Annotated in this window: 52 protein-coding genes, 1 tRNA gene and 2 pseudogenes (1 of these 55 cut by a window edge); 34 read left to right on the top strand and 21 right to left on the bottom strand. The window is 40.6% G+C overall.

Going from position 1 to position 57671, the window contains the following annotated elements; translation table 11 throughout:
- The 4 genes from B2400_RS13560 to dacB all read right to left on the bottom strand — a co-directional run.
- Positions 1 to 27: the 5' end (the start) of a GAF domain-containing protein gene (locus B2400_RS13560; RefSeq protein ID WP_149527213.1), read on the bottom strand. Its footprint begins 456 nt before the window's first position; the window shows 27 of its 483 coding nt (coding positions 1–27); its start codon is at positions 25 to 27; its stop codon lies beyond the left edge, outside the window.
- Positions 28 to 102: 75 nt separating this feature from the next.
- Positions 103 to 687 carry a Holliday junction branch migration protein RuvA gene (gene ruvA, locus B2400_RS13555; RefSeq protein WP_293934221.1) on the bottom strand — a complete coding sequence of 195 codons (585 nt, stop codon included), beginning with the start codon at positions 685 to 687 and terminating at the stop codon, positions 103 to 105.
- Positions 688 to 696: 9 nt separating this feature from the next.
- Complete coding sequence (locus B2400_RS13550; RefSeq protein ID WP_149527215.1) at positions 697 to 2976, bottom strand: NADP-dependent malic enzyme; 2280 nt, start codon at positions 2974 to 2976, stop codon at positions 697 to 699.
- A gap of 38 nt (positions 2977 to 3014) precedes the next feature.
- Positions 3015 to 4445 (bottom strand): D-alanyl-D-alanine carboxypeptidase/D-alanyl-D-alanine endopeptidase, encoded by a 1431-nt coding sequence (dacB, locus tag B2400_RS13545; protein WP_246172323.1) that lies wholly within the window; start codon positions 4443 to 4445, stop codon positions 3015 to 3017.
- 128 nt (positions 4446 to 4573) lie between these two features.
- On the opposite strand from dacB, the gene B2400_RS13540 reads away from it, so the two are divergent.
- From B2400_RS13540 to B2400_RS13530, 3 genes are all read left to right on the top strand, one after another.
- Positions 4574 to 6349, top strand: a complete 1776-nt coding sequence (locus B2400_RS13540; RefSeq protein ID WP_293934217.1) for an aminopeptidase P family protein — start codon at positions 4574 to 4576, stop codon at positions 6347 to 6349.
- 263 nt (positions 6350 to 6612) lie between these two features.
- Positions 6613 to 7863, top strand: a complete 1251-nt coding sequence (locus tag B2400_RS13535) for a site-specific integrase (RefSeq protein WP_032132270.1) — start codon at positions 6613 to 6615, stop codon at positions 7861 to 7863.
- A gap of 82 nt (positions 7864 to 7945) precedes the next feature.
- Positions 7946 to 8737: an LEM-3-like GIY-YIG domain-containing protein gene (locus B2400_RS13530; protein ID WP_013597186.1), complete on the top strand. Its 792-nt coding sequence runs from the start codon at positions 7946 to 7948 to the stop codon at positions 8735 to 8737.
- Positions 8738 to 8812: 75 nt separating this feature from the next.
- Here the strand turns inward: B2400_RS13530 and B2400_RS13525 are convergent, their stop codons facing one another.
- The 4 genes from B2400_RS13525 to B2400_RS13510 form a co-directional block, all read right to left on the bottom strand.
- The gene (locus B2400_RS13525) at positions 8813 to 9094 is read right to left on the bottom strand and encodes a helix-turn-helix domain-containing protein (RefSeq protein WP_003010415.1); all 282 of its coding nucleotides are present in this window, start codon (positions 9092 to 9094) and stop codon (positions 8813 to 8815) included.
- Positions 9091 to 9387, bottom strand: coding sequence for a helix-turn-helix domain-containing protein (locus B2400_RS13520; RefSeq protein ID WP_003010413.1), 297 nt, complete (start codon positions 9385 to 9387; stop codon positions 9091 to 9093). Before B2400_RS13520 ends, B2400_RS13525 begins: the two co-directional genes overlap by 4 nt.
- A gap of 99 nt (positions 9388 to 9486) precedes the next feature.
- Entirely contained in the window at positions 9487 to 9867 is a 381-nt protein-coding gene (locus B2400_RS13515) for a hypothetical protein (protein WP_232279802.1), read from the bottom strand.
- A 505-nt stretch (positions 9868 to 10372) separates the two neighbouring features.
- On the bottom strand, positions 10373 to 10873 hold the full coding sequence (locus tag B2400_RS13510; protein WP_032132267.1) for a DUF3408 domain-containing protein: 501 nt from the start codon (positions 10871 to 10873) through the stop codon (positions 10373 to 10375).
- Positions 10874 to 11420: 547 nt separating this feature from the next.
- Between B2400_RS13510 and mobA the strand changes: the two genes are divergently transcribed.
- The 9 genes and pseudogenes from mobA to B2400_RS13465 all read left to right on the top strand — a co-directional run bounded on the left by mobA (position 11421) and on the right by B2400_RS13465 (position 23702).
- Positions 11421 to 11855, top strand: a complete 435-nt coding sequence (gene mobA / locus B2400_RS13505) for a conjugal transfer protein MobA (protein ID WP_013597184.1) — start codon at positions 11421 to 11423, stop codon at positions 11853 to 11855.
- Between the two features lie 4 nt (positions 11856 to 11859).
- Positions 11860 to 13119 (top strand): annotated as a pseudogene (mobB, locus tag B2400_RS13500) (conjugal transfer protein MobB).
- Positions 13120 to 13167: 48 nt separating this feature from the next.
- Positions 13168 to 13506, top strand: coding sequence for a DUF6660 family protein (locus B2400_RS13495; RefSeq protein ID WP_041942000.1), 339 nt, complete (start codon positions 13168 to 13170; stop codon positions 13504 to 13506).
- 129 nt (positions 13507 to 13635) lie between these two features.
- Positions 13636 to 17994 carry a CusA/CzcA family heavy metal efflux RND transporter gene (locus B2400_RS13490; RefSeq protein ID WP_293934203.1) on the top strand — a complete coding sequence of 1453 codons (4359 nt, stop codon included), beginning with the start codon at positions 13636 to 13638 and terminating at the stop codon, positions 17992 to 17994.
- A gap of 8 nt (positions 17995 to 18002) precedes the next feature.
- On the top strand, positions 18003 to 19274 hold the full coding sequence (locus B2400_RS13485; RefSeq protein ID WP_032132265.1) for an efflux RND transporter periplasmic adaptor subunit: 1272 nt from the start codon (positions 18003 to 18005) through the stop codon (positions 19272 to 19274).
- 13 nt (positions 19275 to 19287) lie between these two features.
- Complete coding sequence (locus B2400_RS13480) at positions 19288 to 19710, top strand: Fur family transcriptional regulator (protein WP_013597180.1); 423 nt, start codon at positions 19288 to 19290, stop codon at positions 19708 to 19710.
- Positions 19711 to 19757: 47 nt separating this feature from the next.
- Positions 19758 to 20462, top strand: coding sequence for a transglutaminase-like domain-containing protein (locus B2400_RS13475; protein WP_293934198.1), 705 nt, complete (start codon positions 19758 to 19760; stop codon positions 20460 to 20462).
- Between the two features lie 22 nt (positions 20463 to 20484).
- A complete protein-coding gene (locus B2400_RS13470; protein WP_013597178.1) occupies positions 20485 to 22539 on the top strand; it encodes a heavy metal translocating P-type ATPase in 2055 nt (684 codons plus the stop codon).
- A 339-nt stretch (positions 22540 to 22878) separates the two neighbouring features.
- A pseudogene (locus tag B2400_RS13465) lies at positions 22879 to 23702 on the top strand (RteC domain-containing protein).
- Positions 23703 to 24451: 749 nt separating this feature from the next.
- Here the strand turns inward: B2400_RS13465 and hisIE are convergent.
- From hisIE to B2400_RS13415, 10 genes are read right to left on the bottom strand one after another with little or no spacing between them, the layout of a single operon-like run.
- Positions 24452 to 25039 (bottom strand): bifunctional phosphoribosyl-AMP cyclohydrolase/phosphoribosyl-ATP diphosphatase HisIE, encoded by a 588-nt coding sequence (hisIE, locus tag B2400_RS13460; RefSeq protein ID WP_293934194.1) that lies wholly within the window; start codon positions 25037 to 25039, stop codon positions 24452 to 24454.
- Between the two features lie 12 nt (positions 25040 to 25051).
- Positions 25052 to 25807, bottom strand: coding sequence for an imidazole glycerol phosphate synthase subunit HisF (hisF, locus tag B2400_RS13455; RefSeq protein WP_293934192.1), 756 nt, complete (start codon positions 25805 to 25807; stop codon positions 25052 to 25054).
- 1 nt (position 25808) lies between these two features.
- On the bottom strand, positions 25809 to 26561 hold the full coding sequence (locus tag B2400_RS13450) for a HisA/HisF-related TIM barrel protein (protein WP_149527219.1): 753 nt from the start codon (positions 26559 to 26561) through the stop codon (positions 25809 to 25811).
- Between the two features lie 15 nt (positions 26562 to 26576).
- Positions 26577 to 27167: an imidazole glycerol phosphate synthase subunit HisH gene (gene hisH, locus B2400_RS13445; protein ID WP_293934188.1), complete on the bottom strand. Its 591-nt coding sequence runs from the start codon at positions 27165 to 27167 to the stop codon at positions 26577 to 26579.
- A gap of 33 nt (positions 27168 to 27200) precedes the next feature.
- Positions 27201 to 28340: a bifunctional histidinol-phosphatase/imidazoleglycerol-phosphate dehydratase HisB gene (hisB, locus tag B2400_RS13440; RefSeq protein WP_293934185.1), complete on the bottom strand. Its 1140-nt coding sequence runs from the start codon at positions 28338 to 28340 to the stop codon at positions 27201 to 27203.
- 2 nt (positions 28341 to 28342) lie between these two features.
- Positions 28343 to 29398, bottom strand: a complete 1056-nt coding sequence (gene hisC, locus B2400_RS13435; RefSeq protein WP_293934182.1) for a histidinol-phosphate transaminase — start codon at positions 29396 to 29398, stop codon at positions 28343 to 28345.
- Between the two features lie 55 nt (positions 29399 to 29453).
- A complete protein-coding gene (locus B2400_RS13430; protein WP_149527770.1) occupies positions 29454 to 30365 on the bottom strand; it encodes a ribonuclease Z in 912 nt (303 codons plus the stop codon).
- A gap of 4 nt (positions 30366 to 30369) precedes the next feature.
- Entirely contained in the window at positions 30370 to 30747 is a 378-nt protein-coding gene (locus B2400_RS13425) for an STAS domain-containing protein (RefSeq protein WP_260043181.1), read from the bottom strand.
- A gap of 12 nt (positions 30748 to 30759) precedes the next feature.
- Positions 30760 to 31710 (bottom strand): phosphoribosylaminoimidazolesuccinocarboxamide synthase, encoded by a 951-nt coding sequence (locus tag B2400_RS13420; protein WP_293934177.1) that lies wholly within the window; start codon positions 31708 to 31710, stop codon positions 30760 to 30762.
- A gap of 33 nt (positions 31711 to 31743) precedes the next feature.
- Entirely contained in the window at positions 31744 to 32718 is a 975-nt protein-coding gene (locus tag B2400_RS13415; protein ID WP_149527225.1) for a PhoH family protein, read from the bottom strand.
- Between the two features lie 257 nt (positions 32719 to 32975).
- On the opposite strand from B2400_RS13415, the gene B2400_RS13410 reads away from it, so the two are divergent.
- Positions 32976 to 33764, top strand: a complete 789-nt coding sequence (locus B2400_RS13410; protein ID WP_149527226.1) for an SAM hydrolase/SAM-dependent halogenase family protein — start codon at positions 32976 to 32978, stop codon at positions 33762 to 33764.
- A gap of 24 nt (positions 33765 to 33788) precedes the next feature.
- Here the strand turns inward: B2400_RS13410 and B2400_RS13405 are convergent, their stop codons facing one another.
- Both B2400_RS13405 and B2400_RS13400 read right to left on the bottom strand, forming a co-directional pair.
- Positions 33789 to 34394: a hypothetical protein gene (locus tag B2400_RS13405; protein ID WP_293934175.1), complete on the bottom strand. Its 606-nt coding sequence runs from the start codon at positions 34392 to 34394 to the stop codon at positions 33789 to 33791.
- A 2-nt stretch (positions 34395 to 34396) separates the two neighbouring features.
- Positions 34397 to 35644, bottom strand: a complete 1248-nt coding sequence (locus tag B2400_RS13400) for an LVIVD repeat-containing protein (RefSeq protein ID WP_293934172.1) — start codon at positions 35642 to 35644, stop codon at positions 34397 to 34399.
- 348 nt (positions 35645 to 35992) lie between these two features.
- Here B2400_RS13400 and B2400_RS13395 point away from each other — a divergent pair, with 348 nt between their 5' ends.
- From B2400_RS13395 to B2400_RS13315, 17 genes are all read left to right on the top strand, one after another.
- A complete protein-coding gene (locus tag B2400_RS13395) occupies positions 35993 to 36553 on the top strand; it encodes a hypothetical protein (RefSeq protein ID WP_149527229.1) in 561 nt (186 codons plus the stop codon).
- Positions 36554 to 36611: 58 nt separating this feature from the next.
- On the top strand, positions 36612 to 38447 hold the full coding sequence (locus B2400_RS13390) for an ABC transporter ATP-binding protein (RefSeq protein ID WP_260043188.1): 1836 nt from the start codon (positions 36612 to 36614) through the stop codon (positions 38445 to 38447).
- A gap of 101 nt (positions 38448 to 38548) precedes the next feature.
- On the top strand, positions 38549 to 38926 hold the full coding sequence (locus B2400_RS13385) for a YtxH domain-containing protein (protein ID WP_149527231.1): 378 nt from the start codon (positions 38549 to 38551) through the stop codon (positions 38924 to 38926).
- Positions 38927 to 38979: 53 nt separating this feature from the next.
- On the top strand, positions 38980 to 39639 hold the full coding sequence (locus B2400_RS13380) for a heme exporter protein CcmB (RefSeq protein WP_149527232.1): 660 nt from the start codon (positions 38980 to 38982) through the stop codon (positions 39637 to 39639).
- A gap of 13 nt (positions 39640 to 39652) precedes the next feature.
- The gene (ccsA, locus tag B2400_RS13375; protein WP_293934162.1) at positions 39653 to 40315 is read left to right on the top strand and encodes a cytochrome c biogenesis protein CcsA; all 663 of its coding nucleotides are present in this window, start codon (positions 39653 to 39655) and stop codon (positions 40313 to 40315) included.
- Between the two features lie 3 nt (positions 40316 to 40318).
- A complete protein-coding gene (locus tag B2400_RS13370; RefSeq protein ID WP_149527234.1) occupies positions 40319 to 40525 on the top strand; it encodes a CcmD family protein in 207 nt (68 codons plus the stop codon).
- 11 nt (positions 40526 to 40536) lie between these two features.
- Positions 40537 to 41520: a DUF6427 family protein gene (locus tag B2400_RS13365; protein WP_149527235.1), complete on the top strand. Its 984-nt coding sequence runs from the start codon at positions 40537 to 40539 to the stop codon at positions 41518 to 41520.
- Between the two features lie 165 nt (positions 41521 to 41685).
- Positions 41686 to 43032 (top strand): hypothetical protein, encoded by a 1347-nt coding sequence (locus B2400_RS13360; protein ID WP_293934157.1) that lies wholly within the window; start codon positions 41686 to 41688, stop codon positions 43030 to 43032.
- Positions 43033 to 43036: 4 nt separating this feature from the next.
- Positions 43037 to 43654 carry an LPS export ABC transporter periplasmic protein LptC gene (gene lptC / locus B2400_RS13355; protein ID WP_260043234.1) on the top strand — a complete coding sequence of 206 codons (618 nt, stop codon included), beginning with the start codon at positions 43037 to 43039 and terminating at the stop codon, positions 43652 to 43654.
- A 161-nt stretch (positions 43655 to 43815) separates the two neighbouring features.
- Entirely contained in the window at positions 43816 to 45909 is a 2094-nt protein-coding gene (locus B2400_RS13350; RefSeq protein WP_349681686.1) for a peptidylprolyl isomerase, read from the top strand.
- 64 nt (positions 45910 to 45973) lie between these two features.
- Positions 45974 to 46489, top strand: a complete 516-nt coding sequence (locus B2400_RS13345) for a DUF2480 family protein (protein ID WP_293934151.1) — start codon at positions 45974 to 45976, stop codon at positions 46487 to 46489.
- A 30-nt stretch (positions 46490 to 46519) separates the two neighbouring features.
- Positions 46520 to 47311, top strand: coding sequence for a DUF3108 domain-containing protein (locus B2400_RS13340; RefSeq protein WP_260043240.1), 792 nt, complete (start codon positions 46520 to 46522; stop codon positions 47309 to 47311).
- Between the two features lie 2 nt (positions 47312 to 47313).
- On the top strand, positions 47314 to 47880 hold the full coding sequence (locus B2400_RS13335) for a DUF3109 family protein (protein ID WP_260043242.1): 567 nt from the start codon (positions 47314 to 47316) through the stop codon (positions 47878 to 47880).
- A gap of 55 nt (positions 47881 to 47935) precedes the next feature.
- Positions 47936 to 48910: a polyprenyl synthetase family protein gene (locus B2400_RS13330; RefSeq protein ID WP_293934146.1), complete on the top strand. Its 975-nt coding sequence runs from the start codon at positions 47936 to 47938 to the stop codon at positions 48908 to 48910.
- Between the two features lies 1 nt (position 48911).
- Positions 48912 to 49967 (top strand): TerC/Alx family metal homeostasis membrane protein, encoded by a 1056-nt coding sequence (locus B2400_RS13325; protein ID WP_293934144.1) that lies wholly within the window; start codon positions 48912 to 48914, stop codon positions 49965 to 49967.
- 241 nt (positions 49968 to 50208) lie between these two features.
- Positions 50209 to 51390, top strand: a complete 1182-nt coding sequence (locus B2400_RS13320; protein WP_293934142.1) for an aminopeptidase C — start codon at positions 50209 to 50211, stop codon at positions 51388 to 51390.
- 107 nt (positions 51391 to 51497) lie between these two features.
- Positions 51498 to 52754 (top strand): thioredoxin family protein, encoded by a 1257-nt coding sequence (locus tag B2400_RS13315; RefSeq protein ID WP_293934140.1) that lies wholly within the window; start codon positions 51498 to 51500, stop codon positions 52752 to 52754.
- 150 nt (positions 52755 to 52904) lie between these two features.
- On the opposite strand, the gene B2400_RS13310 is transcribed toward B2400_RS13315, so the two are convergent.
- Complete coding sequence (locus tag B2400_RS13310) at positions 52905 to 55052, bottom strand: prolyl oligopeptidase family serine peptidase (RefSeq protein WP_293934138.1); 2148 nt, start codon at positions 55050 to 55052, stop codon at positions 52905 to 52907.
- 81 nt (positions 55053 to 55133) lie between these two features.
- Between B2400_RS13310 and B2400_RS13305 the strand changes: the two genes are divergently transcribed.
- The 4 genes from B2400_RS13305 (at position 55134) to B2400_RS13290 (ending at position 57568) form a co-directional block, all read left to right on the top strand.
- Complete coding sequence (locus B2400_RS13305; RefSeq protein WP_293934136.1) at positions 55134 to 55898, top strand: UDP-2,3-diacylglucosamine diphosphatase; 765 nt, start codon at positions 55134 to 55136, stop codon at positions 55896 to 55898.
- Between the two features lie 24 nt (positions 55899 to 55922).
- On the top strand, positions 55923 to 56252 hold the full coding sequence (locus B2400_RS13300) for a DMT family transporter (protein WP_293934134.1): 330 nt from the start codon (positions 55923 to 55925) through the stop codon (positions 56250 to 56252).
- Between the two features lie 95 nt (positions 56253 to 56347).
- The gene (gene prfA / locus B2400_RS13295; protein ID WP_149527248.1) at positions 56348 to 57421 is read left to right on the top strand and encodes a peptide chain release factor 1; all 1074 of its coding nucleotides are present in this window, start codon (positions 56348 to 56350) and stop codon (positions 57419 to 57421) included.
- A 73-nt stretch (positions 57422 to 57494) separates the two neighbouring features.
- Positions 57495 to 57568: transfer RNA gene (locus tag B2400_RS13290), tRNA-Asp, on the top strand.
- The last annotated feature ends 103 nt before the right edge of the window (positions 57569 to 57671 follow it).

The following is a 57671-nucleotide window of genomic DNA, read 5'->3' as shown; positions in this document are numbered from 1 at the left end:
CTGCGCTATGGATAAGTCTTCTGCCATATTCTGGAAGTATTTATGAAGTTAATCTGAAAAGAAAATATGATCAAAGGAGGAATAGAGACTTCCTCCTTTGCATTACAACCTTTTTAAAGCTGCTTTTATAAGTTGTTCAACAGTGAGGTCAGGGTCAGTAGTCGTAATGACTTGTAGCGCCTTCTCCGCCTGCTGCTTAGGAAAACCTAACATAACTAAGGCTGTCAGGGCCTCTTCTGCCGAAGAAGGTTTACTCGCAACCAATGGGATTAATGCATCTGGGCCTTGTTTCTTAAGCTTATCCTGGAGCTCAAGAATAACGCGCTGAGCGGTCTTCGGGCCTATACCCTTAATCTTTTGAATAACATTGACCTGCCCTGCCACAATCGCTTGTTGGATTTCCTCCGGAGTAATCGAGGATAACATCATACGTCCTGTATTCGGTCCGATACCGGATACCGATATGAGGTGATGGAAGAGATGGCGCTCTGCCTCTGTCGCAAATCCGAAAAGAGTTTGTGAATCCTCGCGAACCTGAAAGGAGATAAAGAGCTTGCAATCTTCCTGATCCTTAATCTGGCTAAAGGTAGTCAATGAAATATGCACATAGTATCCAATACCGCCTACCTCGATAACAACGTGGGTAGGCGCTTTGAATACTAGTTTTCCTTTAAAATATTCGTACATCTCGAATGTTTATTTGTTCATTGCCTGATGCTCAATCGCATCAACAACAGCAATAGTAACCATATTGACGATCTCACGAACGGAGCTGTCTAACTGCAATACGTGTACCGGCTTGTTCATACCCAATAGAATAGGACCAACCGCTTCAGCGTTTCCAACTGATTGTAAAAGCTTATAGGCAATATTGCCCGATTCTAAGTTCGGGAATACTAAAGTGTTTGCAGGCGCACCGTTCAATGTAGAGAATGGGAAGTTATCAGCAAGCATCTCACTGTTCAGTGCAAAGTTTGCTTGAACTTCACCGTCAGCAACGATTTCCGGATGCTCTTTGTGCAAGATTTTTACAGCGTCACGAACTTTATCGGAGATAACGCCATCGTTTGAGCCAAAGTTAGAGTAAGATAACATCGCAAGACGAGGTTTCACATTGAAACGCTTTACAGCAGCATCTAATAAAACACTGATCTCCGCAAGCTCTTGTGCGTTCGGATTCTCGTTCACCGTCGTATCACCAAAGAATAAAGGTCCTCTAGAAGTCATCATGATATACATACCTGCAACGCGAGATCCTGGTTTAGCACCAATAACCTGCAATGCCGGACGAATCGTAGAAGCGTAGTTTCTCGTTAATCCAGAAATTAATGTATCTGCATCACCAAATTCTACCATACTCGCGGCAAAGTAGTTTCTATTAGTCATCAACTTCCGAGAGTCTAATTTATTAATCCCGCGGCGTTGTCTTTTGGTATAAAGATGCTCAGCATATTTTTCAAAACGCTCTGACTTCGTTTCTGCTAATGGGTCGATAATCTCTACACCATCTAATTCGAAAGCATATTCTTCAATCAAACCTTTGATTTTTTGTTCATTACCCAGTAGAATAGGGAATGCAATTCCTTCTTCTTTCACGATCTGAGCCGCGCGTAAGGATTTATAGTTATCTGCCTCTGCAAAAACAACTCTCTTAGGGCTGTTCTTCGCTTTAGCAGTCAAGTTTCTGATCAGACGGTCTTCTTTTCCTAAACGCTTGTGAAGCTCTTCGCGGTATGCATCCCAGTCTTCAATAACTTTGCGAGCAACACCTGATTCAATAGCTGCTTTTGCAACAGCGATAGAAACTTCGGTGATCAAGCGAGGATCAGTAGGTTTAGGGATTACATAGTCAGCACCAAAACGGATGTTGTTTGCGTTGTACGCAATGTTAACTTCTTCAGGAACCGGTTGCTTTGCTAATTCAGCAATTGCTTTTACAGCAGCAATCTTCATCGCTTCGTTGATCGCAGTAGCACGTACATCTAAAGCGCCGCGGAAGATATAAGGGAATCCCAATACGTTGTTTACCTGATTAGGAAAGTCAGAACGACCTGTACCCATGATTAAATCATCGCGAGTCTCTACTGCAAGCTCATAAGCAATCTCCGGATTTGGATTTGCCATCGCCAAGACAATTGGTTTTAGAGCCATTGACTTCAACATTTCTGGCGTCAATACATCTGCTTTTGATAAACCGATAAAAACATCGCTATCTTTTACAGCTTCTTCTAGCGAATGAATATCACGATTAGTTGCCCATTCTGCTTTGGTTGTATCCAAACCTTCTCTATCAGCGCGGATTACACCCTTGCTGTCCAACATCACAATATTTTCTTTTCTAGCACCAACAGCTACGTACATTGCTGTACATGAAATAGCTGCTGCTCCAGCACCGTTTACCACGATCTTTACTTCAGAGATGTTCTTCCCTTGCAATTCGCAAGCATTGATTAATGCAGCACCAGAGATGATCGCTGTACCGTGTTGGTCATCGTGCATCACAGGAATGTTCATCTCCGCCTTTAAACGACGTTCAATTTCGAAACACTCAGGAGCTTTAATATCTTCTAGGTTGATACCTCCAAAAGTAGGCTCCAATGCTTTTACGATATTGACGAATTCGTCTACATTTTTGGTATCTAATTCGATGTCGAACACGTCGATATCAGCAAAGATCTTAAATAATAGACCTTTACCCTCCATTACTGGCTTACCAGCTTGCGCACCGATATCGCCTAATCCTAAAACGGCAGTACCGTTACTGATTACAGCAACAAGGTTACCTTTCGCTGTATATTTGTATGCATCTTCACTGTTTTCTGCAATTGCCAAACATGGCTCAGCAACGCCTGGTGAATATGCCAATGATAAATCTCTCTGTGAACTGTGTGGTTTTGTCGGAACGACTGCAATCTTTCCGGGACGTCCCATTGCATGGTATTGCAAGGCGTCCTTTTTTCTGTTGTTATTGTTCATAACGTTTCTAAATTTACTATTCTAGTAGTTGTTGTTCTCTATTTTAATACATCCAATAATTTAAACATCTGCTGGCGCATGCGCCCAGCTCCACCATGGTAGTTGTTTACTAGCAAGGAGAAAGTATAGGTTGTGCCATCGGCAGCCTTTTGGTAGCCTGTATAGCCCAAAGTGCCCCCAATTGTGCCGCTTTTCATGGTCATACCATTGATTGTCGGAAGGCCTTTCTTAAAATCTGCAAACCATGGTCTGCCCTGCGCATATTGCATCACGCGGGCTAAGGCGTTGCTGGTTACCCGGTTTTGAGGAGATAATCCGGAACCATCGTACGTCCTGATCTCTCCGATAGGCAACTTCAATTTATTTTCCCAATATTTCGCTACTAAAGTCGCAGCATCCTCGGTTTCATATTTATTTGCCGAAATCCCACCGATCACTTTCAATATTGCCTCACCGTACAAATTAATACTTTTTTGGTTGAACCAATGGATAATCTCAATAAGCTTAGGTGATTGAATGGTTAATAGCTTCTGTTTATTAGCCTCCCAGTTGCTTATTCCAGCATTTTTTAATAAGGTCGCTGTGGTAATCATGCTGTCTGCCACGACGATAGAGTCAGCCGTTAATACCTTCGATAAATCGTAAGCTAAGCTTAATGCCGGATCTGGCGTAGAAAGCTCAATGGTCTTTTTCAGATCTGCACCATAGGTTCCACGTAGATAAATAACGTTCGAATAAGGTGCGGAATAACCATAAACATTATCGCCAGAGCCATTTGACCCGGTCGTTACTTCATTGATAACCTGATAAAAAGGCGGGATATTATGTGATTTTATACTCGCTGCAGAGCCTGGGCGGCCTACTGAAAAATTAACATCATAGGCATTTTCTTTCCAGTTCAAAGCCGATACGCCCGCACCGTAATAATTTCCCATATCGGTCCACATCCATGTACCCGGTACTTGGTTTCCCTTGTAGAATTTATCATCAGCGATAACAAGACCATTGATTTGCTTAATGCCGAGTCCCTTAATAGCGGCTTTCCATTTATTTAAAATAGTTTCCGCGTTATGCGAAGGATAGCGCTCGCTTCCCAAGGTAGGATCGCCTAAGCCTTCAATGATTAAATTCCCATTCAGTGTGCCGATGGAATCTACCGTACCTGTATAATATAAATGCGTCGGAAAAGTATAATCGGGACCTAAGAGATCTAAGGCCGTAATGGAGGTCATTACCTTCAATGTAGAAGCGGTGGGAAGACCGATTTTGCTGTTCTCCTCAAATACAATTTCTCCGGTTTTGGAATTGATAACCGTTAGTGCCGCAACCCCGTTCGTTAAAGAGGGCGCATTCTTAAATTGCTGATAAGCATTTTGGATTTTTGTCTTTGTCTCTTGTGCGAAAGTAGTTTCAATTCCTCCAACTACTAAAAGAGCTGATAGACAAAGACAAGAAAAAAATCTTCTCATAGGAAGCAAATATCGCATTATAGTCTACAAGTAGTACATAATTCTTGTAAAATTTCAATTCTATGATGAAGTAAAACTTTTAATTACTATAGTTTTTATAACTTGCACGGATTATTAAAAATAACATAATGAAATACATCGAAAAATTAGCTTCCATCCGCCAAGTGATGAAAGAAAAGGGTGTAGATGCCTATATTATTCCTTCCTCCGATCCGCATATCAGCGAATATCTTCCAGATCGTTACAAATGTATAGCATGGACTTCCGGCTTTACCGGTTCGGCAGGTACACTTGTGATTACACAAGACTTTGCAGGTCTATGGACCGACTCACGTTACTTTGTACAAGCAAACGAACAGCTTGCCGGTACAGGTTTCGAATTGGTTAAACTACAAGCTCAAGGCAAACCAGAATATGTAAGCTGGTTGGCGAATAAATTGCAAAAAGGACAAGTAGTCGCTTTCGACGGTAACCTAGCAGCTGTCGCTGTAGCACAAGCGGTGCAAGACGAATTGCTGCCGCTAGGTATTCAAGTGGATGGTCATATCGATATCCTTGCCGATATCTGGGAAGGACGTCCGGCATTGCCGACTGCAAAAGCCTACCTGCTGGACGTTGCGACCACCGGTCAAAGCACGAAAGATAAATTAGCGGCTATCCGCGGAAAGCTAAAAGCTAAGCGTACGACGACACACTTTGTATCATCCTTAGACGATTTAGCATGGATATTGAACATCCGTGGTAATGACGTGAAGTGTAATCCTGTTGTACTGGGCTTCCTTTTGATCGATGGGGATAAGAATACACTGTACATCCAATCGGGTAAATTATCTGATGCCGATGTCGCAAGCCTGAATGCATCTGGTGTCACTGTTGAAGAATACGAAAAAGCTTTCGAAGCAATTCGTCAAATAAACAGCGAGAATATATTATTAGATCCGAAGCGCACCTGTTTCGCAATCTACGATGCCGTTCCGGATAGCGTAAAAATTATCGAGGATCTGAACCCATCAACCTTATTGAAGGCTGTAAAGAACGAGACAGAATTAGAGCATACCCGCAATGCAATGCGCAAAGATGGTGTCGCTTTAACGAAGTTCTTTAAATGGTTGGAGGAGAATGTAGCTTCCGGAAATCTAAGCGAAATCTCCATTGCCGAGCGCTTACAGCAATTCCGTTCGGAATTAGATGGCTTTGTGGATATCTCATTTGATACGATTGCCGGATATTTAGAGCACGGCGCTTTGCCGCACTATAAAGCAACAGATGAGAGCAATGCGACCTTGAAACCAGAGGGTCTATTACTTGTAGATTCCGGAGGTCAGTATATTGACGGCACAACAGATATCACACGCGTGGTATCGCTAGGTAACATCACTGCTGAAGAACGTGTAGACTATACGCTCGTATTAAAAGGTACTATCGAAGGTTCTACTGCCATCTTCCCGAAAGGTACTCGCGGCTACCAAATTGATGCGATTACGAGACATCCATTATGGAGCAAACTTCGTAACTACGGGCATGGAACAGGTCATGGTGTTGGCTTCTTCCTAAATGTTCACGAAGGCCCACATGTGTTCAATAGCGCCGCTATCGATATCCCAGTGGAAGCAGGAATGATTACCTCCATCGAGCCAGGTCTATACCGCGAAGGCCAATACGGTATCCGTATCGAAAACCTGGTACACTCCAAAGTAATCGAATCCAATTACTTCGGTGAGTTTATGGACTTCGAAACATTAACAGTTTGCTACATCGCTACCGACCTAGTCGATAAAACAATTCTTGATCAAAAACATATCGATTGGTTGAACCAATACAATAGTTGGGTATTCGACCAATTAAGCCCAAGCTTATCAGAAGAAGAGAAAACTTGGTTAGCTGATAAAACAAAAGCAATTTAAAATAAAGTTTCAGTAAAAATACATTAAAGATTAATAACAGGCAAAACGGTTGTAAATAAGGGCTTTACAGCCGTTTTGTGATTTTTTGGTAATGAGGTAAAAAGCAGTAAAAAGCGAGGTTTGGCAAAAGTAAGGTTACTAAAACGTTACTTTTAAATATTAGAAACAATCGTTTTAAAATACTGTATTTCAGCTTTCTGCATAGTTTTTCATATTGTTCAGTAGCTCACATAGGTTTAATTTTATCATTAAGAATTGTGAGTATGGAAACGACAAAAAAATCAACGTTTAAGGTATTGTTCTATCTTAAAAAGAACGCTCCAAAGAAAAACGGAAAAGTTACGGTTATGTGCAGAATTACCGTAAACGGCAAACAGTCTGCATTCAGTACAAAGCTGGATATTTCCGCAACAAATTGGGATTTGAAGTACGGTAGGGTTTTAGGTAAAAGCCGAGAAGCACAAGACACAAACAGGAAACTTGACAAAATTCGTTCGGGTATTGAGGAATGCTATTCCAAAATTCTGAAGAATGAGGGGGCTGTAAACAGTGCTAAACTTAAAAACACCTTTCTCGGTATGGAAAGTGGAGAACTGACCTTTTTCAAATTCTATGAACAGTTCCTGTCCGACTATGAGAAAAAGGTTAATAGTGGACTTCGGGTAAATGGCACACGCAGTAAATACAAAATACTTTTGAAACATCTTCGAAATTTTGCACTTACAAAATATGGTTATTCCGATGTGTCTTTTAACGACCTTACTCCTGATTTTGTACAGGAATTTGATTACTACCTGCGTGACGCCCAAAGCTTGGCGCACAACACCATTTGGCTGTATATGATTGGCTTTACCACGCTTTGTCGATTAGCAATGAGCAGAAAGCATCTTGCTTTCAATCCGTTCAGCGAGTACAAGAACACTAAAAAGGACAAAGACAGAGGTTATCTGCTACGGAACGAGTTGGAACAGCTTGTAACATTCAACTGCGAGAAAAAGAAAGACGAATTGGTTAAAGATTTGTTTGTGTTCAGTTGCTTTACAGGATTGTCTTATTCGGATATGAAAGGGCTTAGAAACAGTAATATTCAGGATTTCTTTGATGACAATCAATGGATTATCGTACGCAGAAAGAAAACGGCTACATCGTCAAACGTGATGCTTTTGGATATACCGAAAATGATTATCGAAAAGTATGCAGGATTTGCAAAGGACGGAAAGGTATTTCCTGTACCTTCAAATACAATCTGTAATGACAGCCTAAAGAGAATATCACAACTTATTGACTGCCTGAAAGAAAAGAAAGTAACCTTTCATTTGGCACGTCATACATTTGCCACATTGTTTTTGAGTGAGGGCGTTCCGCTCGAAAGTTTGAGCAAAATGTTAGGGCATAAAAACATTGCCACAACACAGATTTATGCCAAGATACTTAACGAGAAAGTTGGTAAGGATATGCAAAAAGTATCACATAAATTCAAAGGTATGGAGCAGTTTTTTGTGGCTCAATTCTAAAACCTGTAAAGCGATTAAAGAAAGCCAATGCAGTTTTTTGCATTGGCTTTTTGTATTTTTGAAGTCAATAAAACAACAAATTATGATTGAACAATTTTCACAAAAGACACAAGAAGAATTAAAATCTTATGTTTATATTTTAATAGACCCAAGAGATAATAAAATATTCTATGTTGGAAAAGGGTATGGAAATCGTGTTTTTTCACATATTAATGAAGCGATATTCAACCCAGTCGGAACTGAAAAATTAGAGATTATAAGAGCCATAAAACAAGAAGATCTAAAAGTAAAACATTTTATAGTGCGACACGGATTAGAAGAAAATGAAGCACTAATAGTTGAAGCTGTTTTAATTGATTTTTTAACTTTTAAGGATTTTATAGAGGTTGCGAAAATTTCAAATATAGTTGCAGGACATTATTCATTTAATCAAGGGATTAAAACTGTTAATGAGTGTGAAATACTTTACAATTGTGAAGTATTGAAAAAAGAAGATATTAAACATAACGTTTTAGTAATCAATATAAACAAAACATACGATAATAAACGAAAAAAGAAAAGTGAGAACCCTATTTATGACAGACCAAATATTTATGAAGCAACCAGAGGTTGGTGGGTATTAGACAAAGACAGAGCAGAAAATTCAGATTTCGTTTTAGCTGAATATAAAGGTGTAATAAGAGCGATATTTAAGCCTGAAAAATGGGTTCAAGATATTGAAAATAGAGGTGTCAAAAGATGGGGATTTGAAGGTTCAGAAGTTACTTCAAAAGAAATTCTTGATATATATATGAATAAAGAAGTTCCTAAAATTAGAGGAATGGCAAATCCAATTCGTTATTTTGAAAAAATACCCACAACTACAGGGTATTAGGCAAGAAACAGCCCGCCGCTTAAAGCAGTGGCTGTTTCTTTAATTGACCTCCCGGTTACAGTTTCAGATAGTTGGTTAACGCTGATAGTTGTCTTCCAATACCTTGATAATATCGCTTTCACGAAACAATATTTTTCGTTCGAGCTTGATAAAAGGTATCAGTCCGTCATCCCTGTACTGTTGCAATGTCCGTTTGCTGATATGTAACATCTCGCAAACCTGTTCGCCTGACAGGTAGATTTCTCCTTTTAAGAGTGGATGAAAATATTCCCTGATATACAGCAGTTCATTTTTGATGCCTACTACAGCTTCGAGCAAGGCAATCATATCTTCGTTTGAATTTCCAATCTGTTTCATTTCTTTTGCTTTTTTAATGGTCGCTCTCCCTGCAGCAGTAATTCCACTTCGGATAATCTGAAATATGTTTTCCGATTGATTTGCGTTGCCCCAAGAATACCTTTTGCCCTGTACGTCTGCAAAGTTCGTTTACTGATGTTGAGCAGTTGGCAGGCTTCCTGTTGGTCGAGCCATTTTGTTGCCTGTTGCAGTGCTTTGTAGGGTGCAGTCATTTCCGCTATCAAATTGGAAACTTCCTTTACTTCCCTATGCAATGCCTTTAAAATCTGAATGTCCAAAACCGTTATTTCCATATCATGTCATTTATACCTCGAAAATAAAAGCAATTCATATAAGATTTCTCAATGTTGCAGTCAGAGGTAGCGTTTGGCGTACAGTTGCCAAATACGGTATTACATTCCCAATTTTGGTTTATTATTTTTCGGACGAGTTTGTTGTGATTTGATTGTATTGTCCATTCTCAAAGCTGGTTTTTTGTTGGTTTGTACAGTCTGACTTTTTCCATCGTTTTTGAAATCCGAACGCATAACCGTTTTTGTTGCACCTATTACGCTTTCAGGTTCGGTAGTCTGTTTTTGTTGTTCAACACGCTTGCCACCGAACAACCTGCCCAGACCTAAACCCTTTGTATCTTTGAATTGACGTTTAAAGTTGGTAATAAAATTGGAAATCGGGTCGCTATGCTTATCGACCTGCATAAAAGGAGCATTCTTTTTTTTCTCGGATAGCTCGTTTTCTTTACGCTCTTTGTTGGTATTTACTTTTTGTGCCATAGGTTCAAAATTTTTCCCAATATAGAACACAAGAGAATGTATTATTTTCATTTGGCTTTTTGTGGCAGTATTTGGCTTATATTGGCACAATAGGAATGGAAAGTAATCCTTAAAACACTTTAACTTTTCCTCGCAAAGCCCTCACGGATTTAAAGAGTTTTCTACGGATAAAGGAAAGCATACCAAAAACATCCTATCCTTACCCCTTACGTGTTTTTTGTACCCTTTCTTTGATTGGAATGGATTAAAAAAGAATAAAAAGGTCGCAAAGATAAAGCGGACAGCCACCGCACCACCCAACCAAAAGCTTACGGCATAATGGCAGGGCAAAAGGTGGCTTCGCAGAGTTGTTGTGTGATTGCCCTGCCACCCTTCGGGACTTATTCCGTTTCCTTTTGGTTTTTCCCCTGTCCGCCTTGTTAAAATGGCTTTCTTTTTTTTCTGTTTTTTTGTTTTGAAAATAATTTTTGAGAGGGAATTACGCATCCTTATCAATGGGCAGTTATCAAAACAATGGCTTGTGCTTATCGTTATAGATTTCCTTAATCAGTTCTCCGAACTCCTGAAAGTGGTACTCGATAATGTTGTCCAGATACGCATAAATCGTCAGTTTGTCAATTCCTATAATGTTGGTAAGCCTGTTAAATGTTTCGTGGTGTTCCTGCCGTACATAGACTGATTTACCCCTACTTGCAGTACTGTTCGGAATTTTAAAGAACTGTCCGCAGTAATCCTCTTTGGTCAGTTTTTTGGTTTTAGAAGTGCCTTTTTTAGAATTGTTGACCAATGGCTTTGAATGTTCCGTTTCTGTTGCTATTTCCTCGGGTTCTTCTCCTGCCATTACACGCATAATAGCTTCCTCGTCAACTTCGGGTTTTGCAAAGTCTTCCCGATGTGTTATTCCTTGTTGTTTCATCAAAGGTTGTTTCTTTTCATCAGTTAGGAAATTTTCAATAGAGAAATCTTCTTTTTCGGGTTGATGATTTTTGTTTTCTTCGTGTATCATATCTCTTATTTTTAATATTATATCCAATTAGCTATCTGGTTAGCTGAATAGTTAGTTCTATATACTGTTGTATCTATGTAGCCAACTATTTACCTATGTACCTGCATACACTTAACTGGCTAGTTCATTAACTCAAAAAATAGCAATTAGTCCGCATTCAATCACGCAGATTTGCTGTCGATTTTTTTGCCATTCATTTACTTAATTAAGGATATAACCAATCAGCCAGTTAATTAGTTACAAAGGAAATAAAAGCAATTCCTGCCCCCATAAGGGTGGCAGTATTTGGCGTTCAAAGGCTTTATTTGGCGTAATCGTAAGTCGTTGTTTTTCAAATAGTCTTATCGAACTTTGTAATCGGGGCAGTTGATTTTTTCGGCTAACTCCAATCCGTTTGCAAAACGGATTTTTCTGAACTCCTGTTCAGAGCAAGTTATCTTTTGAGGTACTCGAAATGAATTTCGGCACTCAAAAGCACTTGCCCTTGCAGGGAGCTGAAAACCGCTCCGAAGTCGCAGTTTTGTTTAACATTAGAAATGGATTTATTATGGAAGAAAAGAACAGTAAACAAATTAGGAAAACAGGGAGAAAACCGAAGAATGACCCTGCCGTACATCGGTATTCTATTAACCTGAATGCAGAGGAAAACGCCAAGTTCCTTGCCCTCTTTGACCAATCGGGGATAAGTGTAAAGGCACATTTCATTACGGCTTGCATCTTTCAAAAGACCGTAAAGACCGTAAAAATTGATATGAATGCGGTAGAATACCACGCAGGACTGACCAAATTTTTCAGTCAGTTTCGAGGAATAGCAACCAATTACAATCAGATTGTAAGGCTATTGAACGCCAATTTTTCGGAGAAAAAAGCATCTGCATATCTCTATAAATTGGAAAAACAGACCGCAAAAATGAAAGAACTGTTGCTAAAGGTTTTAATTCTTACCGACAGATTTGAAAAGCAATATCTACATAAAGAGTAAAATTATGATTGCAAAAATCGGAAAGGGAAGCAATATGTACGGAGCGATTTTGTACAATCAGCAGAAAGTGGACAGGGAAAACGGAGCGGTTTTGTTGCTGAACAAAATCCCCGACACAATGGACGGCAGGTATTCCGTAGCGTATTTCAATAAATGTTTTGAGCCGTATTTGTCTGCAAACATCAAAACAGAAAAAACGGTACGGCATATTTGATTGAACCCAGACCCGAAAGACGAGGTAAGCGATGAGCAGTTTACGGAAATGGCACAGGAATATATGGAACGTATGGGCTACGGAAATCAGCCTTATATTGTTTTCAAACATACGGACATTGACCGAATGCATATCCATATCGTTTCGACCTGTGTAGGCATTGACGGTAAGAAAATCCCCGATGATTACGACCACCCACGTTCAATGGCAATCTGTCGGGATTTTGAAACGAAATACAACCTGCACAAAGCAACCGAGCAGGAGCAGAAACAAGCCAACAAAGTTTTCAAACCTGTGGATTACCACAAAGGCGACATCAAAAGTCAGATTGCTTCGGTAGTACGGCATTTGCCGAAGTATTACAGCTTTCCGACTATGGGAAGCTATAATGCTTTATTGTCGCTGTTCAACATCACAGCGGAAGAAGTCAAAGGCGAGCGGAACGGTCAGCCGGTAAACGGATTGGTCTATGTGGCAGTGGACGAAAACGGAAACAAGGCAAGCAATCCGTTTAAGGCATCGCTTTTCGGAAAAGACGCAGGAGTTGCACAACTACAAAAGCATTTTGAACAGTCAAAAGAGAAAATGAAAACCAATCCTGTAAGGTCAGTTTTAAAGAATACTGTTGAATTGGCTATGCACACGACAAGCAACGAAATAGAATTTAGAAAACAATTGACCGAACACGGTATTAATACGATTGTTCGCAGAAACGACAACGGACGGATTTACGGAGTAACTTTCATTGACCACGAGAGCCGTAGTGTATGGAATGGTTCACAGTTAGACAGAAACCTGTCTGCAAATGTTTTTAACGATTGGTGGAACAACGGCAACAAACCCGAACTGAAAACACAGGATAACCCTCTTTCCAAAACGAATACAATAGACAACCAACCAACGAAAGACCTTTTTGAGTTTATCCCACAGGAACATTCTCAGAATTTCGATATAGGATTATTCAGCCTTTTACCTGATGCACAAGGCGTGGATTATAAAGAAGAAACATTTGCTAAACGGATGAAGAAGAAAAAGAGACGATTGCAATAAACAATGCAATGCCATTGCATTACTTTTTTACTAACTTTGCAAAAGAATATGAAAGTCTTTTACTCCATATTGGCAATTTATATGATGACGGTATTTTTAATGCCGTGTACCGATATGTATGAAAAGGACAACTTTCAAAACCATAACCATTCGGAAGAATTAACCCATCAAGGAAGCCACGACCATCAGGAAACAACTGATATGTGCAGTCCATTTTGTTTATGCGGTTGTTGTGGAATGGTGTCGGGCATAGTGCTTCAATGGAATGTATATAACTTAGTTAAGGCGAAGACTTTTGAACTGTCTAAGCCTGAAATATATTACAAATCTATCTTTATCCCCTGCTACTTCGGGAAAATTTGGCAACCGCCAAAGGTTAATGCTTAATTTTTAATGTTTTAGTGATTACAGCTTAACGCAAACAGCGTTAGCTCGGTTTTTAGGCTATTTATATTGCCTAAAAACACAATCATTATGATTTTATCATTATTAATTCATCATTAATCGCAACAAAAAGTGTTAGATAATATTATAAAATTCTCCATAAAGAATAAGTTCATCATAGGATTGATGACCTTGTTTCTCATCATTTGGGGGGTATGGAGTGCCACCAAAATCCCTATTGATGCTCAACCTGACATTACAAACAATCAGGTTCAGATTATTACCCTGTCGCCTACATTGGCAGGACAAGAAGTAGAACAATTAGTAACATTTCCCGTAGAGCAAAGTATCGTTAATCTTCCAAAAGTAGAAGAGATAAGAAGTGTTTCAAGATTTGGATTATCTGTTGTAACCGTTGTCTTTCAAGATAATGTCGATATTTATTTTGCACGACAGTTAGTAAGCCAACAGCTGAAAGAAGCACAAGACCAGATACCTGACGGGATTGGAACACCTGAACTTGCTCCTGTCAGTACAGGTCTTGGCGAAGTGTACCAATATATTCTTCATCCCAAAGAAGGCAGTGAAGACAAATATTCCGCAATGGATTTGCGGACAATGCAGGACTGGATTGTTGCCAGACAACTTTACGGTACTCCGGGAATTGCAGAAGTCAATAGTTTCGGTGGTTTGCTTAAACAGTACGAAGTTTCTATCGACCCAAACCGCATCAAGGCAATGGACGTTAGTATTTCCGATATTTTTACCGCCCTCGAAAACAACAACCAAAATACCGGAGGTGCATATATCGATAAGAAGCCCAATGCTTACTTTATTCGCGGGATTGGTCTGGTTACTTCATTGGAAGATGTAGGAAATATCGTCGTTAAAAATACAGGTAGCGTTCCGGTATTTATCAAAGATGTGGCAGAAGTACAATTTGGTCACGCAACCCGGTACGGAGCATTGACCTATAATGGCGAAGTAGATGCTGTGGGTGGGATTGTAATGATGTTGAAGGGAGAAAACACCTCTGAAGTTGTAAAAAGTATCAAAGAAAAAATACCGGTTATCCAACAATCTCTACCCGAAGACGTGGTCATAGAACCATTTTTAGACAGAATGGATTTGGTTGATAGAGCGATAAGTACGGTTCAAAAGAACCTCATTGAGGGCGCACTGATTGTTATTTTTGTATTAATTCTATTCCTGGGGAATTTCAGAGCAGGACTGATTGTAGCCTCAGCCATACCGCTATCTATGCTTTTTGCGTTGGGAATGATGCGGCTGTTTGGTGTAAGTGCCAACCTGATGAGTATGGGGGCTATTGATTTCGGATTGGTAATAGATGGTTCCCTGATTGTTGTTGAAGCGACAATGCATCATTTGGGCTTGCGGAAATCCACACAAAGACTTACGCAGGCAGAAATGGATGAAGAGGTATATGAATCTGCACGGAAAATTCGTACGAGTGCCGCATTTGGCGAAGTTATCATCCTCATTGTCTATATCCCTATCCTTACTTTGGTGGGTATAGAGGGTAAAATGTTTACGCCAATGGCACAGACTGTAAGTTTTGCCATTTTGGGAGCATTGATTTTGTCCTTTACCTATATCCCGATGATGAGTGCTTTGTGTTTGTCTAAAAAGCCGATTACCAAAAAGAATATTTCAGACAAAATGATGGACTATCTTCAAGGGGTTTATAAACCATTGTTAGAAAAAGCCATTCGGATGAAATATGTGGTTATTGCGGTTGCCGTTGGGCTGTTTACCATAAGTATATTCTTTTTTTCACGGATGGGCGGAGAGTTCCTGCCAAAATTGGGCGAGGGCGATTTTGCTTTCCACTGTATCCTGCCACAAGGAACATCGTTAAGCCAAAGTCTGGAAACCTCTATGCAGGCATCAAGGATAATCAAGGAATTTGACGAAGTGAGAATGGTCGTAGGCAAGACTGGTGCTGCCGAAGTACCGACAGACCCGATGCCTCCCGAAGCCACTGACCTGATGATTATCCTAAAACCGCAGGACGAATGGAAAACAAAAAAATCCTATGACGAGCTTTCCAATGAAATGATGGAGAAACTTGAAGTTATTCCCGGTGTATTCTTTGAAGCCAATCAGCCGATACAGATGCGGTTTAATGAACTGATGACAGGTATCAGACAGGATGTAGCCGTTAAGATATTCGGAGAAGACCTCGACAGTTTGTTGGTTTATGCCAATAAAGCGAATGCTATTATTCAAACAGTAGAAGGTGCGACTGCTCCGCAGGTAGAACGGGTAGCAGGTCTTCCCCAAATCAATATCGAATATGACCGTACCCGAATAGCCAATTACGGCTTGAATGTACAGGAAATAAACGATATTGTCAGCACTGCGTTCGCAGGTAAATCAGCAGGTGTGATTTATGAAAACGAACGAAGATTTGATTTGGTGGTACGGCTTGATGAAGCCCACCGCAGTTCCATTGAGGATGTGAGCAATCTGTTTATCCCACTACCAAACGGCGACCAAATACCGCTTTCACAGGTTGCAAACATTGATTACAAATTAGGGCCCGCACAAATCAGCCGTGAAGGCGGTAAACGCAGGATATATGTCGGCTTCAACGTACAGGGGCGGGATGTAGCCAGCGTTGTCAATGAAATTCAGGATAAATTGGCTGAACAGATTAAGCTACCGACAGGTTATTATTTTACTTATGGTGGTCAGTTTGAGAACCTCCAAAAAGCTACCGACAGATTACTCATAGCAGTACCTATCGCCCTGCTTTTGATTTTTATCCTGTTATACTTCACGTTCCATTCGTTCAAGGAAGCCGTTTTGGTCTATACGGCTATCCCGATGAGTGCCATTGGAGGCGTATTTGCCCTTTTATTGCGGGATATGCCATTCAGCATATCGGCAGGTGTCGGATTTATTGCTCTGTTCGGTGTTGCTGTTCTGAACGGGATTGTACTGATTGCCACGTTCAATAGACTGGAGAAAGAGGGTTGGAACGAGATTGTTCCGAGAATTATCGAGGGAGCTAAAACAAGGCTTAGGCCTGTATTGATGACAGCATCTGTGGCAAGTTTAGGTTTTTTACCAATGGCATTGAGTACAAGTGCAGGTGCAGAAGTACAAAAACCGTTGGCAACGGTCGTTATCGGAGGATTGATTTCAGCAACTGCATTGACGTTGTTCGTGCTGCCCTTGCTGTACCTCGTATTTATGAGAAACCAAAAACCTCCGAAAAATAATAAAACGAAAGCCATAGCACCCGTGTTGTTCCTGTTTATGTTCTTGGGATTTTCTCAAAACGGTAAGGCACAAACTCCGATAAATGTAGATAAGGCTATCGAGATTGCTGTGGAGAATAACCCTCAGCTACGTTCCAAAAATATGGATATTCAATCTGCCCAAAGCCTTAGCAAGACGGCGTATGAACTGCCGAAGACCGGTGTAGATTTCCAATATGGGAATATTAACAGTTTCGAATTTGATAACGGCTTCCAGATTTCGCAGACCATACCCTTTCCAACGCTCTTTGGGGCAAAGAAAAACTTGGTCAAAGAGCAAGTCAAAGGTCGGCAATGGTCAAAGGCTCTGACAGAAAATGAACTTAGAAAACAGGTAAGAACCTATTATTACCAGTTGGAATATTTGGAGCATAATGCTTCGGTTTTAAAGTATCTTGATACTATTTATGCAGACTTTATCCGCGTAGCAGAACTGCGGTACAAAACCGGAGATATAGGCAAACTGGACGTTAATACTGCGACTACCAAGAAAGGGGAAATAAGTCTTTTGTATCAACAGAACGAGGTTTTAAGGCAGAACGCCTATCAAAGCCTTAAAAATCTGATGCAGACACAGGAAGACTTCTTAATAGAACCGCAACCGGATTATACACCATTGCTGTTAAGTTCTTTCATTGACAGTTCGGCTGTTGCAAATCATCCGAGCATCCAGTTATTGTATCAAGAGGCGAAAATTGCCGAGCAGAACAAGAAATTGGAAAGAGCAAACAGCTTGCCTGATTTTACATTCGGTTATAATAACATATCGCTGATAGGAATGCACAGTAAAAATGGTGTAGAGCAATTTTATGGCAAAGGACAGCGGTTTAGTTTTGTTGATTTAGGTATTACAATCCCAATTTTTACCACCACCAAAGCAAAAATTCGCTCGCTTGATTACAAGAAACAATCATTGGAATTAAATGCGCAATGGCAGGAACAACAGCTTAAAACGGAATTGGCAAACGCCTTGAAACAATACGAACAATATGTAGCGCAGTTTACCTATTTCAAGGAGCAGGCACTTCCCAATGCTGATGAGATTATCAATGCTGCAAAGCTGGGGTACAGTACCGGAGATATTTCTTATGTGGAGTACCTATTTGCCTTGCAGACAACAGCAGACATTCAGCTTAATTATTTAAATAGCATTCAGCAAATCAATGAGGCTGTAACGCTTATCCATTCATTAATCAGTAAATAATACAATATATGAAACGTATCATAAATAATATAGTTTTTAGCGTTCTTGTCCTCGTTGCATTCTTTGCTTTCAACGCCTGTACAAATAATCATAAAGAGGGCGATGGGCATAATCACGGAACGGAAGCAGAAACAACAACGGACGAACACGAAGAAGAAGAAGAAAATGTTGCAGTGCTGACCGATGAGCAGATGAAAGCGGTGGGTATTGAAATCGGTTCAATTGAACAGAAGCAATTATCCGCAACATTGAAAGCCAATGGAGCATTAAGAGTTCCCAACAGCAACAAGGCGAATGCAACCTCGTTGTTTGGTGGTGTTATCAAATCCCTTAATGTGGAGATAGGCGATTTCGTAAGGAAAGGTCAGGTTATCGCTACTATTTCCAATCCGCAATTCATACAATTGCAGGAAGAATACCTAAGCATCAATAGCCGGATAGAGTTTGCCGAACAGGAACTTGTAAGACAAAGAGAGCTGAATGACGGAAATGTCGGAGCAAAGAAAAACCTGCAAAGTGCCACTACTGAACTGAACACGTTGAGAACACGGAAGTCTTCTTTGAACCAGCAAATTCAAATGATGGGGATTAATCCGGCTTCCTTGTCAAATTCGAGCCTTAAATCCTCATTGGTCGTTACAAGTCCGATAAGCGGTACTATCAGCAATGTTTTTGCCAAAATCGGAAGCTATGTAGATGTGTCATCGCCTATTGCTGAAATCATAGAAAACACAGCCCTGCACTTGGACTTACAGGTGTATGAAAAGGATATTCCTTTAATCAAAATAGGTCAGAAAATAGATTTTGTCGTAACCAACAATCCCAATAAGACTTATTCTGCCGAAGTTTATAGTATCGGCTCATCCTTTAGCGGAGAGAGTAAAACTATTGCTGTTCACAGCAAGATTACAGGAGATAAAGCAGGATTGATTGACGGAATGAGTATAACCGGAATGGTAAGTTTAGATGATGTATTAAGTACGGCTGTACCCAACGATGCTATTGTCAATGCAGACGGAAAGTATTACATCTTTTTGGTCAAGGAGCGGGAAGAAGAAGCTCACGACCATAAAGAGGGCGAAGCTCACGACCATAACCACGGTTCTGAAAAAGGAACTCAATTTGTAAGAATGGAAGTCGTTAAAGGTGCTACGCAATTGGGTTATACGGCAATTACACCTGTAAGTGAAATTCCGCACGGTGCGCATATCGTGGTAAAAGGCGCGTTTTTTGTGAATGCAAAAATGGATGATTCGGGAGAACACGCCCACGCTCACTAAAAAACATTGGATAATGAAAAAAAACATTGAACAGAAGCTGTTGTCAAAGAACACCAATCCGACAAGTATGCGGATATTGGTGTACGACTTCTTGGAGCAACAGCAGACAGCAATGTCCTTATCTGAAATTGAGAGCCATTTTTATAAAGCAGACAGGGTTACGATTTACAGGACTTTGAAAACTTTTGAAGAAAAAGGCATTGTACACAGTATTCAGGAGAACACTACGGTCAAGTATATTCTGTGCCACGATGGGTGTGATGAAAATACACACAAGGATTGGCACTTACATTTCTATTGTAAGATTTGTAAGCAGACAACCTGTAAGGAGGATTTTATAATACCGCAGAATGGAAGTCAGAATTACCGTATCGACGAACTAAAATTATTTGGTAAGGGAATTTGTGAAAACTGTTTAAAGGAGAGTTTGCAATAGCATTGCAGGCTCTCCCTGTGTAACTTTGTTATAAATATAAATGTGTTATGGACACCTATCTTAAAGAAACAAAAATCCTTGACTACTCCAATGCTTCCATACAAAAGCTATTGGAGCAGAGAGGGTGGGAAAACTTGGACACCGTTGCCAAAGTTCAAGCCATTTACAATTTTGTACGGGACGAAATAAAGTTTGGCTATAATGTTTCTGATTATATTTCCTCATCGCAGGTGCTGAATGACGGGTACGGACAATGCAACACAAAAGCCACTTTATTAATGGCTTTGTTAAGAGCAACAGATGTACCTAACCGTATTCACGGCTTTACCATTGACAAGGCATTGCAGAAAGGAGCTATTACAGGTATTTGGTACAGACTATCGCCTAAGAATATCTTGCATAGCTGGGTTGAAGTTTGGGTAAACGAGCAATGGTATTTTTTGGAGGGCGTGATTTTGGATAAACCGTACCTCACTAAATTACAGGAACAGAACAGTGATTGCAAGACCACTTTTTGCGGTTTCGGGGTTTATACCGATAATTTTGAGAACCCGCCGATTGAATGGAACCTCAATAATACATTTATTCAGGATAAAGGCATCAATCGGGACTTTGGCGTTTTTGATACACCCGATGCGTTTTATGCAAAACATCAACAAGAACTGAACGCTTTCAAGAAGTTTATTTTTCAGCATATCGTGAGGCATATAATGAATAATAATGTAGAAAGAATAAGAAATAAAAAAGTGTAACGAACCTAAAAAATTAAAGGCTATGATAAATACAGACAAAAATCACAAGCATACTTACGATGCACAAGGCAAAATGACTTGTTGCACACAGGAAGAAAAAATCTACACCAAAGCAGGTGCTAAGGAATTGGTAAAAGGGCATCACAAAAATGACGGGCATAATCACGACCACAGTGATGATGACGGACACGACCATTCGCATTCAGGAGATACTGACAATGTTTTCAAGATGTTTCTTCCCGCCATTATTTCCCTTGCGCTGTTGCTTGCAGGTATTGCAATGGATAATTGGTTTCCGCAGACGTGGTTTACCGATTGGGTACGGATTATTTGGTACGTGGTGGCTTATGCTCCTGTTGGACTGCCCGTACTCAAAGAAGCCGTTGAGAGTATTCGCAAAGGCGAGATTTTCTCGGAGTTCTTTTTGATGGGCATTGCAACTATCGGGGCATTTGCCATTGGCGAATATCCCGAGGGCGTTGCGGTAATGTTGTTCTATGCCGTTGGCGAAGTTTTTCAGACAATGGCTGTTTCGAGGGCAAAATCAAACATCAAATCTTTGCTTGACCAAAGACCCGATGAAGTAACCGTTTTAAAAAACAATGAACCGCAAACCGTAAAGGCAGAAACTGTTGCCGTTGGCGAAATTATACAGCTTAAACCGGGAGAAAAATTAGGCTTAGACGGAGAACTGTTGTCCGAAACGGCATCTTTCAATACATCGGCTTTAACAGGCGAAAGCAAACCAGATACAAAAAACAAAGGCGAAACCGTTTTGGCAGGGATGATAAATCTCAACACCGTATCGCAGGTAAAAGTTACGACCGCATACACCGACAGTAAGTTGAGCAAGATTTTAGAATTGGTGCAAAACGCCACTGCACAAAAAGCACCAACGGAATTATTTATCCGGAAATTTGCAAAAATCTATACGCCTATTGTAGTGCTGTTAGCCATAGCCATTTGCCTACTGCCTTATTTCTTTGTGGAAAATTATGAGTTTAGAGATTGGCTGTACAGGGCTTTGGTATTCCTGGTTATTTCCTGCCCTTGTGCGTTGGTTATTTCCATTCCCTTAGGTTATTTCGGTGGTATTGGTGCTGCGAGCAAAAATGGAATACTGTTCAAAGGAAGTAACTTTTTAGATGCTCTTTCCGATATTCAAAACGTAGTGATGGATAAGACAGGTACAATGACAGAGGGCGTTTTTAAGGTTCAGGATATCAACTTCAATCCCGAATTTGATAAAGCTGAAATTCTGGAATTAGTCAACATTTTGGAAAGCCATAGCACACACCCCGTAGCAACCGCTATTCACGAATACGTGGGGAGACCGAATAATGAAATTCGATTGGAAAATACGGAGGAAATCGCCGGACACGGTTTGAAATCAACGGTAAACGGTAAGGATTTATTGGTCGGGAATTTCAAACTGATGGGTAAGTTCGGCATATCATACGACTTAGACCCGAACAGCATCGTTTATACAACTATTGCCGTTGCATACGACAGCAAATTTGTTGGTTACATCACGATTGCCGACAGTATCAAAGAAGATGCACAAGAAACCATAACCCTATTGCATAAGCTCAATGTTAAAGCAACGATGCTTAGCGGAGATAAAAGTACCGTTGTGAAATATGTAGCGGAGCAGTTGGGGATAGACAATGCCTTTGGAGATTTATTGCCCGAAGACAAAGTAAACAGAGTTAAAGACATCAAAGCCAAAGGCGAAAGCGTTGCTTTTGTGGGCGATGGTGTAAACGATGCTCCTGTTGTGGCATTGAGCGACGTAGGTATCGCAATGGGTGGATTAGGGAGTGATGCCACTATCGAAACCGCAGATGTGGTCATACAGGACGATAAGCCAAGTAAAATACCTATGGCAATCAACATCGGTAAACAGACAAAGAAAATCGTTTGGCAAAATATCGGTTTGGCTTTCGGTGTCAAAGCTATTGTACTCGTACTTGGAGCAGGTGGATTGGCGACAATGTGGGAAGCTGTTTTTGCGGATGTTGGCGTAGCGTTATTGGCAATTTTAAATGCGGTAAGAATACAGCGAATGAAATTTTAAACCCCTTCAATTTATGAGTTTTGAAAAGGAAAAAGAAAATACGCAAAAAGAAATATATCCCCAATCGGCATATTTCTCAATCAAGAAAGCCTGTAAAAAGGGTAGAAAGATTGCATCACCGAATACTTAATTGGACAATGCTGATTTTCCTCTCTGCCATATTGATATTCCTAATTTTTGCTGTTGTCCGTCATATTTATCATCATTATATAGGTAATTTTCAGCACCATCAACACCAACATCATCATCATCGTTGAAATGACAGATGTTTTTGATGAGGGAACAGCGCTGTTGGCAATTCACTACTCATAGTGCGCTTAAACATTTCAAAATAATCGAATGAATAAATTTTACAACGAAACATTACATAGGTTAAAAACAACAGTCAACGAATTGGAGGTTGAAGCTGATTGCTCCATACAACGGATAGAAGCTGTTATACTTCTTATTGTAGAATGCCTATCCGAATTAAAGGAATATGTGCTAAAAACAGGGTTCAGCGATGAAGACGAAGAAATCCGTTTTTTCAAACATCAGAAACCTACCATCGTTGCAAAGCTCATTTATTACAATGCTGTGTATAAGATTGAAGCCAAAAGACCTTATGGCGGAAAAGAAGTTTTGGAAGAATATTTCAATAAAGAATTATCAAAGCTCAAAAGGTTTTTTGATAACAATATGGCGTTTTACAGCTATTACAGAACCGACAGCACTTATCTTGACCACACCTATTTTGTTCGTGGCAAGCACAATGTTCAATTGAGTTTGGACACATTCTATTTTTTGAAACCGACCACAGTTTTTCCACTTCCCACGATTACAAAGTAGCAAAGATTATTGCCAATGATTTGATACAGGACTACCTCGAAGACCAACTATCAAAAACAGCCACAAGCGACAAACCGACAACCCTGCATTGGACAGGTAGCAAGACCGCTTTAACCGAATTGATTTATGCACTACATTCACAAGGCATATTCAATAACGCCAATGCAGATATTAAACCTATCGTCAAAGTCTTTGAAAGCACTTTTAATGTTGATTTGGGAGATTTCTATCACACGTTTTTAGAACTCAAATCCCGAAAAATGAACAGAACTAAATTCCTTGACAGCCTTAAAGAAAGCCTTATCAAAAAAATGGACGAGCAGGACGGTAGGTAGGGTTTGCTATATCTGTACAGCGTAAAAAGGGTTTAATAAAAGCCCTTTTTTCTTGTCCTGTTTTACCAAGTGTAATAATCGGATATTAAAATCCTTTGTATGGTTTTGAGAATAATAAATTTTGTATATTTGCTGTGAGCTAACGGAAACGTGTTGAAAAGCAAAGCAATAAGCACCGTTACCAAATCGTTACTTGACTATCTTTGATAACCCACATAAGAGCCTTGTATTCAACCGAAAAGGCTTTTTCCTGAAAACTTTAAAATAAAAAAAAGCCCTGAAAATGGGCTTTTTTTTATTTAGATATAAGATATTAGATTTTAGACATTAGACTGACTTTGAACCGGGAAATAGTAGTTAGTAGTTAGTAGTTAGTATTAAGACCTATGGCGGCCAATATGAACCCCTTTTGTACCGCATACTATACTTCCTGTCAATCCTTGCATCCTTCCTTTCCTGGTTCAAAGACAATACTCCTGTCAATCCTTGCATCCTTCCTTTCTTGGTTCAAAGACAATACTCCTGCCCATCCTTGAATCCTTCCTTTCCTGGTTCAAAGACAATACTCCTGTCCATCCTTGCATCCTTCCTTTCCTGGTTCAAAGACAATACTCCTGTCAATCTTTGCATCCTTCCTTTCCTGGTTCAAAACAACCTCTAATCCAAAAGTTCAAAAACCCTTCAAACAACAAAAAAAAAGGAGCCTAATCGGCTCCATACTCTAATATCTTACATCTAACATCTAATATCTACTGATGTCTTCCCTCTAAATTCTTGGCGATATCTTTCAAACTGAGTCCTTTTTCACGCAATAGCACGATCAAGTGGAATAGTAAATCGGAAGATTCATTGATAAAGTCGTGCTCGGTTTCATTCAGAGCGGCAATCACCGTCTCTACGGCTTCTTCTCCGACCTTCTGAGCGATCTTATTAATTCCTTTACTACGAAGTCTGTTTACATAAGACTCTTCCGTAGGGAAGTCGAAACGGCTCTTTACGATAGCTTCTAGCTTAAGAAGGAAGTTCTGATTGTATTCTGTATTGAAGCAGCTTCTGCTTCCGGTATGACAAGTAGGTCCTGCAGGATGGACTTTAATCAGTAAGGTATCATTATCACAATCGATATGCGAGCTTACCACTTCTAAAAAGTTTCCACTCTCTTCACCTTTTGTCCATAGCCTATTCTTACTTCTCGAATAAAAGGTTACTTTGTTTTCTGCCTGGGTCTTATTCCAAGCTTCTTCATTCATGTAACCCAACATCAACACTTCGAGTGTTTGATCATCTTGAATTACAACAGGCACTAAACCGTCGCCTTTATTAAAATCTATTGTCATCCTACAAATAGCTTATAGTCTCACAGGGATTTGATTTTCCTGTAGGGTTTGTTTCAATTCTGGAATTAGTATTTCGCCGTAGTGGAATACAGAAGCTGCTAGTGCAGCATCCACTTGCGCCTTTTCAAATACATCAACAAAATGCTGTTGATTCCCTGCACCTCCAGAAGCGATCAAAGGAATACGTATTTGTTTATTTATTTTATCAAGTAAATGGATATCAAAACCATTCTTGGTGCCGTCATGATCCATAGAGGTCAACAAGATCTCCCCGGCACCTCTGCTTTCAGCTTCCTTGATCCAGTCTTCGGTTTCAATCTCTGTGATATCTCTACCCCCTCGTAAATGCACATAATTCCTATCGTTTACAAAGCGTGTATCCACCGCAACGACAACGAACTGTACGCCAAAGGTAGCCGCCAACTCATCGATGAGTTTCGGATTTCTGACCGCAGCTGAGTTAATCGAGATTTTATCCGCCCCTGCGTTCAATAATATATCCGCATCTTTGAGCTCATTGATACCTCCGCCAATCGTAAATGGAATGTTGATCTGCGAAGCAACGGCCCTTACCAAATCAACGGTGGTCTTACGGCGCTCATGCGTTGCTGTGATATCCAGAAACACCAACTCGTCCGCTCCTTGTTGCGAATATTGCCAAGCAAGCTCCACGGGGTCACCTGCATCGCGAAGATCAACAAAGTTGACTCCCTTTACGGTGCGACCATCCTTTACATCTAAACAGGGAATTATACGCTTTGCAAGCATTCTAGAATCTAATTAACGCCTTTAAGTTCCAATCTTTAATCTCTTCAATCGTAATGCGTTCTTCGTAGATCGCTTTACCTACAACCACAGACTCCATTCTTCCCAAAGCATTTAGTGCTTCAATATCCGCCATGGAACTGATACCTCCTGACCCAATCAATTTAATAATAGGTGAGTGATCCAATAGCTTTTGATATAATTCAACACCAGCGCCACCAAGTTTTCCGTCTTTTGAGATATCCGTACATAGGAAACGGTAGAAACCTAGGCTTAAACATTTATCGATATATTCTACCAATTTGATTGGCGAGCTTTCTAACCAGCCGGAGTATTTGATGACCTCATCCAACACGTCGATTGCAATCACGATATGATCAGCGTATTTAACGCGGCCTTCGTTTAATTTGCTTAGCTCTTCAAGGAAAGTCGGATTAGTGATCGCCTGTGTGCCAACGATTACGCGGTAAACACCTGCATCCACCAACTCTTTTACCTTCTCGATGCTACGAACACCACCACCATATTGTACTTTCATCTCCGTTCTACGGATAATATCGAACAAATAAGCTTGATTGCTGAAGTCGCCTTTCGCGCCATTCAGGTCGATAATATGAACAATCTCGGTACCATTCGCGTGGTATTTCTCGATTTGTTCTTCTAATGAAATAGGGTATGTCGTTACGTCGTCGTAGTTTCCTTCTCTTAAGCGGACAACCTTTTTGTCCAACACATCAATTGCAGGTATTATATACATATTCGTTAATTTCGGTTAAAACTTAGCAAAGTTAAGCAAAAGTTGCTCTCCTGCAGTTCCTGATTTTTCGGGGTGAAATTGTACCGCCCAGAAATTATCCTTGGAAATTGCTGCAGAAAATGGTAATCCATAATCACATCGAGCTATGGTATAGGTTGCATCATACTCAATGAAGTAAGAGTGCACAAAATAAAAATAGGAATTATTCGGAATGTCTTGAAAAAGAGGACAGGTATTTTCAAATACGATGCTGTTCCAGCCCATATGCGGAACTTTTTGTTGAATCCTTTCGTCAAAATGTAACGTCTTTAGTGGGATAATACCCACTAAATCAGAGTTCCCCTCTTCTGAAAAGTCAGTTAGCAATTGCATCCCTACACAAATGCCCAGTACAGGCTTCTTCAATTGTCGGATGGGCTCAACCATCCCCCGCGCTTCGAGCTTTGCCATAGCTGCTCCAGCGTGACCTACGCCGGGAATGATAATCTTATCATACTGCTCCAGTTCCTCCGGAGTATTCACCATCCCGTACGCTATATTCAGACGCTTTAAAGCTGCAGTAATAGAAAAAATATTTCCCGCTTCGTAATTTACAATCCCAATCATACGCTCTCCTCTAGCCTTATCGGCTCAAAAATCTTATAATACGCCTTTCGTACTCGGTAGCTGCATATTCTCAGCATCGCGACGAACGGCTTTTTTAATTGTCTTAGCAAGGGCTTTAAAAATCGCCTCAATCTTGTGGTGCTCATTATCACCTGTCGCCTGAATGTTCAAATTCGACTTTGAAGCATCAGAGAACGACTTAAAGAAATGGAAGAACATCTCTGTCGGCATATCCCCGATTTTCTCACGCTTGAACTCCGCATCCCATACGATCCAGTTACGACCACCGAAGTCCAAGGCAACTTGTGCCAAGCAATCATCCATCGGTAAAGTATAAGCATAGCGTTCAATACCGCGCTTATCGCCTAATACTTTCAAGAAGATCTCGCCAAGTGCAATTCCTGTATCCTCTATGGTATGGTGTTCATCGATATGCAGATCGCCTTTTGCCTTGATCGTCAAATCAAGCGCCCCGTGACGTGCTAGTTGATCTAACATATGATCAAAGAATGGCAAGCCGGTCTCAATATCCGATTTCCCGGAACCATCTAAATTCACTTTGATGTAAATATCAGTCTCATTGGTTTTGCGATGATGCTCCGCAACGCGGGTCCCTAATTTCAGAAATTCGTAGATAGACTTCCAGTCCTTCGTTTCCAGCGCGATAGCATCATTCTCAAAAATATGGTTCTCTAGTTTTCCCAACTCATCATTATTACGAAGCCAGATTGCTTTAGCACCAAGGTTCTGCGCTAATTTCACATCATTGACACGGTCGCCGATAACAAATGAGTTTTTTAGATCATATGCTGTCTCATCGAAATACTCAGTCAACATCCCGATTCCAGGTTTTCTCGTTGCTGCATTCTCATGAGGAAAAGTCTTATCGATATGCTCCTTCACGAATTCAACGCCCTCACCTTTAAAAGTCTCGATCACAAAGGAATGCACAGGCAGGAAGTTAGCTTCCGGATGCGAATCCGTCCCTAAGCCGTCTTGATTAGAAACCAATATCAGTTCAAAATCAAGTTCTTTAGCAATGCGAGGTAAATATTGAAGTGCGCCGGGATAGAACTTCAGTTTCTGAAAAGAGTCGATTTGCTCGTCTTCAGGTTCCAGAATCAATGTTCCATCTCTATCGATAAAAAGAACACGCTTTAGTTGATCAGCCATTATTATTTATTGTAAAAGGTTTGGATTGCTTCTAATAAACGTTCATTTTCCAGTTTTGTACCCACTGTCACGCGAAGACATCCTTCACATAACTCCACTTTTGAACGATCGCGAACGATGATGCCCTGCTCTACCAAGTTACTGTATAAAGCGCGAGGCTCTGCGAGTTTCACCAAAACAAAGTTAGCATCGGAAGGCGTAATATGTTCAACTTGTTCCAATGCCGCCAGTTTAGACACCAAGATCTCACGTTCGGCAACCGTTGCCTTTATCCATTCGTTGATGATATCTACCCCTTCCAAGGCCTCCAAGACTAAATCTTGCGTCGCTTGATTAATATTGTATGGTGGTTTAATTTTATTGAAAACTTCGATAATCTCCTTGCTGGTAAAAGCTAAACCCAAACGTAATGCCGCCAATCCCCAAGCCTTCGAGAGCGTTTGCAAGATGACTAAGTTTGGAAATTCGGGTAGAGCTTGTGTAAACGACTTTTGTTTAGAATAATTGATGTAGGCCTCATCGACCACCACGATGCCTGTAAAATTCACAAGAATCGTTTCGATATCTTTCGCGTTTATACTGTTCCCGGTCGGATTATTTGGCGAGCAGATAAAGATCAGCTTCGTATGCGGATCGATTGCTTCTGCAATACCGTCCAAATCCAACTGATAATCTGTCGTTAGGTTTACTTTTCTAACTTCCACATCATTGATGTTGGCCGAAACCTCATACATACCGTAGGTTGGTGGTACCAAGATCACATTATCCAACTTTGGCGTACAGAAGGCACGATAAAGAATATCGATTGCTTCATCGGAGCCATTTCCAAGAAACATATTCTCGGTCGGAACGCCTTTTATCTTAGAAAGTTTATGTTTGAGTTGATGTTGTAAAGGGTCAGGGTAGCGGTTGTAATCATGAGGTAGTGGCGATCCAAAAGCGTTTTCATTTGCATCAAGCCAAACCGAGGCTTCACCTTTAAACTCATCTCTAGCAGATGAATAGGGAACCAATTTTCTGATATTGTCCCTAAGCAGTGCGTTTAAGTTGAACGACATGTTAATGTTTATAAAAAATTAGAGCTGTAAATATGAGGAAAAATTAATTAAATCACTAGACTAAAAACCATTTACCTTCGGCAGAAAGCTCCGTCGCCGGGAAAACCGATTGCGCCTCTTCCAACAGTGGCGTCAATGTTTTATATCTTGCGGAGTAATGGCCAAGCAGCAGTTTCTTCGCTTCCACCTCATTAGCGATCTCCGCTGCTTCCAAGCTCGTGGTATGGAAGGTCTCCTTCGCCCGATCGACCATCTCATGCAAGAAAGTCGATTCATGGTATAACAGGTCCACGCCATGTATAGACTTCAGGTAGATGGGATGTCGAATGGTATCCGAGCAGAAAGCATAGCTGCGCGATGCCGGTGCCGGAAATGTGAGTTCAGATGCCGGATAAACCTTGCCCTGCGGATCCACATAATCAATTCCACGCTTTAATGCAGAATAATAAGGTGCGGGGATGCCTAAATCTTCCACCAAATCGGCGCGAAGAATAGCATTGCGCTTGCCTTCTGTAAATCGAAAACCAGTGCATGGAATTCGATGTACCAACGGAAAAGAGGTAATCGATAGCATTCTCGACTCATAGATTACCTCTTCTTGTTCCGGATTGGTGGTATGAAAAATAATATTGTAACGAATAACCGTCTCCGAATACTTGAAATGCAGATTTAAAATCTCCTCCAAGGGCGCTGGCCCATAGATATGCAAGTCAGATTTCCGGCCTACCAAGTGCATAGAGGACAATAACCCCACTAAGCCCAGGTAATGGTCACCATGTAAATGGCTGATAAAAATATGATTGATACGATTGCTTTTAATACCATAGCGTGTCAGCTGCATCTGCGTGCCTTCACCACAATCAATTAAAAACAGCTGCTCGTTGTAGTTAATGACTTGCGAGGTCGGATGACGCTCATAAATTGGCGTTGCTGAGCTATTACCAAGTATTAAAACCTCAAAGCGGATCATCTTAATTCTGCTCCTGCTTGAGGTCTAGGCGAATCTCATTTCCAAAGATCAAATCCTTCGCCTTTTCCACATTCGTCGTAATGATAAAATACTTATCTAATCCAAGTGATTTGATAAAGTCTTTTACACCATCATTCAAGTTGGTCAAGATAAAAAGACCGCCAAGTGATTTACACAGTCTGCGTGCTAGCAGGCCCGTGCGGATACCCGCTTCATCAGTCTCTTTTACCTGATTCATGTCTAAAACAATGTTACGCTGTCCACCAGTGTTGCGAAGCATAAACTCCCCTTTTAAACTTGCGGCAGCATTCCCATCCAATTTTTCTTGAAGAGGTTCAATCACCACATATCGCTCATGCTTATCTACCGTAAATTTCATAATTCTAAAATGTTAGTATGTTAAGGTCTTCAGAGCCGCATCAACATTGCGTTGTACGCGATCTAAAACATCTCCTTGTCCCGGATACACAAACTTCTCGCCTGTGATGTGCTCAAAAAGTTCAATATAGCGTTCTGAAATCGAATTTACAATATCATCCGTCATTTCAGGCACATTTTGACCCTCTTTACCTTGGAAACCATTCTCGATTAACCATTGGCGAACAAACTCTTTCGATAGTTGCTTCTGCGCTTCAGCTTTTTCCTGACGCTCCTCATACCCTTCGGCATAGAAGTAACGTGATGAATCCGGCGTATGGATTTCGTCTATCAAATAGATCTCACCATCATGCTTACCAAACTCATACTTCGTGTCCACTAAGATCAATCCACGCTCTTTAGCAATTTCAGTTCCGCGTTGGAATAATGCTCGCGCATATTTTTCCAATTGTGTATAATCTGCTTCCGATACAATCCCCTGAGCGATAATCTCTTCTCTGGAAATATCCATATCATGACCAACTGCAGCTTTGGTAGTCGGGGTAATAATCGGCTCGGGCAATTTATCGTTCTCGCGCAATCCCTCCGGTAACTTCACGCCACAAAGCTCACGCCCGCCATCGCGATAAGTTCTCCAAAGATGCCCCGAAACATAACCACGGATTACCATCTCTACTTTGAAAGGCTCGCATCGCTTCCCAATCGTCACATTTTCATCCGGCACCGAAACGACCCAGTTCGGCAAAATATCAGAAGTCGCTTGTAAAAACTTCGACGCAATCTGGTTCAAGACCTGTCCTTTGTAAGGAATTGCTCTCGGAAGGACCACATCAAATGCCGAAATCCTATCCGATGCAACCATTACCAAATAGTTATCGGCGATACTGTACACATCTCTTACCTTACCTCTATAAAAGGCTGTTTGCTTGTCAAAGTTGAAATTTGTTTCTTTTATTGTATTCATATCAAATGCGTTCTTCACGCGCTAATCTTCAAATTAAATATCTCCGTATGCTTCCAGAATACGTTTCACCAATTTATGGCGAACCACATCCGAACCGCTTAGGTAAATAATATCGATGCCCTCTATACTATCCAAAATCTTTACCGCGTTGACCAATCCCGACTGGTTCTTTTTCGGTAGATCGACCTGCGTCATATCACCCGTTACGATAAATTTTGCGGTTGGCCCCATACGTGTCAAGAACATCTTGAGCTGCATTTCTGTCGCATTCTGTGCCTCATCGAGGATCACGAAACAGTTGTCCAAGGTTCGTCCGCGCATAAATGCCAAAGGAGCGATTTCGATCGTTCTGTTCTCCAGGTAGCCTTTCAATTTCTCCGCCGGAATCATATCATCCAAAGCGTCGTACAAAGGTCGTAAATAAGGATCGACTTTTTCCTTTAAATCACCAGGTAAAAATCCGAGGTTCTCCCCCGCTTCCACCGCCGGACGTGTCAGAATAATACGCTTGATCTCCTTATTGCGAAGTGCTCGAACCGCCAAAGCTACTGCGGTATAGGTTTTACCCGTACCAGCGGGACCAATAGCAAACAAGATATCGTTCTTGTTGATGCTATCCACCATCCTGCGTTGGTTTGGTGTTCGCGCTCGAACGATCAGACCATTCGGACCATAAACGATAGGCTCTCCTTTAAATGCTCCCGATGAAGCCTCGCCTTCCTCTTTCGTTGCAATCACCGACGTACTAGGCGTAGCAACGCTGCCTAAAAGCCCCTCTAATTCTAATAAGGAAAGTGATTGAAATTGATTGACATGGGCGTGGATCGATTCGAATATTTTTTGGAATTTATTCCTTTCATTTTCTTCGCCTAGTACTTTTAAGCTATCTCCACGTGCCACGAGACGCAACTTTGGAAATGTTTTTTTGATGAACTCAAAATTCTCATTTTGTGCTCCCCACAGTGTCGCTAAATTAACACCATCTAAGTTAATTTCTAATTCGCTCAAATTTTATCGCTATTAATGTTCTAGAATAAATATGTCTACCAATGTTAGTATCTACATTAAAGATACCAATTATTCAAATTTCTCAAGCAAACTATTCGATTATTGACTCAAAAATACAAACTAATTGTGCAGAATTAAAAGCATTTGCAGCGATAAATTCAATTAGGATTTAGCAATCAGTTTACTTTTCCTACTTTTGTATTTTATAAATAAAATAAAACTTAGTACATTTCTCTTCAGAGGGTCTGAAAAAACAAATGGGAGTAATTACGTTAACCACAGATTTAGGACATCGCGATTTTTACCAAGCTGCGCTAAAGGGCAGTATTATATCGCAATTGCCGGATGTGCGGATTGTCGATATCTCTCATGATATTCCTTCATTCAGCATACAGCACGCCGCTTTTGTTATCAATAATGCTTATCCTTATTTCCCTAAAAGGACCGTCCACCTTATCGGTGTCGACACTGTTTTCCAGGAAGGGGCACGCTATTTAGCAATGGCCTACAAAGGACAGTTTTTCGTAGGTGCAGACAATGGTATTCTAAGTATTATTCTTGGGGAAGATCGTGCTGATGAAATGGTGGAAATCAATATCATGCAGGACCTGCGTTATCTACACTTCCCATTAGCGGATATCATGACGAAAGCTGCATGTCATATTGCCAATGGCGGCAGACTCTCGGGCATCGGTATGCCGATCAATAATGCGATGCAGAAAGTAACCTTCCAACCGGTCTACAACCAAAACAGCATCAAGGGTCATGTCAGTTATATCGATTCCTTTGGCAATGTAATCAGCAATATCAGTAAAGAGCTGTTCAATAAGGTGCAGGAAGGTCGCGAGTTTATCTTGCGTTTCAAACGGAATGAAACGATCTCTAAGATGAGCTGGCATTATAACGAAGTTTCCGAAGGGGAAAAGCTCTGTCTTTTTGGAATATCCAACTTCTTGGAGATCGCTATCAATAAGGGACATGCAGCACAACTATTAGGTCTGCATCAAGATGAGACGATCTTAATCGAGTTTCTCGATAAACGTTAACCTAGCCTAAAAAATCCAGTTGCGTTAAAATCCAAATCCCAAACGCAGCACAATACGCTGCATATCAACACTTGTTTTCCCGGAGATTGTCTGATTAGGAATATAACCCGGGATTACATCGAAATTGATCGTTTCCCCTTTGTTGTCTGCTGCTTTCAATTTGATAGACTGAAATTGATACCCTACACCCACCTGTAACCAGCTTCTTTTTTCACCCAGTTTCCAGCGCCAACCCAGCATAGGATTTACTTTGATACCACCACTACTAATTTCATTGGACGACTCATCGTCTTTTGAAAAAGCTAATCCATAGCCCAGATCCCCAGCCACGACAAAAGAACTCCGTTCCTCGGGCTTTGATAAATAACGGACGCCTCCGGTTAGTGGCACAATCCAAACTTTATGTTCCATCCTGTCATAAAGATAATGCTCTACCCCCGTACCCAGCAACAATGAGACCTTCGGATTGAGAGCCACTCCGTGATTGGTTAATGCAGAAAAACCGCTCTGTCCTATGGAGGTCGCATAAGTCAATAGTCCTACTTCATGGTGATTGGTATAGCGTAGCTGTCCATAGGAGAAGCTGATTTGCGTTAATAAAAAGCAAATAAGGAAAGTTGCCTTCTTCATAATTAGTTGAGATTTGATCTGTTAATGCTGCTTAATTGCTTTAATTTCTTCGGATCGCTGTAGTCAAATTGTTCGACACCATCACTATGGACAACGATCAAGGATTTCGGCCCTGGGATAATGTCATAGGCTTGGCCAAGCTTCAGATGCTCGAGCTGTCTTTCACCAATCTTCATCACATCACCAGCCTCAAAACTCTTTAATCCGTCCCAACCATCGCAGATATAAAGGTATTTCCCGACTAACGCCAAACCATGCGGATTGGTCATGCGATGCACGCTTACAAACTGCGGCTTCTTCGGGTCTTTGATATCGATAACTTCCAATTGATTACTAGATCCTACACATGTAGATCCTGTCCGCAGTGTGACATAAGCATAATTATCGTCCACCACGACCGGGTCGCAGGCGCGCACATGGCCGTACGTCGATAATTTTTCGGGTTGTGACGGATTGCTGATATCAAAAATAACCATCCCTGTGGTCGACCCCACGAACAGTTTGTCTTTATAAGGGAAGAGTGTTTCCACGCCGGGAAATAGTTCAATGTCCTTGAGGTATCGTGGTTTGGATGCATTGCTAATATCCATCAGATGCAGGTTCTTCACGTCCAATAAATACAAATGGTCCTTAGCAATGGTAAATCTAGCCATAGAACCGCCCGTACCCGAACCACTTTCCGAAGATGAATAATGAAGCATTACTTCTTTCTGTTCTGGATAGTAGGTCCTTATATATTCTTCCGTCACTAGGCTATCTTTGTAATCAACGATTATCTTCACTTCGTCTGAATTCACATTACTGGAAACAATGCCAACTGCAAAAGAAGAAAGTGAGAAACGATCACGCTGACGATCGATCAGTTTCGGCTTGCTCGGATCCTTAATATCAAAGGACAACAAGTCAAAATAATTATCTGCATAGAGCACGTCATCTTTCACCGCAATATCCATATTCCCCAATACAGGCAATAAACCAATAGCTACAGGCTTACTAGGATTCGCATTATTGTAGATATGAATACCTTTTTGCCATTCCATGATGAAAAGGAAGTCTTTATCGCTATAAATCTTACCTGTCCTATCAAGTTCAATAGGTTCTTGAATTTCAATATTCATTTTGCGTTGCTGGCCTAACGTACTATAGATTGGAATTTTTCGGAGATACTCGCCCTCCGTTTTGATTTTATCGCAACTCAAGCAGAGCAGAGTACTGAGCATAAAAAGCCCTAAGGTCTTTAGATTTCTCATAACCACAAGATTAATTAATTGATTTGTTAAAGAAACAACGAAACAAAAAAAGAATACACTACAGTTAACACCAACAATTACCGAAAATAGAGAGTATACATAGATCTACCTGATACGCGAGAAGACATTTCTTTTACACAAAACCCTTTCAAACCCAATACAAAACCAATGCTCAGCCCAATCATAACCGCTCGGAAAGGGCTTTGATTTGGGTTTGAAAAAGCTATGATTGAAATATATTTAAACAAAGAGAAAAAGAAGGTCTATCTTCTTTGATATGGATAGGAAAATAGCTTACTTTATACCAAAAGGCTCTAATCGGCGTTTTAACTCATTAAACTAAGCTTCATGAAATTAACACACATATTTATTTACGTTCTAGCCTACCTATTTACCTGTTCATTTAGTTTTGCCGCACAAGACTCAACGCTTCAAAAAGCAGACTCCCTGTCCTACGAGTCCCAGCGACAACGGGTCAACAAGCTGTTGGATGAGCGTACAGCGAAGTTTGGCGAATATTCCGCCTCTCTGGAGAAAAAAACAGGCGTTTTTGGCTTGTTCAAAACGAAGGGCGATATGCAGAAATCTATTGATATCCTTCGTGCTTTGGTATTGAACGACAATAATATCTTTATCGAGACGCGAAAGTTGCTGGATTTAAAAGATGCGCAGGCAGAGCGTTATCAGCAATTGGCTTCCCAATATGACAATCAAGTTTCGGCCTATATGAAGACAATCACGAAACTTCAAGATGAGAATGAGAAGCTTCGGGAAGAATTGAATAGTGAGCAAAAAAGTGATACAAGCAATACTACCCTACTATATTTCGCCATTCTGGCGGTTGTCGTCCTAAGTATTTTATTATTTTCACAGTATAAAAAGGGAAAAGGCGAAAAATTGACGGAATAGTGATAAGAAGACCTATTTATATAAGTACTTTTGCCACTATAGTAATTTTTAAATATTCATGGCCAGACCGAGATTGAATAGTGGAGACTCGCGTTCGGAGGATTTACCCAAGCCGAAGCTAAGTAAAGAAATTCTCAAAAAAGCGATCAAGATTTTTTCTTATATAAAGCCTTTCAAATGGAAGTTTTTGATAGGTATGGTATTTTTGATTCTCTCGAGTTTGACCATGCTTACTTTCCCGGCTTTGTTGGGAGCCATGATTGATGCGGCTCAGGGCAGACAAACCTATCCTTGGTTGCCGGCAAGTGTGATGTACATTGGGTCCGTTGCGATGGGAATCCTTGCTTTTCAATCCCTTATGTCCTTCTTCCGTATCCGTTTATTCGTTGAGATCGCAGAAAAAGCATTAGCCAATATCCGGAAGGATACCTACCATAAACTAATAACACTTCCGATTGACTTCTTTGCCAACCGACGTGTTGGGGAATTAAACAGTCGTCTGTCGTCTGATCTTTCACAGATACAAGACACGATGACCACTACCTTGGCGGAAATCCTTCGTCAAACAATCAGTTTAGGTTTTGGTGTGGTGCTTTTGGTTTTAGTATCTCCGAAACTCGCATTAATGAACCTCAGCATATTGCCTATCATTATTGTGGCTGCGCTGATCTTCGGACGATTTATCCGTAAGCTGTCGAAAGAATCGCAGGATGAGCTAGCGGATTCAAATGCCATCGTGCAAGAAACGCTTCTGGGCATATCCAATGTTAAAGCTTTTGTCAACGAATATTTTGAATCACAGCGCTATGGGCACAAACTGAACAAAGCTGTTGGATTAGCGATTCGCGGCGCCACATTCCGTGGTCTCTTTGCCTCGTTCATCATCTTCTGTATTTTCGGCGCCGTCATCCTGGTTATCTGGTATGGGGCTTCCTTAGTTTCTTCTCAAGAGATATCCGTTGGTGATCTAACGACCTATATTCTTTATTCCATGTTTGTTGCCGGTTCTATGGGGTCATTTCCTGAACTATATGCGAGCATACAGCGATCATTGGGAGCTAGCGAACGTGTACTAGAAATCCTAAACGAAAAGCAAGAGGACATACAGGTAGACGAGAGCGATAAAGATATCAAACAGGTGATTACGGGCGACATTGTTTTCGATCAAGTAAGTTTCGCATACCCTACTCGTCCGGATATTGAGATATTAAAAGATATATCATTCCACGTGAAATCGGGCAAGAAGTTGGCGATTGTTGGACCTAGTGGTACCGGAAAATCGACCATTGCCTCTTTAATCTTACAATTCTATCAACCGAAAGGCGGGACAATTTATTACGACGGTATTCCATCGAACAAGTTAGCATTGACGGATGTCCGTAATCAAGTAGCTATAGTCCCACAAGATGTACTTTTATTTGGCGGAACGATTCGCGAGAATATTAGCTATGGTAATCTACATGCGGACGGCGATGATATCATTGCTGCAGCACAGCGCGCCAACGCGCATCAGTTTATCATGGACTTTCCGGAGGGTTATGATACTGTTGTCGGAGAACGCGGCGTTAAACTTTCGGGCGGTCAAAGGCAACGAATCGCCATCGCCAGAGCCTTGTTAAAAGACCCTGCTATCTTGATATTAGACGAGGCTACATCATCGTTAGACTCTGAATCTGAGCGACTTGTACAACTTGCATTAGAAGAACTAATGAAAAACCGTACCTCGGTTATTATAGCACATAGACTTTCGACCATTCGCGATGCGGATATGATTATCGTTGTAGAAGACGGCATCATCTCCGACTCGGGAACACACGTCGAGTTAATGGGTAGAGGCTGTGGTCTTTATCATCATTTATACAACCTGCAATCCTTGCAATCGGTAGAAAGTTAATTTTTGTTAATTTCCAAAAAGGCTAAACATTTTGGCTTTTTGCTTGTTATGTCTATAATCGATACATTTATTTATTAAATAGGATATTAATTGATATAATCATGGAAAAAAATAGAAACGGACTAGTGGCATTTGCCCTATTAGGATTAGCAGTTGGTACTGCAGCTTACTATTTACTAGGAACAGAAGACGGCAAAAAACAATTAGATCGTGCAAACGACGGAATTAAGAGTTTAACGAAATCGATCAAAGATCTGTCGAAGAAAGAAGCTAAGCGTGCTCAGAAGTTTGCGAAATCAGCAAAAGAAGATTTAGAAGGGTTGAAAGAACGTGCTAAAGACGCAGGAAAGAGCGCTTTAGACAAAGCATCGTCGAAGGCTAATGAGTGGGCGAGCAAAGCATCAGATGCGGCGCACGGATTAGCGAATAAAGCGGAAGATGTTGCTGATAAGGCAAAATCAGATATTAGAAACGCTTAATTAAATCGGCGCACAGTCTTGCCTCAACAGATTGATTTGTATCTTTGTACACAATGAATCTGTTTACACAAGTCAAGACCTTAATATATAAAGATGTCTTATTAGAATGGCGTTCAAAATACGCAATCAATAGCATCTTACTTTATGTAGTATCCACGGTTTTTGTATGTTATCAATCATTTAAATCCGTGGATTCTCCTATTTGGAACACCCTGTTCTGGATTATTCTACTTTTTGCGGCCATCAATGCCATGAGCCGCAGTTTTCTTCAGGAAACCGGCCCTCGACAATTATACTATTATAGTATCGTCAGCCCCAAGGCTATCATACTTGCGAAGATCATCTACAATACCCTCGTGATGGTCTTACTATCCAGCATTGCTTTTATCGTTTACAATCTTATTTTTTCGAATGAGGTTGGACATTGGGGCATTTATATGTTGAGCATCTTCTTAGGTAGCATCAGTTTTGCTACAGTTTTCACGATGGTTGCCGGTATCAGCGCAAAAGCGGGCAATAACAGTACGATTATGGCGATCTTGAGTTTCCCGGTGATTATCCCCTTATTGATCGTCTTGATCAACCTTTCCCAACAGGGTGTTATCGGGGGGACGTTCGACGCCAGCTGGAAGGATATAGGGGTTCTGCTAGCAATTAATATAGTGACTATTGCCGTTTCTTTGCTGTTATTTCCTTACCTTTGGCGAGATTGATTTTTATATAGCTATGAGACAAAGTTGGTGGAAAATCCTGGCCGTTTTTATGATAGCAACCGCTATTATTGGCGGACTCTTGGGTCCTGTCCCTGTTCTCCCTATCCTTAATGAGACTATCCGAAATGTCTATTTCCACGTACCGATGTGGTTTACGATGATTTCCTTGTATCTGATATCCGTAATCTATAGTATTAAGTATTTGAACAGTGGCAAGCGTGAATACGATTTCCTTGCTGTCGAAGCGGTAAATACGGGGATTCTGTTCTGTACCTGCGGTTTATTAACGGGTATGTTATGGGCGAACATTACATGGGGAGCACCTTGGCCGAATGATCCGAAACTGAACGGTTCTGCTATTGCGACATTGATGTACCTTGCCTATTTGGTATTGCGCAATGCCCTAGAAGAAGAACAAAAGCGTGCTAAGATTTCTGCGATCTACAACATTTTTGCATTTCCAATTATGTTTGTATTGATTTATATTTTACCGAAGCTTACCGACTCCTTACACCCAGGAAGTGGCGGTAATTCCACCTTTGGCGATTTAGATATGGATAGCTATATGCGTCCGGTTTTCTATACCGCTGTAGTTGGTTGGATTCTGATAGGTGTATGGATTACCACCCTACGCTACAGAGTACGCATTATTGAAGACAAAAAGAATTCGTTTTAATACATGAAAAAGTTTATCCTATTTGTGATGGCCCTTTTTGCGGGTATTTCTTCCATTTTTGCTCAAAATAAAGTAGAAATGGCCGACACGCTTCGCTCGGAAGGGAAAATCTATGTGGTTGTGTTGGTGATGTTAGTGATTTTCGCAGCTGTTGCTGTGTACTTATTTATATTAGACCGTAAGGTCAGCAAGTTAGAAAAAGATAAGTAGGCGCACTGTCAATGCTGATCAACCAACATAGGACGCTATCGGGTCTAAATATATTTTTAGTATCCCTCGTTGGTACTGTGCTATGTTTAGGGGTTTATCTGCATTTGCCGGATCGATTAACGCCGGTTTTATTTGAGCCAGCAATTGCCAATTTGATCGGCGTGGAAGTCGGACAGAATCTCTCGCCGCAAATCAACGTGATTATCACCTTGATTCTGACCATATTGCAGGCGTTTAATCTCAATAGAGTGGTCAACCACTTTAACTTGTTGGGTAAGCCAAACTTCTTGACCGCCTTGATGTTCATGACCTTGGTGAGTCTCTTCATCCCTTTTTTGGTACTTTCACCAACCTTAATCTGTAACTTCATTACGATCTGGATGTTGTATAAGCTTTTCAACATCTATAAGCAAGGCGATGTTAAGGGTATCATGTTTGACCTCGGTCTGCTCGTTGCCCTCGGTAGTATCATTTACTTTCCGTTTATCGTGATGCTCCTTCTGATTTGGATCAGTTTGGTTATTTTCCGTCCATTTTCTTGGCGTGAGTGGATTACTCCGCTAATGGGCGTCATACTCGTATATTTTCTTCTAGCGGTCGCATATTATTGGTTGGAGCGCATGGATGAGTTCTTTCAGATCTTTATCCCTTTCACCTATCCATTTCCGACACGCTTAGGGATGGATGTTTATGATTATTTCGTACTCATCCCCATCGTTTTATCATTAATTGGCTTCTTGTTTATTCTGAAGGACAACTTTTTCAAAAGTGTTGTTCAGGTACGTAAAAGTTTCCAATTGTTGTTTTTCATGATCCTTTTAATATTTGGGTCGTTTTATTTAAACCAGGAACGCTCAGTGAATCATTTTTTGCTTTGTGTTCCACCATTATCCATCTATCTAGCATACTTTTTTACACATGCGAAGACGAGATGGTTCTATGAATCACTGTATGCTGTAATCTTATTAACGATTCTTTATTTTCAGTTTTTCTAAGACACTGACGTTTAGTTGTTTAACCTTTTTTAACAACTAAAATTGACGTCATATTTAAAAAATAGATAGTTTTGTAGCGAAAATTCAAGAGAATACAGCCATTACAGAAGAATTAACCTCATCGTTTTGGTCCATTAAAAGATCGGAAATGTGTTCTTCAAATCGATGAATCAAATAAATATGTTGAAACATTTTAAGCCACTTTTTTCATATTCGCGACTACTGAGCATATTGGGCGTAAGTTCATTCCTGTTGTGTAGTTTGCAAAGTTCAGCACAGTCATCCACGTCCCATTCACCATATTCACAATTTGGTCTTGGTCAGATGCGTGAGGACCTATTACCACAAACGCGCGCTATGGGTGGTCTTTCTACCGGTGTACGTTACGTTGGAGGTCTTCCAAGCTTAAACATTGCCAATCCAGCGAGTTATTCAGCATTCACACGTACCATCTTGGACGCTGGCCTTTATGGAAATATGACGCAATTAGAAAAAAATGGCGCCAAAGATAATACGGCTGACTTTGCATTTAGCCACATTACAATCGGTATCCCTCTGGCCAAAGTTGGCGGTATATCCTTCGGTTTAATGCCATTCTCAGATGTTGGTTATAATTCATCGGCCATTCGTCAGTTCGAGAATGTAAATTACAAATCGAGCCTTGTCGGTGAGGGCGGAGTAAACAAAGCTTATTTTGGTTATGGTGTTTCTCCAATCAAAGGCTTAAGTATTGGTGCGAATGTAGGTTTCCTTTTTGGAAATTTATACGATAAGGCAATGATCGAGTTCCCATATGGGGCGGACTATTATAATACGGTCCAAACAGATACGCGTCGTATCCGCGGTGCTTCGATCGACTATGGTGCTCAATATTTCAAAGCTTTAGGCAATAAGATGAATTTCACGATTGGTTATTCGGGTTCATTGAATAATCAGATCAACAATAGAACGACTCGAATGGTGACCTTGACACAGACAGATCAAAGCTCTGACTATGGTGATCAAGTTGCTATTGATACATCGGCAAGCAATGTGATTACGGATAGAAAAATCAACTTACCGATGAAACATAACGTTGGTTTCACGCTCTCTAAAGGGGTGAACTGGATGGTTGGTGCCGACTTTAAGTATGCCGACTGGTCTGATTTCCAAACCCGTGATGGTGAGCAAAAATTAGGAAAGAACATTGGAGTTGCTGTTGGTGGTCAGTTCAAACCTGATGCGACATCTTTAAAATACTGGAACGTCATCGATTATCGCTTAGGATTCCGTTATAACAAGAGTCATATCTCGATCGACAATAATCGCTTAACAGATATGGCAGTTACTGTTGGACTTGGTTTACCATTATCGGAAACTAACTTCGGGCGTACCTTTTCGAGTGTGAATATTTCTGCCGAGTTTGGTCAGCATGGTACCCTGCAACATAACCTTATTCGCGAACGATATATCAATATTAACTTAGGATTCACGATCAACGATGCTTGGTTCCTAAGAAGAAGTTACGATTAACATTATGCATACATCTTGCATTAACATAAAGAAATTACGGATTTTGCCCCTAACAATTGTATTGCTAGGGGCAATCTTGTCATTTGCGTGCGAAAATGACATGAAAGATATCGACCGCATGGCCAATATGAAGAAAGAGGAAGCGGTGGATATCTCGAAACATGTAACTGTTATCTATAGCGATTCTGCTCGTGTGAAGGCTGAGCTTACGGCACCGGAGATGCGTGTTTATCATGATACTACCGGCCGGAACCAAGGGGATTATGAATTCAAAAAAGGGGTTAAGATTATTTTCTTCGACGAGTTTGCGAAAGAAAACCAACGCATTACCTCAAATTATGCGAAGCAGTATGCGGAAAGCGGTTTGATTGAATTTCGCAACAACGTGGTTTTAACGATGGAAAATGGCTCTATAGTCAAGACGGAGGAGCTTTTCTATGATGAGAAGAATGCGAAATACTACAATACGCTTCCGATCAGCATCGAATTTACGGATGGGCGCGGTCATATGCAGGGCACCTCATTTACTTCGGATGCGAATTTCAACAACGTAGAGTTTCAGGGCTCCACCGGTCTTTATTACATGAACTCGAACCAACAGTTTCCAGGGTTTGGGAACTAGCAGGTTTTGAAGCAATTGGGTACAGAAAAATTAGAACGAGCGGTTTAATAAATTATTACAATTTTTTTCATAAAAATTGTATCTTGCGCCTTGTTTTAGAAAAACAGGATTAATCAAAAAATTAAGCATTTAATAAAATTTAGAATACAGTTATGGGATTAATGAGCTATTTGCGAAACCGAGCGGGCTTAGTCATTTTCGTGATCGGTTTAGCAATCGTTGCGTTCTTACTAGGGGATATCATCAACATGGGTACTCCATTTTGGCGTAGCAGTCAAACTGAAGTAGGTAGTGTTAATGGTGAAGGTGTTGATTATAATGCGTTTAACCTACAGGTTGACCAAGCTAATGCGATGTATCAACAACAAATGGGCGGAAGCGTAACTCCGCAAATGCGTGGGTTTGCTGTTCAACAAGTGTGGAATCAATTTATTTCACAGGAGTTGTTGAAACAAGAGATTGAAAAAATTGGTATTGAAGTCGGCAAGGCGGAATTAAATAGCTTAATTTTTGGAAACAACCCATCTCAACAAATTTTGCAACAATTTGCAAATCCTGAGACTGGAAAAGTTGATGCAGCTTATATCAACTCTGTAATCGAGCAAGCGAAGACTAACCCTGAGGTTAGCCAACAATGGAATGCATTGCTTGAGTCGATTAAAAACGAGCGTTTGAATGAGAAATATTCTAATCTTGTAAACAACAGTATCTACACGACTTCTTTAGAAGCGGAATACGACTACAACTCTCGTAATAAATTAGCAAACTTTAAATATGTGATGTTAGATTACGCTTCAGTAAACGATGCGGAGATCAAATTGACAGATGCAGATTATAAAGAATATTACGATAAAAATAAAAATGCGTTCAAAAACGCGGAAGAGACAAGATCGATTGAGTATGTATTGTTCAATGCTAGTCCAAATGCAGCAGATTCAGCAACTGTATTAGCAAGTGTTCAGAAACTAAAAACTGAATTACAAGCATCGACAAGCGATTCATCATTTGTTTCTTTAAATTCTGACAACAAATACCCGGTAAAATATTATAGCAAAGGCCAAGTAAGCCCTGCATTAGATTCTACCGTATTCAATGCTGCTGCCGGTACTACGGTGGGTCCATTCTTGAGTCAGGGAGTTTACGAAATTGCGAAAGTAATTGACACAAAATTCAGTCCTGATTCCGTTACTGCGAGCCATATCTTATTGAACCCAGCTACTGAAGGTGGTGTTGACAAGGCATTAAAGAAAGCAGACTCGATTAAAAATTTAATTGTAAATGGTGGCAATATGGCTGCATTAGCGGTTGAATTCAGTGTTGATCCGGGAAGCAAAAACAATGGTGGTGAGCTAGGCACATTCACTCGTGGACGTATGATTCCTGAATTTGAGGAAGCTGCGTTCAGTGGTAAAGCCGGCGATGTCGTTGTTGTCAATTCAAACTACGGAGTTCACGTATTGAAAATTGAGAAACAAGTAGGAAATTCTAAGATTGCTAAGTTAGCGATCGTTGATAAGGCTATTGTTGCAGGTAAAGAGACAACGGATGCTGCTTATGCAAAAGCGAATACATTCTTTACAGCTATCAACAAAGATAACTTTGCAGATATCGCGAAGCAACAGAATGTAGCTCCACAAACTAATGAGCGTACTTTAGCGATGGACAATATGTTAGGTGCTGTGGAAGTTCCACGTGAATTAGTACGTTGGGCATACGAAGCGAAAGTTGGTGATGTATCAGATAAAATCTATGAGACGGAAACTGACTTTATCGTAGCTCGCGTTACTGGGGTACAGTCCAAAGGGCAACAGTCATTAGAGTCTGTTAAGACTTTAATTGAGCCAGTTGTGAAAAACTTAGTTAAAGCTAGAATGCTGAAAGAAAAAGTAAACAATGCATTAAATGGAGCTAGCTCTATTGATCAGGTTGCACAGAAATTAGGCAAGAATGCATTAACTGTAGAAAATATCGTATTAGCGAATCCGGTTATTCCTGGCGTAGCAGTAGAAAACGCTGTGGTAGGTACAGTTTTCGGATTGCAACCTAACAAGCCATCGAAAGCTATCGAGGGTAAACAAGGAGTTTATGCTGTTCAGGTGAATGGTTTCGTAAATCCAAAAGCTATTGCAACGGAAGAATTAGCGGCTCAACAAAAGCAAATTACAGCGGCGAAAGCGCAACGTTCATGGAGCGTAATTTTCAAAGCTTTACAAGACAATGCTAAGATTGTTGACAATCGTATTAAATTCTATTAACATAGAATAGTTAAATTTGTAGCTGGATAGCAATATGTTATCCAGCTTTTTTTATTTTTAAGAAATGGATATTCAAGAGAACATTATCAATAAGGTAGCACAGAGTGGTTTGATTACAGTTGATTTGGCGAATTACGCGCCAAAGGAGCCTATTGTTATCTATGACATCAAGGATAACCTTTTCCATGGATTGATTTTGAAGGAGAAGGATTTTAGAGAATTTATCAAAGGACATGACTGGTCGCAATATGCTGGACAGCATGTGGGCATTATCTGCTCCACAGATGCTATTGTGCCGACTTGGGCATATATGTTACTGACCACGAAGATGATGGAGCATGCGGTTTCTGTGCACTTTGGAGATGAGGAGACGGTTCGCGGGGCTTTGTTTGAGAAGTCTTTGTCGGGTATTGATTTCGAGCAATATCAGGATCAACGCATTGTCGTTAAAGGTTGCGGCGATATTGCAATTCCAGAGAGTGCCTTTGTAACCTTTACTGCTGCGTTAAGCACGCGCGCGAAGAGCATTATGTACGGTGAGCCTTGCTCGACTGTGCCGGTGTTCAAGCGGAAATCTTAAACTATTGATATTTTACGTCGTCATATTTGTATGAAAAGAATTTTTACGCTACTAGCCCTGTTTATTAGTTTAGGAACCGCGACCATTGCGCAAACTTTACCTCATTTATCAACCCCTACTTTTCAAGCTGGCGAGGTACTGAAATATAAATTAAAATACGGCATTATGTCTGCAGCGACAGGGACACTGTCTGTACAGAAATCAAAGCATAGTTTTGGTATGGAAGATCCTATACACTTACATGCTTTCGGCCAGACCTCTGGTGCTTTCTCGGCGTTTTATACCGTGAAGAATCAATATGATTCTTATATCAATAAAGATAACTACTTACCTATTCTCTACACGGAGAATATTCGGGAGAACAATTATCGTCGGGTAGAGTATGCTACTTTCGATCATAAGACCCGGAAGGTCAGCGGGAAGAAGGGAACATTTAGCAGCCCTACTTCGCAGACGTTTGACTTAGTTTCTGCCTATTATTTCTCGCGCAATCTTGATTTTTCGAGCTTAAGCAAGGGTGATAAGTTCAAGATTACGTATTTCTTGAACGATGAAGTTGCGCAGTTGGGTGTTGAGTATGTAGGGATCGAGAAGGTAAAATCTGTGCTGGGCGAATTGGAATGTATCAAGCTAAGTCCGGAAATAAGTCCGGGAAGAATTTTTAAAAAGAATAGTCGTTTGTATCTTTGGGTCACCAACGATGGCAACCGGATTCCTGTGAAAGCACAGGTCGATATCCTTATTGGCTCTGTGACTATGGAATTGGTTAGCGCTGATGGCTTAAAATATCCGTTGGGAAAACGAGTAAGTTATTCAAAGTAGAAATGATAGAAGTAGGTAATGTGCTTGTTCACGAGGATATCGTGAACAATGATTTTGTTTGCAACCTAAGCAAATGTAAAGGGGTTTGTTGTATTGAAGGCGATGCTGGCGCACCATTGACGGAGGCGGAGACTAAGATATTAGCAGACATCTACCCTATTGTTAAGCCGTACCTCACTGAAAAAGGAATACAAGCAATCGAGGAACAAGGCACGCATGTAATTGACGCTGATGGTGACCTAACGACCACTTGCGTTGACGGCAATAAGGAGTGTGCTTATGTGACTTGGGAGAATGGCATCACCAAATGTGCCATTGAGAAGGCTTATGAAATGGGCGAGGTCAGTTGGAAGAAACCTATTTCCTGCCACCTTTACCCTATCCGTGCCACCCATTACCCTGAATTTGATGTACTTCATTATGACCGTTGGTATATCTGCAAAGATGCCTGTACTTTTGGTCAGGAACTTAAAATTCCGGTGTATAAATTCTTGAAAGATCCTTTGATTCGAGAATATGGCGAAGAATGGTACAAAGAGCTTGAAAATACGTTAGCTTCTCAACCATAATTTTATTATTTTTATGGTCAATTTCAGTGATTACTGATGGTATTAAACCATTTTCATGTTAACATTAGACGAAATACAACTTCCTATAAAAGAACACCTGAAACGCTTTGAAAAAACATTCAAAGCGTCGATGCAAAGTTCGGCACCATTACTAGACCGTATTACGGGCTACCTAATTAAACAAAAAGGGAAACAGATGCGTCCGATGTTTGTTTTCTTTTCAGCAGGTGTTTGCGGAGGGATAACCGAATCTACCTATCATGGGGCTTCATTAGTAGAGTTGTTGCATACGGCATCGTTAGTTCATGATGATGTTGTGGATAATTCGAATGAACGCCGGGGTTTCTTTTCAATCAACGCTTTATGGAAAAACAAAGTTGCTGTTTTAGTTGGCGACTTTTTGTTATCAAAGGGTCTGCTGCTCTCGGTCAAGCATAAGGAGTTTGAGCTTTTGCGTATCGTGTCGGAAGCGGTTGAGCATATGAGCGAAGGTGAATTGTTGCAAATAGAGAAAGCGAGGCATTTAGACATTGAGGAGTCTATTTATTATGAGATTATCCGCAAGAAAACAGCTTCTTTAATTGCTTCTTGTTGTGCCTGTGGCGCATCTTCGGCAGGGGCAGATGAGGACACCGTTGAGAAATTGCGTTTGTTTGGCGAGAAGGTAGGTATCGCGTTTCAGATTAAGGATGATTTATTCGATTTTGGTCTTGATGATGTAGGCAAACCCGTTGGCAACGATATTAAAGAGAAGAAGATGACGCTTCCTTTGATTTATGCGCTGAATACCGTTGCGAAATCAGAAAGAAGAAAGATCATCAACTTGGTGAAGAACCACAATGAGGATTCCGAAAAAGTTGCGGAAGTCATTGAATTTGTAAAAACAAATGGAGGACTGGAATACGCGACTGAGCGTATGCTGCAATATCAGCAGGAAGCGTTCGACATACTAGCGACAATCCCTAATGGGGGCGAATATAAAACAGGATTGGAACAATTAGTAAGATTTACCACAGAAAGAAAAAAATAAGATGAGCCACGAAGCATTATTTATGATCGGATTTATAATTTTTATAATTCTGATGTTAGCAATAGATTTAGGACTGTTTTCCAAGAGCGACAAACCAGTATCCTTAAAAGTGGCAGCCATTATGAGTGCTATTTGGGTAGCATTTGCTTTGCTTTTTGGGTTATTGCTTTATAAATGGGGTAATGAACTCCATAATGTTCATGATATGGTCCGACTAAAGGAAATAGTCGCGAAGCACTTTCATAACATTAAGATCAATGAAAATGACCTAGCTGCGAGTTTGCAGCTTTACAATAAGAACTTGACATTAGAGTACCTGACAGGTTACGTCGTTGAATATGCGTTATCCGTTGATAATATCTTCGTCATGGTGTTGTTGTTCAGCTCTTTCGGAATTCCGGAGAAGTATTACCATAAAGTGTTAGTATGGGGTATCCTAGGTGCTATTATCATGCGTTGTATTTTCATCTTCGTAGGTGCGGCATTGATTACTAAGTTTGGCTGGATATTGTATGTCTTCGGGGCATTCTTAGTGTACACTGGTTTCAACATGTATATCAATAGAAACAAGGAAGAGGAAGTCGATCCTGAAAACCACCCGGTGGTGAAATTTGCTTCGAAGCATTTCAAAGTAACGCATAAGTTAGATCAAGGAAACTTCTTCCACGTGGAGAACGGTGTAAAATATATGACCCCATTGTTCTTGGTTTTATTGGTTATCGAGTTTACTGATTTAATCTTTGCGGTGGATTCTATCCCAGCAATTTTCTCAGTGACTAAGGATCCATACATCGTATTCTTCTCGAATATTTTTGCGATTCTTGGACTACGTTCCATGTTCTTCTTATTGATCAATATTATTCACAAGTTCCACTACTTAAAAGTGGGCTTAGCCTTCCTGCTTATTTTCATTGGTTTGAAGATGTTGCTTCATGGTTGGTTAAAAGATTGGGGATTCACCACTACCCATTCCTTGATCGTCATTATCGGAATTTTAGCATTGAGCGTCATCGCCTCGCTGATGTTCCCTAAGAAAAAAGAATTCGAAAATTCATAATATCAACGCCCTCTAATCAGAGGGCGTTTTTTTTTTCTGAAAGTGTCTGTTTTCAATGGCCATCAAGAAATTTCATGCCTGCTGGTGTTCCAATGGAAACATGAAAGTTTCTTTGCACTGCTATTCGGATTTGCTTTCTAATAAAAGTACCCACACATTGTGCTAATAATTTTACACATTTGATTAAGCACAATCTTTACTATTTTATATATTCGTGAACTTTAATAAAAATCACATACAAATGAATTGGAGCAAATCTATATTATTTGCGGCAGCGTTATTTGCCGTAACACAAACACAAGCTCAAGATAACTTAATCAATGCCTTAAAAGGGAATGCTAGTGATAATAGCAAAGAAGGTTTCAAATTTACGGAAGTCATTAACCTTGGTAATACCTCGATTAAAGATCAGGGTTCATCGGGTACATGTTGGTCCTACTCAGGAAACTCATTTCTTGAATCGGAGATGATTCGCATGGGCAAACAACCTGTTGAGATCTCTCAAATTTTTACTGCCCGTAACACGTATATTGAAAAGGCGAAGAACTTTGTACGCCTACATGGCGAGCAAGCACAGGGTGATGGCGGTCAATTACATGATGTATTGACCATCTTCAGAAAATATGGTGCTGTTCCTCGTGAAGCCTATACAGGTTTACCTGATGGACAGACGCGTAATAACTTCGGCGAGATGGGTCCATTATTGCAGGGCATTACAGAGAATGTAGCAAAAAGCAAAAAACCAAGTAAGGATTGGTTGAAAGCATTCACAGCAGCTATGGACTCTTACTTAGGTGAAGTTCCTGAATCATTCCAATACAATGGCAAGACCTATACTCCGAGAACTTTCGCTGATCAGGTTATCGGCATCAACCCGGATGACTACGTTGGTATTTCTTCATTTGATGAGCATGCATACTACAAACCATTTGTATTGTTGATTCCTGACAACTGGTCTTTCGAGAGCTTCTATAATGTAAAGATCAATGATTTAACAGACATCATCGACAATGCATTAGAGAACGGATATACCGTGGCATGGGCTACTGACGTATCTGAGAAAAGCTTTAGCTGGAAAAATGGAGTTGCTTTTGTTCCTGAGAAACCAATTGAACAAATGAGCAAAGAAGAAGTTGACAACTTATTCAACGGTCCGAAACCGGAGGCTTCCATCACGGCTGCACAACGTCAAGAGGCATTTGACAATTATACAACGACCGATGATCACGGAATGCACATCGTAGGATTGGTTAAAGATCAAACAGGCAAGGAATACTACATCGTTAAGAATTCTTGGGGCATTTCGAATGACTATAAAGGTTATATGTATGCTACAAAAGAATTTGTTCGTTATAAAACAATCTCTTTGTTATTACACAAGAAAGCTTTAACTAAGAATATGCAAAAACAGCTTGGTATTTAACTAAATTTAACAATAAGTATACAAAAGTCCTTGATTCCTCAAGGACTTTTTTTGTTTCTTATTACTATCTTTACCTTAACTATAAATTTTTAGTATAAACGTTGATTATGAAAAAGCTACTATTATTATTATTTACGATTCCTTTTCTGGCGATAGGACAAGACAAAGGGATTCACTTTGAGCACAATACGACTTGGGCTAAGGTAAAGGAGAAAGCGAAGGCGGAGAACAAATATATTTTCGTTGATGCTTTCACGACTTGGTGTGGTCCTTGTAAGTGGATGGCGAGTGAGGTTTTCCCTCAAGAAAAAGTAGGGACATTCTTCAATGAGAAGTTTGTGAACCTTAAAATCCAGATGGATCAGACAAAAGAGGATAATGCAGACGTCAAGTCATGGTATGAAGAGGCGAAGCGTTTTTCGAAAGATTATTCAATCAATGCATATCCTACATTTTTGATTTTCGACCCTAATGGGGAATTAGTTCACCGTATTGTTGGTGGCGCCGAAGCTGACGACTTTATTGTTAAGGCAGGCGAGGGATTAAATCCTGAGACCCAATTTGTGACTGTTGTTAAGAAATTCGAAGCCAATCCTAATGATGTAGCGATTGCTAAGGCAACAGCGGCAGCTGCGGAGAAAGCCTACGACAAGAATCTTCAAAAGAAAGCACAGGACGCAGTAATTGCAAACTCAAGCACAGATGAGTTATTATCGAAAGAAAATGCAGCATTCCTTTTAAAAAGTGCTTCAAACTCACAATCAAAAGCATTCAGCATTGTTCGTGAGAACAAAGAAAAGGTTGATGCAGCCTTAGGAGCAGGAAAAGCAGCTACAATATTAGCGAGCGCCATAGTTAATACAGAGATCGCTCCTGTTGTTTGGAATTCGGAAGAAGATAATCTAGCATCAGTTTTAGCAGAGGTAGAGAAAAAATACAGCGATATCAACATTATAGATCACATCTCTGGCTTTAAAACGCAGTATTATTTGAAAAAGAAAAATTACCCTGCTTTCAAAGAAGCTGTAGAAAGCTACATTGCCGCTGAAAATGGTAAAGTAGACCCTTCTACTCTAAATAGTTTTGCATGGTCAATTTTTGAGAACTGCGATGATCCTGCTTGCGTAGAAGCTGCATTAAGCTGGAGCAAGAAATCTATCGAGAACAATGAGGATCCGGCATTATTAGACACCTATGCGAATCTATTGCATAAGTCTGGTAAAACCAAAGAGGCTATTGAATGGCAAGAAAAAGCGATCGCGAAAGCCGACGCTGATTCGAAAGCAGATTATCAGTTAACCCTTGAGAAGATGAAAAAGGGTGAACCTACTTGGGGTACAGAAGAGGAACTCCTAATAAATTAAAATGTGAAAATTTAATATATTCAATTATGAAAAGAGGTGAACGCAATGTTCACCTCTTTTTTTTATGAAAGTGTCTGTATTCAAAAGCCATCAAGAACTTTCATGCTTGTTTGTGTTTCAAAATAGCATGATGAGGTTCTCGATTAATCTCTATTTAATATCCTTGTATTTGAGATTCATGTTTTGGAACATGAATGCCCATTTATCCGTTTGTTCTGCAATTACCATTTCAGTTGATTTACCTGCTCCATGGCCTGCTTTTGTGTCGATACGTATTAAGACAGGATTGTTTCCGGTATTGTATTCTTGCAGTCGCGCGGCAAATTTGAAAGAGTGTGCTGGCACGACACGGTCATCATGATCTGCCGTAGTTACCATCGTTGCGGGGTATGCCGTATTCGGTTTCAATGCGTGATAAGGCGAGTATTTGTATAGGTAATTAAACATTTCTGCGTTATCATCCGCCGTTCCATAGTCAAATGCCCAACCCGCACCAGCAGTAAATTTATGATAGCGCAGCATATCCAATACGCCTACCGCCGGGAAAGCTACTTTATAGAGATCAGGACGCTGAGTCATACATGCACCCACTAATAGCCCCCCATTGGATCCGCCTGCAATTGCTAGATGATCAGAGGAAGTATATTTTTCGGCAATCAAATATTCAGCAGCGGCTATAAAGTCGTCAAATACATTCTGTTTATTAAGTTTAGTACCTGCCACATGCCATGTTTCGCCATACTCGCCACCACCACGTAAGTTAGCTACCGCATAAACACCGCCTTGTTCTAATAAAATTAGCGTACTGGTGCTAAAGGACGGTGTCAAGCTGATGTTGAATCCACCATAAGCGTAAAGCATGGTTAGGTTTGTTCCGTCAAGCTTAATTCCTTTTTTATAGGTGATGATCATCGGTACTTTAGTACCATCTTTCGACGTGTAAAACACTTGCTTAGATTCGTAATTTGCTAAGTCGAACTTGATCGCTGGTTTTTTGTACACTTCCGATTTTCCAGAAGCGATATCGTACTTATAGATTGTTCCCGGGTTTACATAATTGGTGAAAGAATAATATAATTCCTTATCGGTTTTCTTTCCGCCGAAGCCAGAAGCCGTTCCAATGCCTGGAAGTTCAATTTCACGTTCTAATTTACCAGTTTTATCAAATTGTTTGACCTGAGAGATCGCGTCCCTTAGATAAGTTGCGAATATTTTATCGCCCGCAAGAGAAGCGCTCAATACGTTTTCAGTTTCGGGAATCAGATTTTTCCAAGTGGACGGCGTTGGATTTGCTACTTCGGTCTGTACGACGCGACCATTTGGTGCATCGAGTTCTGTATAGATCAGTAATTTGGAACCGTCGTTATCTAAGATTGTATGGTTTTTCTCCATATTATCTACAACCGTAACAAATGCAGAAGTCGGATTGGTTAAGTCTTTGACATAAAGCTCATTTCCAGAAGTCGTATTCGCCGCTGTAACAACCAAGAAGCGTTCATCCTCTGTTAAATAGCCTCCCACGTAACGTCTAGGTGTAGTCGGGCCACCAAATACAAGTTCGTCGGTATTTTGAGGAGTATTCAACTTGTGGAAATATAACTTATGTTGATCGGTCATCGCAGAAAGTGCTGAACCTTCCTTAGGCTTATCATAAGAGCTATAGTAGATCCCCTCATTTCCTTTCCATGCAAGTCCAGTAAACTTGACATCGACTAAGGTATCACCGACTACGGTTTTATCTTCAGCATTCAGAATGATCACCTTGCGCCAGTCTGACCCTCCTTCTGAAATCTGATAAGCTACAAGTGATCCGTCTTTGCTGAAGTCCACTCCGGCCAAGGAGGTTGTTCCATCATCTGAGAATTTGTTCGGATCTAAGAATACCTCTTCCGTACCGTCCTCCCCTTTCTTTCTATAAAGCACATGTTGGTTTTGCAGCCCATTGTTCTTATAGTAGTATATGTATTCTCCTTCTTTAAATGGTGCTCCCTCCTTTTCATAGTTCCAAAGATTTTCGAGTCGCTTGCGAATCTGTTCGCGATATGGAATCTGCGACAGATAGTCGTCAGTCACTTCGTTTTCTGCTTTGATCCAGTTCTTGGTGTCTGCAGAGAGATCGTCTTCTAACCAGCGATAAGGGTCGTCGACCAGTGTTCCGAAATAATTGTCCTGTTGGGTTCCTTTTTGGCTTGTTGGATAGGGTTTCACGCTAATATCAGTTTTTGAATCAATGGTTTTTTCCTGTTGACAAGCGGTAATACTGAAAACAAGGATACCATAACCTAAGATTTTCTTCATAATTATTTGCATTAGTTCAAAACAAAACTAATGAAATAATCGACTGTTCAAAAAAGCATTATTTGATAATAAATATTAATTATGGTAGTTTTGGCGTTCATGAGCGCTCGCGATAAAATATATTTTGCTTCAGATTTTCATTTGGGTTCCTATCCCAAAGAAGCGAATATTTCGCGAGAACAAACTATCATCCGCTGGCTGGATGCTATTAAGCTGGATGCTAAGGAGCTTTACCTAGTAGGCGATATCTTTGATTTTTGGTTTGAATACCGCACTGTCGTGCCTCGAGGTTATATCCGTTTTCTGGGCAAACTCGCCGAACTAGCCGACTTAGGCGTAAAGATTACGCTTTTTAAGGGCAACCACGATATGTGGATGTTTGATTATTTTAAAAATGAACTGGGCGCGGAAATTGTATCGGACGAATTGGAAGTTACTTATAATGGTAAGAAATTCTATATACATCATGGGGATGGCCTGGGTCCCGGCGACAAGAAATATAAATTTTTGAAGCAGTTTTTCCGTAGTCCATTCTGCCAATGGCTATTTGCCCGCCTACACCCAAATCTCGGGATTGGTATTGCTCAGCGCTGGTCGAAACATAGCCGTATCGCTAATAACGAGGACGAGCAATTTCTAGGCGAGGATCGGGAATGGCTAATTATCTATGCTAAAGAGCTGCTCAAAAGCAAAGAATACAATTATCTCATCTTTGGCCACCGCCATCTGCCTTATGACATCAGCTTATCCGATCGCACTAGAATCATCAATTTGGGTGAGTGGATTAATTTCTATACCTATGCGGTTTGGGACGGAGAAGAGCTTCAGCTGAAAACCTGGAAATAACACACAACAATTAATAGCATAAGAATGAATTGGATATTACTTATCATTGGTGGACTGTTTGAGGTCATGTTTACCTTTTGTATCGGTAAAGCAAATGACGCCGTTGGATCGGAAAAATGGTTATGGTACTTGGGTTTTCTAATTTCTGTTTCTATAAGTATGGGTCTGTTGATCAAAGCGACCAGTACCCTGCCGTTGGGCACAGCTTATGCGGTTTGGACAGGCATTGGTGCTGTAGGAACGGTTTTAATGGGTATTTTTATATTCAAGGAACCTGCAGAATTTTGGCGCATATTCTTTATCGTGACATTAATTGCATCCATTGTTGGACTTAAAGCAGTTTCTTCACACTAGAAAAGAAGAAAAAAAAGATAAAATTTAGTTATTTTTGTCGATTAGTTCGCCTAATCAATGCATTAGGGGCACTATGGGAAACGAATTACACAGATATGTTAGAGAAATTACAAGCGATAAAAGAAAGATGGGAAGAGGTTGAGGCTGAATTAAGCAATCCGGATACCATCAGCGATATGAAGCGTTTTGCGAAACTAAACAAGGAATACAAAGACTTGTCAAAAATCGTAGAGCAATATCATATTTATAAAAATATAGTTAGCAACATCGACACGAACAAAGATATTTTAGCGAATGAGAAAGATCAGGAGCTACGTGAGATGGCAAAAGAAGAGTTAGATATTCTATGGACAGATAAGGAAGAGAAAGAGGAAGAAATCCGCTTAATGTTGATTCCGAAAGATCCTGAGGATGCTAAGAATGCTATTATTGAGATCCGTGGTGGTACGGGTGGTGATGAGGCTGCTTTATTTGCGGGCGATCTTTACCGTATGTACACTCGTTATTTCGAGACTAAAGGCTGGAGAAACGAGGTAATGGATGTTACTGAGGGTACTTCTGGCGGTTATAAAGAGGTGATTCTTAAGGTGATCGGCGATGATGTTTATGGTCAGCTTAAATATGAATCAGGTGTTCACCGCGTGCAACGTGTTCCGGATACCGAGACTCAAGGTCGCGTTCATACTTCTGCTGCATCAGTAGCGGTTCTACCGGAAGCTGAAGAGGTGGATGTGGAGATTAACCCGGGCGATATTGAGATGCAGACATCGCGTTCTGGTGGTGCTGGTGGTCAGAACGTTAATAAAGTAGAGACAAAAGTGCAATTGACCCACAAACCAAGTGGTATTGTTGTTGTCTGTCAAGTAGAGCGTTCGCAATTGGCGAACCGTGAGTTGGCGATGGAGATGTTACGTAATAAGCTTTACGAACTTGAGGTTCAGAAAAAACATGGTGATGTTGCAGCGAAGCGTAAGACGATGGTTTCTACAGGAGACAGATCTGCAAAAATCAGAACTTACAACTATCCACAAGGTCGTGTAACAGAACACCGTATCGGTTTGACAATGTATAATCTTCCGAGCATTATGGACGGTGATATTCAGGATATTATCGATGCATTACAGTTTGCTGAGAATGCAGAAAAGATGAAAGAAGGCGCTGTAGAGTAAGAATTTTCAAAATTTTATTAGCGAATATAGAAATAAACACTATATTTGCACACCTTCTCAAAAGAAGGGCAATGGTCTGGTAGTTCAGCTGGTTAGAATACATGCCTGTCACGCATGGGGTCGCGGGTTCGAGTCCCGTCCAGACCGCTAAAAATAAGGAGAGTGCGTTACTCTTTTCAATGAAGGGAAACCTTTGACAAAGTTCTTTAACAACAATTAAAAAGATTTAAGGTCTGGTAGTTCAGCTGGT

This window comes from Sphingobacterium sp. UBA6645 (genome assembly GCF_002455685.1).
Lineage (GTDB): Bacteria > Bacteroidota > Bacteroidia > Sphingobacteriales > Sphingobacteriaceae > Sphingobacterium > Sphingobacterium hotanense.
This window is presented reverse-complemented; position numbering and strand designations above follow the sequence as displayed.

Bases quoted from the DNA above. Each gene is read 5' to 3' on its own strand.
- ruvA (WP_293934221.1), bottom strand. From the start codon at position 687: ATGTACGAATATTTTAAAGGAAAACTAGTATTCAAAGCGCCTACCCAC.
- B2400_RS13550 (WP_149527215.1), bottom strand. From the start codon at position 2,976: ATGAACAATAACAACAGAAAAAAGGACGCCTTGCAATACCATGCAATG.
- dacB (WP_246172323.1), bottom strand. From the start codon at position 4,445: ATGAGAAGATTTTTTTCTTGTCTTTGTCTATCAGCTCTTTTAGTAGTT.
- B2400_RS13540 (WP_293934217.1), top strand. From the start codon at position 4,574: ATGAAATACATCGAAAAATTAGCTTCCATCCGCCAAGTGATGAAAGAA.
- B2400_RS13535 (WP_032132270.1), top strand. From the start codon at position 6,613: ATGGAAACGACAAAAAAATCAACGTTTAAGGTATTGTTCTATCTTAAA.
- B2400_RS13530 (WP_013597186.1), top strand. From the start codon at position 7,946: ATGATTGAACAATTTTCACAAAAGACACAAGAAGAATTAAAATCTTAT.
- B2400_RS13525 (WP_003010415.1), bottom strand. From the start codon at position 9,094: ATGAAACAGATTGGAAATTCAAACGAAGATATGATTGCCTTGCTCGAA.
- B2400_RS13520 (WP_003010413.1), bottom strand. From the start codon at position 9,387: ATGGAAATAACGGTTTTGGACATTCAGATTTTAAAGGCATTGCATAGG.
- B2400_RS13515 (WP_232279802.1), bottom strand. From the start codon at position 9,867: ATGGCACAAAAAGTAAATACCAACAAAGAGCGTAAAGAAAACGAGCTA.
- B2400_RS13510 (WP_032132267.1), bottom strand. From the start codon at position 10,873: ATGATACACGAAGAAAACAAAAATCATCAACCCGAAAAAGAAGATTTC.
- mobA (WP_013597184.1), top strand. From the start codon at position 11,421: ATGGAAGAAAAGAACAGTAAACAAATTAGGAAAACAGGGAGAAAACCG.
- B2400_RS13495 (WP_041942000.1), top strand. From the start codon at position 13,168: ATGAAAGTCTTTTACTCCATATTGGCAATTTATATGATGACGGTATTT.
- B2400_RS13485 (WP_032132265.1), top strand. From the start codon at position 18,003: ATGAAACGTATCATAAATAATATAGTTTTTAGCGTTCTTGTCCTCGTT.
- B2400_RS13480 (WP_013597180.1), top strand. From the start codon at position 19,288: ATGAAAAAAAACATTGAACAGAAGCTGTTGTCAAAGAACACCAATCCG.
- B2400_RS13475 (WP_293934198.1), top strand. From the start codon at position 19,758: ATGGACACCTATCTTAAAGAAACAAAAATCCTTGACTACTCCAATGCT.
- B2400_RS13470 (WP_013597178.1), top strand. From the start codon at position 20,485: ATGATAAATACAGACAAAAATCACAAGCATACTTACGATGCACAAGGC.
- hisIE (WP_293934194.1), bottom strand. From the start codon at position 25,039: ATGACAATAGATTTTAATAAAGGCGACGGTTTAGTGCCTGTTGTAATT.
- hisF (WP_293934192.1), bottom strand. From the start codon at position 25,807: ATGCTTGCAAAGCGTATAATTCCCTGTTTAGATGTAAAGGATGGTCGC.
- B2400_RS13450 (WP_149527219.1), bottom strand. From the start codon at position 26,561: ATGTATATAATACCTGCAATTGATGTGTTGGACAAAAAGGTTGTCCGC.
- hisH (WP_293934188.1), bottom strand. From the start codon at position 27,167: ATGATTGGGATTGTAAATTACGAAGCGGGAAATATTTTTTCTATTACT.
- hisB (WP_293934185.1), bottom strand. From the start codon at position 28,340: ATGGCTGATCAACTAAAGCGTGTTCTTTTTATCGATAGAGATGGAACA.
- hisC (WP_293934182.1), bottom strand. From the start codon at position 29,398: ATGTCGTTCAACTTAAACGCACTGCTTAGGGACAATATCAGAAAATTG.
- B2400_RS13425 (WP_260043181.1), bottom strand. From the start codon at position 30,747: ATGAAATTTACGGTAGATAAGCATGAGCGATATGTGGTGATTGAACCT.
- B2400_RS13420 (WP_293934177.1), bottom strand. From the start codon at position 31,710: ATGAATACAATAAAAGAAACAAATTTCAACTTTGACAAGCAAACAGCC.
- B2400_RS13410 (WP_149527226.1), top strand. From the start codon at position 32,976: ATGGGAGTAATTACGTTAACCACAGATTTAGGACATCGCGATTTTTAC.
- B2400_RS13405 (WP_293934175.1), bottom strand. From the start codon at position 34,394: ATGAAGAAGGCAACTTTCCTTATTTGCTTTTTATTAACGCAAATCAGC.
- B2400_RS13400 (WP_293934172.1), bottom strand. From the start codon at position 35,644: ATGAGAAATCTAAAGACCTTAGGGCTTTTTATGCTCAGTACTCTGCTC.
- B2400_RS13395 (WP_149527229.1), top strand. From the start codon at position 35,993: ATGAAATTAACACACATATTTATTTACGTTCTAGCCTACCTATTTACC.
- B2400_RS13390 (WP_260043188.1), top strand. From the start codon at position 36,612: ATGGCCAGACCGAGATTGAATAGTGGAGACTCGCGTTCGGAGGATTTA.
- B2400_RS13385 (WP_149527231.1), top strand. From the start codon at position 38,549: ATGGAAAAAAATAGAAACGGACTAGTGGCATTTGCCCTATTAGGATTA.
- B2400_RS13380 (WP_149527232.1), top strand. From the start codon at position 38,980: ATGAATCTGTTTACACAAGTCAAGACCTTAATATATAAAGATGTCTTA.
- ccsA (WP_293934162.1), top strand. From the start codon at position 39,653: ATGAGACAAAGTTGGTGGAAAATCCTGGCCGTTTTTATGATAGCAACC.
- B2400_RS13370 (WP_149527234.1), top strand. From the start codon at position 40,319: ATGAAAAAGTTTATCCTATTTGTGATGGCCCTTTTTGCGGGTATTTCT.
- B2400_RS13365 (WP_149527235.1), top strand. From the start codon at position 40,537: ATGCTGATCAACCAACATAGGACGCTATCGGGTCTAAATATATTTTTA.
- B2400_RS13360 (WP_293934157.1), top strand. From the start codon at position 41,686: ATGAATCAAATAAATATGTTGAAACATTTTAAGCCACTTTTTTCATAT.
- lptC (WP_260043234.1), top strand. From the start codon at position 43,037: ATGCATACATCTTGCATTAACATAAAGAAATTACGGATTTTGCCCCTA.
- B2400_RS13350 (WP_349681686.1), top strand. From the start codon at position 43,816: ATGAGCTATTTGCGAAACCGAGCGGGCTTAGTCATTTTCGTGATCGGT.
- B2400_RS13345 (WP_293934151.1), top strand. From the start codon at position 45,974: ATGGATATTCAAGAGAACATTATCAATAAGGTAGCACAGAGTGGTTTG.
- B2400_RS13340 (WP_260043240.1), top strand. From the start codon at position 46,520: ATGAAAAGAATTTTTACGCTACTAGCCCTGTTTATTAGTTTAGGAACC.
- B2400_RS13335 (WP_260043242.1), top strand. From the start codon at position 47,314: ATGATAGAAGTAGGTAATGTGCTTGTTCACGAGGATATCGTGAACAAT.
- B2400_RS13330 (WP_293934146.1), top strand. From the start codon at position 47,936: ATGTTAACATTAGACGAAATACAACTTCCTATAAAAGAACACCTGAAA.
- B2400_RS13325 (WP_293934144.1), top strand. From the start codon at position 48,912: ATGAGCCACGAAGCATTATTTATGATCGGATTTATAATTTTTATAATT.
- B2400_RS13320 (WP_293934142.1), top strand. From the start codon at position 50,209: ATGAATTGGAGCAAATCTATATTATTTGCGGCAGCGTTATTTGCCGTA.
- B2400_RS13315 (WP_293934140.1), top strand. From the start codon at position 51,498: ATGAAAAAGCTACTATTATTATTATTTACGATTCCTTTTCTGGCGATA.
- B2400_RS13310 (WP_293934138.1), bottom strand. From the start codon at position 55,052: ATGAAGAAAATCTTAGGTTATGGTATCCTTGTTTTCAGTATTACCGCT.
- B2400_RS13305 (WP_293934136.1), top strand. From the start codon at position 55,134: ATGGTAGTTTTGGCGTTCATGAGCGCTCGCGATAAAATATATTTTGCT.
- B2400_RS13300 (WP_293934134.1), top strand. From the start codon at position 55,923: ATGAATTGGATATTACTTATCATTGGTGGACTGTTTGAGGTCATGTTT.
- prfA (WP_149527248.1), top strand. From the start codon at position 56,348: ATGTTAGAGAAATTACAAGCGATAAAAGAAAGATGGGAAGAGGTTGAG.